This window comes from Fodinicola feengrottensis (genome assembly GCF_039530045.1).
Classification (GTDB): domain Bacteria; phylum Actinomycetota; class Actinomycetes; order Mycobacteriales; family HKI-0501; genus Fodinicola; species Fodinicola feengrottensis.
The window spans coordinates 88369-134117 of sequence record NZ_BAAANY010000004.1 but is presented as its reverse complement, the minus strand read 5'-3'; the positions used below and the strand labels follow the sequence as shown (position 1 = coordinate 134117).

At 66.2% G+C, this 45749-nt stretch carries 37 protein-coding genes; 25 read left to right on the top strand and 12 right to left on the bottom strand.

What is annotated here, in order from left to right; all coding sequences use genetic code 11:
- From ABD301_RS06185 to ABD301_RS06170, 4 genes are all read left to right on the top strand, one after another.
- Positions 1-818, top strand: an 818-nt coding sequence (locus ABD301_RS06185) for an HNH endonuclease signature motif containing protein (RefSeq protein ID WP_344307968.1), incomplete at its 5' end; no start/stop codon positions are given.
- 214 nt (positions 819-1032) lie between these two features.
- Positions 1033-1992 (top strand): Gfo/Idh/MocA family protein, encoded by a 960-nt coding sequence (locus ABD301_RS06180; RefSeq protein ID WP_344307966.1) that lies wholly within the window; start codon positions 1033-1035, stop codon positions 1990-1992.
- Entirely contained in the window at positions 1992-2978 is a 987-nt protein-coding gene (locus ABD301_RS06175) for a Gfo/Idh/MocA family protein (RefSeq protein WP_344307965.1), read from the top strand. Before ABD301_RS06180 ends, ABD301_RS06175 begins: the two co-directional genes overlap by 1 nt.
- A 275-nt stretch (positions 2979-3253) precedes the next feature.
- Positions 3254-4093, top strand: a complete 840-nt coding sequence (locus tag ABD301_RS06170) for an SAM-dependent methyltransferase (RefSeq protein ID WP_344307963.1) — start codon at positions 3254-3256, stop codon at positions 4091-4093.
- Here ABD301_RS06170 and ABD301_RS06165 read toward each other — a convergent pair.
- Positions 4062-7088: an AfsR/SARP family transcriptional regulator gene (locus ABD301_RS06165; protein WP_344307961.1), complete on the bottom strand. Its 3027-nt coding sequence runs from the start codon at positions 7086-7088 to the stop codon at positions 4062-4064. The genes ABD301_RS06170 and ABD301_RS06165 overlap by 32 nt on opposite strands.
- A 159-nt stretch (positions 7089-7247) precedes the next feature.
- Between ABD301_RS06165 and ABD301_RS06160 the strand changes: the two genes are divergently transcribed.
- Both ABD301_RS06160 and ABD301_RS06155 read left to right on the top strand, forming a co-directional pair.
- The gene (locus ABD301_RS06160; RefSeq protein WP_163569702.1) at positions 7248-7706 is read left to right on the top strand and encodes a CAP domain-containing protein; all 459 of its coding nucleotides are present in this window, start codon (positions 7248-7250) and stop codon (positions 7704-7706) included.
- 72 nt (positions 7707-7778) lie between these two features.
- Positions 7779-9089, top strand: a complete 1311-nt coding sequence (locus tag ABD301_RS06155) for a glycoside hydrolase family 16 protein (protein ID WP_344307959.1) — start codon at positions 7779-7781, stop codon at positions 9087-9089.
- Positions 9090-9211: 122 nt separating this feature from the next.
- On the opposite strand, the gene ABD301_RS06150 is transcribed toward ABD301_RS06155, so the two are convergent.
- Positions 9212-11110, bottom strand: a complete 1899-nt coding sequence (locus tag ABD301_RS06150) for an AfsR/SARP family transcriptional regulator (RefSeq protein ID WP_344307957.1) — start codon at positions 11108-11110, stop codon at positions 9212-9214.
- 210 nt (positions 11111-11320) lie between these two features.
- Here ABD301_RS06150 and ABD301_RS06145 point away from each other — a divergent pair, with 210 nt between their 5' ends.
- Complete coding sequence (locus ABD301_RS06145; RefSeq protein ID WP_344307955.1) at positions 11321-11848, top strand: RNA polymerase sigma factor; 528 nt, start codon at positions 11321-11323, stop codon at positions 11846-11848.
- Here ABD301_RS06145 and ABD301_RS06140 read toward each other — a convergent pair.
- Entirely contained in the window at positions 11845-12621 is a 777-nt protein-coding gene (locus tag ABD301_RS06140) for a trypsin-like serine peptidase (RefSeq protein ID WP_344307953.1), read from the bottom strand. The genes ABD301_RS06145 and ABD301_RS06140 overlap by 4 nt on opposite strands.
- Positions 12622-12724: 103 nt before the next feature.
- Here ABD301_RS06140 and pdxR point away from each other — a divergent pair, with 103 nt between their 5' ends.
- Positions 12725-14200, top strand: a complete 1476-nt coding sequence (pdxR, locus tag ABD301_RS06135) for a MocR-like pyridoxine biosynthesis transcription factor PdxR (RefSeq protein ID WP_344307951.1) — start codon at positions 12725-12727, stop codon at positions 14198-14200.
- Here the strand turns inward: pdxR and ABD301_RS06130 are convergent.
- A complete protein-coding gene (locus ABD301_RS06130) occupies positions 14184-16016 on the bottom strand; it encodes a sigma-54-dependent Fis family transcriptional regulator (protein ID WP_344307949.1) in 1833 nt (610 codons plus the stop codon). The genes pdxR and ABD301_RS06130 overlap by 17 nt on opposite strands.
- A gap of 154 nt (positions 16017-16170) precedes the next feature.
- On the opposite strand from ABD301_RS06130, the gene ABD301_RS06125 reads away from it, so the two are divergent.
- The 10 genes from ABD301_RS06125 to ABD301_RS06080 all read left to right on the top strand — a co-directional run bounded on the left by ABD301_RS06125 (position 16171) and on the right by ABD301_RS06080 (position 26900).
- Entirely contained in the window at positions 16171-16452 is a 282-nt protein-coding gene (locus ABD301_RS06125; protein WP_163569712.1) for a hypothetical protein, read from the top strand.
- 230 nt (positions 16453-16682) lie between these two features.
- Positions 16683-18335: a ferritin family protein gene (locus ABD301_RS06120; RefSeq protein ID WP_344307946.1), complete on the top strand. Its 1653-nt coding sequence runs from the start codon at positions 16683-16685 to the stop codon at positions 18333-18335.
- A gap of 51 nt (positions 18336-18386) precedes the next feature.
- On the top strand, positions 18387-19469 hold the full coding sequence (locus ABD301_RS06115) for an NADH:ubiquinone reductase (Na(+)-transporting) subunit F (RefSeq protein ID WP_344307944.1): 1083 nt from the start codon (positions 18387-18389) through the stop codon (positions 19467-19469).
- Positions 19470-19478: 9 nt separating this feature from the next.
- A complete protein-coding gene (locus tag ABD301_RS06110) occupies positions 19479-20660 on the top strand; it encodes a ferritin family protein (protein ID WP_344307942.1) in 1182 nt (393 codons plus the stop codon).
- 53 nt (positions 20661-20713) lie between these two features.
- On the top strand, positions 20714-21028 hold the full coding sequence (gene mimD / locus ABD301_RS06105; RefSeq protein ID WP_279581284.1) for a propane 2-monooxygenase effector subunit MimD: 315 nt from the start codon (positions 20714-20716) through the stop codon (positions 21026-21028).
- Positions 21029-21065: 37 nt separating this feature from the next.
- Entirely contained in the window at positions 21066-22112 is a 1047-nt protein-coding gene (locus ABD301_RS06100; RefSeq protein WP_163569715.1) for an amidohydrolase family protein, read from the top strand.
- Entirely contained in the window at positions 22112-22846 is a 735-nt protein-coding gene (locus ABD301_RS06095) for an iron-sulfur cluster assembly protein (RefSeq protein WP_344307940.1), read from the top strand. Before ABD301_RS06100 ends, ABD301_RS06095 begins: the two co-directional genes overlap by 1 nt.
- Positions 22843-23868, top strand: a complete 1026-nt coding sequence (locus tag ABD301_RS06090; RefSeq protein WP_344307938.1) for an NAD(P)-dependent alcohol dehydrogenase — start codon at positions 22843-22845, stop codon at positions 23866-23868. The genes ABD301_RS06095 and ABD301_RS06090 overlap by 4 nt, the downstream gene beginning before the upstream one ends.
- Positions 23869-23912: 44 nt before the next feature.
- Positions 23913-25604 (top strand): chaperonin GroEL, encoded by a 1692-nt coding sequence (groL, locus tag ABD301_RS06085; RefSeq protein WP_344307936.1) that lies wholly within the window; start codon positions 23913-23915, stop codon positions 25602-25604.
- 84 nt (positions 25605-25688) lie between these two features.
- Positions 25689-26900, top strand: coding sequence for an Nramp family divalent metal transporter (locus ABD301_RS06080; protein ID WP_344307934.1), 1212 nt, complete (start codon positions 25689-25691; stop codon positions 26898-26900).
- Positions 26901-26903: 3 nt separating this feature from the next.
- On the opposite strand, the gene ABD301_RS06075 is transcribed toward ABD301_RS06080, so the two are convergent.
- The 5 genes from ABD301_RS06075 to ABD301_RS06055 are packed head-to-tail and all read right to left on the bottom strand — an operon-like array spanning position 26904 to position 32750.
- Entirely contained in the window at positions 26904-27797 is an 894-nt protein-coding gene (locus ABD301_RS06075) for a carbohydrate ABC transporter permease (protein ID WP_344307933.1), read from the bottom strand.
- The gene (locus ABD301_RS06070; RefSeq protein WP_163569719.1) at positions 27797-28711 is read right to left on the bottom strand and encodes a carbohydrate ABC transporter permease; all 915 of its coding nucleotides are present in this window, start codon (positions 28709-28711) and stop codon (positions 27797-27799) included. Before ABD301_RS06070 ends, ABD301_RS06075 begins: the two co-directional genes overlap by 1 nt.
- Positions 28708-29988, bottom strand: coding sequence for an ABC transporter substrate-binding protein (locus tag ABD301_RS06065; protein WP_163569720.1), 1281 nt, complete (start codon positions 29986-29988; stop codon positions 28708-28710). Before ABD301_RS06065 ends, ABD301_RS06070 begins: the two co-directional genes overlap by 4 nt.
- A gap of 53 nt (positions 29989-30041) precedes the next feature.
- Positions 30042-31469, bottom strand: a complete 1428-nt coding sequence (locus ABD301_RS06060; protein ID WP_344307928.1) for an aldehyde dehydrogenase family protein — start codon at positions 31467-31469, stop codon at positions 30042-30044.
- A gap of 60 nt (positions 31470-31529) precedes the next feature.
- Positions 31530-32750 (bottom strand): ROK family transcriptional regulator, encoded by a 1221-nt coding sequence (locus ABD301_RS06055; protein WP_344307926.1) that lies wholly within the window; start codon positions 32748-32750, stop codon positions 31530-31532.
- A 192-nt stretch (positions 32751-32942) separates the two neighbouring features.
- Here ABD301_RS06055 and ABD301_RS06050 point away from each other — a divergent pair, with 192 nt between their 5' ends.
- The 6 genes from ABD301_RS06050 to ABD301_RS06025 all read left to right on the top strand — a co-directional run bounded on the left by ABD301_RS06050 (position 32943) and on the right by ABD301_RS06025 (position 41196).
- Positions 32943-35102, top strand: coding sequence for an L-tyrosine/L-tryptophan isonitrile synthase family protein (locus tag ABD301_RS06050; protein WP_344307924.1), 2160 nt, complete (start codon positions 32943-32945; stop codon positions 35100-35102).
- A complete protein-coding gene (locus tag ABD301_RS06045) occupies positions 35102-36346 on the top strand; it encodes an MFS transporter (RefSeq protein WP_344307922.1) in 1245 nt (414 codons plus the stop codon). The genes ABD301_RS06050 and ABD301_RS06045 overlap by 1 nt, the downstream gene beginning before the upstream one ends.
- Positions 36343-37881, top strand: a complete 1539-nt coding sequence (locus ABD301_RS06040) for an amino acid adenylation domain-containing protein (protein WP_344307920.1) — start codon at positions 36343-36345, stop codon at positions 37879-37881. Before ABD301_RS06045 ends, ABD301_RS06040 begins: the two co-directional genes overlap by 4 nt.
- Positions 37878-38924 (top strand): thioesterase domain-containing protein, encoded by a 1047-nt coding sequence (locus ABD301_RS06035; RefSeq protein ID WP_344307918.1) that lies wholly within the window; start codon positions 37878-37880, stop codon positions 38922-38924. Before ABD301_RS06040 ends, ABD301_RS06035 begins: the two co-directional genes overlap by 4 nt.
- A 14-nt stretch (positions 38925-38938) precedes the next feature.
- Positions 38939-40204, top strand: a complete 1266-nt coding sequence (locus ABD301_RS06030) for a hypothetical protein (protein ID WP_344307916.1) — start codon at positions 38939-38941, stop codon at positions 40202-40204.
- Between the two features lie 332 nt (positions 40205-40536).
- Positions 40537-41196 (top strand): TMEM175 family protein, encoded by a 660-nt coding sequence (locus tag ABD301_RS06025; RefSeq protein WP_344307914.1) that lies wholly within the window; start codon positions 40537-40539, stop codon positions 41194-41196.
- 115 nt (positions 41197-41311) lie between these two features.
- Here ABD301_RS06025 and ABD301_RS06020 read toward each other — a convergent pair whose 3' ends face one another.
- Positions 41312-41938 (bottom strand): helix-turn-helix transcriptional regulator, encoded by a 627-nt coding sequence (locus ABD301_RS06020; protein WP_279582522.1) that lies wholly within the window; start codon positions 41936-41938, stop codon positions 41312-41314.
- Positions 41939-42087: 149 nt separating this feature from the next.
- Here ABD301_RS06020 and ABD301_RS06015 point away from each other — a divergent pair, with 149 nt between their 5' ends.
- Entirely contained in the window at positions 42088-43845 is a 1758-nt protein-coding gene (locus ABD301_RS06015; RefSeq protein ID WP_163569732.1) for a hypothetical protein, read from the top strand.
- Between the two features lie 106 nt (positions 43846-43951).
- Here the strand turns inward: ABD301_RS06015 and ABD301_RS06010 are convergent, their stop codons facing one another.
- The gene (locus ABD301_RS06010) at positions 43952-44905 is read right to left on the bottom strand and encodes a glycosyl hydrolase family 18 protein (RefSeq protein WP_344307907.1); all 954 of its coding nucleotides are present in this window, start codon (positions 44903-44905) and stop codon (positions 43952-43954) included.
- Between the two features lie 144 nt (positions 44906-45049).
- Positions 45050-45514 carry an RDD family protein gene (locus tag ABD301_RS06005; protein WP_344307905.1) on the bottom strand — a complete coding sequence of 155 codons (465 nt, stop codon included), beginning with the start codon at positions 45512-45514 and terminating at the stop codon, positions 45050-45052.
- Between the last annotated feature and the right edge of the window lie 235 nt (positions 45515-45749).

Sequence of the window (45749 nt, the reverse complement as noted above, 5' to 3'; positions counted from 1 at the left end):
CCCTTCCGACCAACCAACAGGCCAGTCGATCTTGGTACACCTCCGGCTTACACACTTGGCATGACACGCCCCAATTCCCCGACGATGACACCGACAACAGCGGAGTCGCTCAGCCCGCAGCAGACGACACCGGTGTGCGCGCCGACGACTGCGGGTACGAGTCGTCCACTTCCTCAACAGCGGCAGCGCGTTCTGATGGCACCGGCCACGCCCGTTCACGCAAGCCGCGCGTTGACCTGCGAGTCGTCGTCGGAGCAGGCACACTGCTCGGCCTAGACGACAAACCCGCCTTCCTCGCCGGGTACGGCGCGATCCCGGCCAGCATGGCCCGCCGCCTGGCCAAAGACTCCACCTGGCGCCGACTACTCACCGACCCCAGCTCCACCAAGCTCATGGAAGCCGGTCGAGCACGTTATCGACCATCGATGGCATTGCAGGAATTCATCGAAGCCCGAGACGTGACGTGTCGTTGGCCTGGGTGTCGCTGTGCTGCCCAGCGTTGCGACAAGGACCACTCCATCCCGTTTCCGGACGGGTGCACCTGCAAGGAAAATCTCCTCTGCCTGTGCCGTTTCCACCACCGGCTCAAAACACACTCCGACTGGAAAGTCAGACTCGACCCAGACGGCACCTACACCGTCCTGAGCCCCACCGGACGCGTCTACGTCACCGAGCCACCACCACCCGGAGAAGACGTCTGCCCACCCACCAAAAACGGACGACGCGGACCGATCTACCTGAACGACAAGGACGAACCACGCATCAAGCCGCCCCCACCCGAAAAACCAACAACATGGCCAACCGAACCACCGTTTTAGCGCTCAGTTAGCTGTCCCGCTATTGGTCAAGGCGGAGATTGTTTGCGATGCCAGTGATGCACGCCTGCCACATCACGTTGACCAACTCTGTCCGGCGGCTGCGAGGAACAGCCTGAAGCGGTCATCGAAGCACTCACCACGTTCCTCGACTGAGTCGGCGAGCGGCGGTAGGTTTGGCCAAAACCAAGATCACCGCAACGGATGGGACCCGCACGTGCCCCTGTCGATAGGACTGATCGGCTCCGGTTTCATCGCCCGGTCACACGCCGCCGCCTGGCAGCAGCTCGGAACCACACTTTTCCTCTATTCCAACGACCCGCCGGCCGCCACAGCGCTCGCCGGCCAGTACGGCGGCACAGTCGTCGACGAGCTCGACATGCTGCTCGGCCAGGTGGACGCCGTGGACATCTGTACGCCCACCGACACGCACGCGGACATCGCCGTCCGGGCGGCCGCGGCGGGTCGGCACGTGATCTGTGAGAAGCCGCTGGAGCGTACGCACGCGCAAGGACAGCGCATCATCGACGCGTGCGCGGAGGCCGGCGTCCACCTGTTCGTCGCGCACGTGGTGCGGTATTTCGGCGAGTACGCGACGGCCCAGGCGGCCGTCGCGGGCGGTGAGATCGGGTCTCCAGCGGTATTGCGCCTGACCAGGTCCGGCGCCCGCCCGGAGTGGGCCACTTGGCTGCATAACGAGCAGCGGGCCGGCGGGATCCTGCTGGATTTCATGATCCACGACTACGATTTCGCGCGGTGGATCGGCGGCGAGGTGACCAGCGTGTACGCGACTGTCACCGGCTCCGACGGTCCGGTCAGCGGAACTGTGGTGCTACGCCACGAAAACGGCACGATCAGCCACATCCAGGGCACGTGGAGTCGGCCGGGCGAGCCGTTCCGGACCACCTTCGACCTGGCCGGCAGCGGCGGCGTGCTGACCGGGGACTCGCTGCGCCGGCCGCCGGTGACGATCAGCGTGCCCGAACCCGCGGCCATCGGGCACGCCCTCGCCGACGATCCGTACACGGCGGAACTGGCCGAGTTCGCGGCGGCGATCGCTGGCGGCCCGCCGCCGCGGGTCAACGCGGCGGACGGCCTGGCGGCCTTGGACATCGCGCTCGCCGCGCTGGAATCGGCCCGGTCCGGTCGAGCCGTCAGCCCGACGCAGGTGGCCTGATGAAGATCGCGCTGGCTTCGCTCGCCCACGTCCACGCCGGCTCGTACGCGGCGCAATTGGCCGCACATCCCGAAGTTGAGCTGCTCGTCGCCGACCCGGACGGCGTCGGCTCGACCGAAGCCGGCCGGGGTCGTGAGGCCGTGGACGCCACGTTTTTCGACTCGTACCAGGAAATGTTCGCGGCAGGCCCGGATGGTGTGGTGGTCTGCACCGAAAACCTCCACCATCGTACGATCGTGGAGGCGGCAGCCGCGACCGGAGCCTATGTACTCTGCGAAAAACCCCTCGCGACCACAGTCCCGGACGCGGAGTCGATGATCGCTGCCTGTGCGGCCGCTGGGGTCGGTCTGATGACCGCCTACCCGGTCCGGTTCAGCCCGGCCGTACGCGCCGCACAACAGGCCGTCGCGTCCGGGCAACTCGGAAAACTGGTCGGTCTCACCGGTGTCAACAATGGCAAACTCCCCAGTGGGCGGGCCTGGTTCGCCGATCCGGACCTCGCTGGCGGCGGCGCACTGATGGACCACACCGTCCATCTGGCAGATATCTTCAGCCTGTTGGTGAGCGCTCCCCCAGTTGAAGTTTACGCACTGAGCAACCACATTCTGCATCCGGAAGCGGCGGTGGAAACAGGTGGCGTCGTCGTTATCCGGTACGCCGACGGGACCGTCGCGAGCATCGACTGCAGCTGGAGCCGACCGGACGGCTTTCCGACCTGGGGCGGGCTGAGTTTCGGCCTGGTCGGCGAAAAAGGCACCGTCCAGGTAGATGCGTTCGGCCAGGCCGTCACCGGTTTCCGTGCCGGCGGCGAAAGTCGCTGGCTCGGGTACGGCCCGGACCTGGATCGGTTGCTGCTGACCGAATTCCTGTCCTCGGTACGCGAACGCCGCCGACCAGTCCCGGACGGCGAACAGGGCCTCGCGACCCTGCGGATCGTGACCGCCGCGTACGAGTCAACAAGAACCGGTCAACCAGTCAAGATCTAGGCCGTCTTCTTGCGTCGACACCGGCGCGGTGAACCACGCCTCCTGGTCGAGGTCCTGGCGTCGTACACCCCTTGCACAACGTTGTAAACGGATGGCAGGGGAGTTATCACCCTCTTTCGCCGGCGAACATCCTTCCGCGCCGCCGGACCGGAATCCGGTTCCGGCCAGTTCCGGCCGATCCCAGCTCTTTTGCCCAGGAGGGACAGTGGTTGGGGTCACGCCTGTACCGCTATCGTTAACCCAACGCAGAGTGACAGGCAGGAGCAGGACGCCCGATGGCACCGACCGATCGATCGCCCACCGCGGTAGGCGATTCCTCGCGAGTGGACACCAACCGGTCCAGCCCGGCCCGACTGTGGGATGCCGCGCTCGGCGGCAAGGACCATTTCGATGCCGATCGCAAACTCCTCAACGAGCTGCTGACCAGCGTGCCGGACCTGATGACCACCGCCGAGGAACTGCGCCAATGGCTGCTTCGGGTCGGCCGCTATTTGGTGGACCGGGCCGGTACGGACCAGTTTTTGGACTGTGGCTTCGGATTGCCGCGACAGGAGAGGTTGCACGAGACCCTGCAGCGGATCAACCCGGACACCAACGTGATCTACGTCGACAAAGATCCGACGGTGGTCGCGTACGGGAAAGCCATGCTGGTCGACAACGACCGCACCTTCTGCATCGCCGTCGACCCGGGCAAGCCGGACGAGCTGATGGCCAACGACATCATCCGCAAGAACCTGGACCTGGATCGCCCGATCGCGTTGATGCTGACCAACATCGTGCACTTGATCGAGGACGACAACCAGGCAAGCGACCTGATGGCGGCCTATGTGCAGGCCCTGCCGTCCGGGTCTTTCGTGGCGCTGAGCCATCTTTACGACCCGGCCGACGGCAGCAGGCATGCAGCGATCGCGCGGACGCTGGAGGAGAAGATCCGCCAAGGCCTCGGCTCCTGCAAGTTCCGGCCGCTCGAGCAGATCTCCAGCTATTTCGACGGTCTGGACCTCGTCCAGCCCGGGCTGGTCAAGCTTTTCGAATGGTGGCCATACGGGCCGCGGCTGATCGAGGCGGTCGACATGGACAAGCTCATGCTCTGCGGACTCGGCCGCAAGCGGTAGTTCCCGCTATCCGGCGGCGGAGTGGGGCGCTGTCGTTGTCGGCCAGCCCGAAACCGGCCACCATCGTGAGTGCGTCGGTCCGCCAGCGCCGAGTTTCCTGGGCGTCGCCGTCTGCCTGGGCACAGCTGGCCAGCCCGCCCAGCGCGAGCGCCTGTTCGTACGGCTCGGCTGTGACCGTCGCCAGCGCCAGCGCGGCCTCGTGCTGCCGGCGGGCCTGCTCGACCTCACCGACCAGGCACAACGTCTGACCGAAGGCATTGCGGATGGTCGTCTCGATGGCCCGCAGCAGATGCGCCTCCACCAGGTCGAGCGCCCTGCGATGGCCGGCCACCGCGGCCGCGGTCTCGCCCAGCATCCGATGTGCCACCGCGATGTACGTCAGCGCCATCGCACCCATCGTCGGATTTCCCAGCGAGGTGGCGATCTGCTCGGCGGCCCGCGAAGTGCGCAGCGCATCCTCCGCGCGGCCCTGCTCGGCCTGCAGCATTGCGTGCACCACCAAGGAAAACCCGAGCCGGTTGAGATCGTCACGGGCCCGTGCGTTGGCCGTCGCCTCGACCAGCGCGGCCTCTGCGGCGGCGAACTCCCCCACCACGGTGCCGATGATGCCGAGCGTCTGCAGCACCGTGCAGACGGCCCGCTCGTCATACGCGCGCCGGGCGATGTCGACGGCTCGCTGGGCCCGTTCGAAGGCCCGTCGCAGCTGTCCCTGGATCTGCAGACACTCAGCCAGCCGACGCAGCGCGCGAGCCTGTCCCGCGAGGTCGCCGAGCTGTTCGTACAGGTCCAGTGACCGGGTCCACAGCCGCTCGGCCTCGGCGTAGTCGGCCACGTCGAATCGCACGGTGGCCTGCCAGAACAGCATCACCGCGAGGCCCTGCCGATGGTGCCCAGCGATCGCGGCGGCCAGCCCGGCGGCGCCGGCCCGGGCCGCGTCGGACTGCCGGCCGTGCCGAGTCAGGTAGCAGACCAGCGGATTGGCCAGCTGCCATCCATAGGCGTGCCACTGCGGTCGTACGGCGGCCAGGTCGACCAACCAGCCAAGGGTGCCGGCCTCGCGCTCGAACCACGCCTGGGCACCGGCGAAGTCGTCGACCGCGGCCGGCAGCGGCATCCCGGCGGACGTGCCACCGGTCACCGCGGTGGCCGGTTGGATGCTCACGTACGCCCGTGCGCTGGCCGCCAGGTAGTAGTCGAAAAGCCTGGTCAACGCGTCTCGCCGGAGCCGGTCCGGGTCGAGCTGGCGGGTCGTCTGGGCGGCGTACGAACGGACCAGGTCATGTAGCACGAACCGGCCGGGCGCCGGCTCGTCGACCAGATTCGCCGCCAGCAGCCGCTCCAACACCAGGTCGGCGCGGTGCCCGTCGACGCCAGCCAGCGCGGCCAGCACGTACCGGTCCACCGACGCGGTGCCGAGCAACCCCAGCAGCCGAAAGGCCTGCTGGTCGCCCGGGTCCAGCTGGGCGTACGACATCTCGAAGACCACGTCGATCCGGCGGTCATCGATCTCCAGCTGGCCGAGCCGCTGGTCGTGGTCGCGGAGGTGGTCGACCAGGTCCGCCAGCCCGAGGGCCGGTCGGTGCCGCAGCTTCGCGCCAACGATCCGCAGCGCCAGCGGCAGCCGCCCGCAGGTCTGGACCACCCTGATCGCCTCCGCCCGGTCGGTGCCGGAGCACTCCCTTGCGGCCGCGTTTTCCAGCAGCCGTACGGCATCGCCGAGCGGCGGGACGCCCAGGTGCAGGTGCCGGTCCACCTCCAGGCCGCCCAACCTGCGCCGACTCGACACCAGCACCACGCTGCCGCCATCGCCGGGCAGCAGCGGCCGGACCTGCTCGGCGTTGACCGCGTTGTCCAGCACCAACAACAGCCGCCGGCCGGCCACCCGCGCTCGCCAGGTCGCCGCCAGCTCATCGGGGTCGTCAGTCACCGGAAGCTCGGTGGCACCAACCGCGCGCAACAGCCGATCCAGCGCCTCAGTCGGTCGCAGCGGCCGCCGTTCCAGGGTGTAGCCGCAGAGGTCCAGATACAGCTGGCCGTCGGCGCAGTCGTGCTGTGCGGCGGCGCGCAGCAGGAACGCCGTCTTGCCGACGCCGGCCATCCCGTCGACCGCGCAGACGCCGGAGGTCAGTTGGCTGATCAGGGCCAGTTCGCTCGTACGACCGACAAAACCGGGAGGCGGCGCGGGGATGTCCTTTCGTACCGGAAAAGTCTCGGCCGTACGCGACGTTTCGGTAGCGGGACGCGGCAGTTCGGCGCGCAGGATGGCCCGGTGAGTGGCCCGCAGGTGATCGCCGGGCTCGACCCCCAACTCGTCGACCAGAATCCGCCGAGCGCGAGCGTAGACGGCCAGCGCCTCGGCCTGCCGGCCCTGCCAGTAAAGCGCGGTCATCAACAGCTCGACCCCGCGTTCTCGGAGTGGGTGTTCGGCCACCAACGCGGTCAGCTCGCCCACTGCGTCCCCGCAGTTCCCACCGCGTAACCGCAGGTCAAGCAGGTCCTCACGGGCCGCCACCCGCTGTTCGCTCAGCCGCGAGCGCTGCTGTTCGGCGAACGGACCGGGCAGTCCGGCGAGCGCCTCACCACGCCACAGCGTCAACGCGCTGGTCAACAGCCGCTCGGCCCGCTCCGGATCGCCGTCCCGGCGGCACCGGGACGCCTGCGCGACCTGGTCGGTGAACTGCCCGGAGTCGACCGCGGCCGGCGACACCCGCAACACGTACCCGCCGGCCGTCCGCCCCAGCAGCTCCCCCGCACCGGCCGCCGCCAGCGCTTTGCGGAGCCGGTAGACGTACGCCGGCACGACCTTGTCGCCGATCGCCGGCGGCCGGTCTCCCCACCCGGCCCGCAGCAGTTCGGCGGCGGACACCGGCGAGCCGGCCCGCATCGCGAGCACCGCCAGCACGGCCTGCTGACGGGCCGGTCCGACATCCACCGCCGTCCCGTCACATCGCGCGCGGACCGGACCGAGCACTTCAAAACGCGTATCACCTGCCATATCGGGCATCGTGCTGACTTCGGCCGGGACGGGTCCCCAACGACATGGCCGAATGTGACGGAACGGCAAAGAACGCGTTCTTTGTTACGGCTGGCGCTGCTTTTCCGATAAGTCATCGAGATTCCCAGCCCAGCGGACCACCGACCCGCGGAGGTACGGATGAAGACCCTTTCGCTGCTGATCGCCCTCACCACGGCATTGGGCCCCTCGCCCGCTCACGTGCCGGCTAATGACTACGTCCAGCAGGTCGTGGATCTGACCAACCAGAACAGGCAACAGCACGGCTGCGGCAACCTGGCGCTGAACGCCCAGCTGACCACGGCCGCCCAGGGCCACAGCGATGACATGGCCACCAACAACTACTTCGACCACGACAGCCCGGACGGCCGCGATCCCGGCCAACGGATCTCCGACGCCGGCTACGACTGGGACGCATGGGCCGAAAACATCGCCGCTGGTTACGACACACCCACGGCAGTGGTCGACAGCTGGATGCAGAGCGCCGGTCACCGGGCGAACATCCTGAACTGCTCCCTGCACGACATCGGCGTCGGCTACACGGTCGCCAACAACGCGGACTACCCGAACTACTGGACGCAGGATTTCGGCAGTCAGTAGCCGCTTGTGACATTTGGTCGGGTACGGCGTTTATCAGCGCGTCAGATGTATGCCGTGCAGAAGGAGCAGAATGTGACTGTCACTGATCGTCGATATCGGCTGCCGGCGGCTCTTGGCGCGGCTGTCGCCATGGTCGCCACCGCCGCGGCCATCCCCATCGCCACCAGCGCGTACGCCGACTCGACGAACCTCGCGACCAACCCGGTGCTGGCGAGCAGCGCAGACGGCTGGGGTGCGCTGGGCGACGGCAGCGGCAAACGGGTGGCCATCACCGGGCACCCCACTGCTTCGTACGCGTACCAAGTGAAAATCAGCTCCGGCGACGCCGGCATCTACATGCCGCAACTGTCGGTCACCGGCGGCTCGACGTACACGATCTCGGTGGACGCCAACCTCGCCGGCAAGGCGAACATCCAGATGGACTGGTACGGCGAAGATGGCTACATCAGCTCCACCTACGGCCCGGCGATCACCGCAAAAGCGGGTTCCTGGACCAAAATCCGGGCCACCCTGAAAGCGCCGGCCGGCGCCACCAACTCGCACCCGTTGGAGACGGTCTCGAACGGCAGCGGCACCTGGCAGTCGACCGCCGCCGACTATGAGGCCGGCGGCGGATCGAATCCCTCCTCACCGCCACCGTCGTCGCCGCCGCCCTCCTCACCCCCGCCTTCGTCACCGCCGCCCTCCTCACCACCGCCTGGGGACGGCAGCACCGCGGCTGGCAATTTCCACTGGGGCACACCGCTGCCGGCCTCCGACGAGTTCAACTACACCGGCACGCCCGACTCCGCCAAGTGGGGCGTCTACGGTGGCGACGGCTGCGTGCCAGGTCATGACGGCAACGGCCGCAGGTGCGGGAACGCCAACTACGTCAACGGCAGCTACCTGCGACAGACCGGCAGTTCCAACGGCGACACCGCCGGAATGGCCTCCAACCTCGGCCAGAAGTACGGCCGCTGGGAGGTCAGGTCCCGCATCCAGGCCGCGCCCGGCGCGAACGGCAACGCCTACCACCCCGTCCTGATTACGTGGCCGGACTCGGACGCCTGGCCGTCGGGCGGCGAATACGACTACTTCGAGGTCAACGTCGGCGATGACGCCGGCACCGCGTTCATGCACCACCCGACCCAATCCGGTGTCGTACAGGACGAATACCACTCCGGTTCGCTGGACCTTTCGCAGTGGCACAACTACGGCTTCGAATGGTCGCCCAACGGCCTGACCGGCTACATCGACGGCCAGCAGTGGTTCCACGACACCGACCCGGACGTGCAGGCACCCGGCCCGATGCACCAGACGATCCAGCTGGACAACTTCTTCGGTGACGGTATGCAGCAGGCCTATTTCGACGTGGACTGGGCCCGGGTCTACTCGATCAGCTAGGCATTTCTCGGCTCGTACTCGCTCGCCGAGTGGCGCTGTTGTGTGGTGTCCCTCGACGAGCGGGGCGGGGCTCGGCAGGTCGAACGTCGCGTTGGGTCGTCAAGTTGGGACGGGAGAACGGGTCAGGCGGGTGCTGCGGAGGCACCGAACTTGCGTACGGCGTTGAGCGTCTCAGCAAACTGCTGTGGCTGCTTCTTGCTGTCGAACTGAGTGTCGTCGTCGAAGTTCCAGGCGAACAAACCCTGCGCCGTAACGGTTTTCAGGAACGACGGGGTCATCATGGTGTTCAGGTCGCTGTCAAAGTTGGGGATTGAGCCGTCCGGCGCGAACCTGCACACCATGACCGGACCGAACCGACCCAGATACCTGGTCATCGTGGTGACACTGTCGATGTTGCCGTCATGCTCGAAAGCGCTGAAGGTTTGAAAGTCCGACTGCTTCAGCACGTCGGAGAAATAGTTCACGAGCACGAGGTTTTTACCTTGGTTGGTGTCACCGCCCTCGAGCAGCCAGCCGTCAAGATCCAGACCGACCCGTGAGTTCGGTGCGTAGGCATGAAAAATCCGGATGGCCTGCAGGTAGCGCACCTTGAGCGCCTGGGCATAGGCCGTCGTGGCGGGACTGTCATAGACACCTTCGCCACAGAGGTGTTTGTCAACGCCGTTGAACATGGAGACAAAGAGCGGCGGACCGTCCTTCTTTCCGGCGAAACCCATCGCGAGCGTACGCATGTCCGGAAGGAAATCGTCGGACAGCGGATATCTGAACCCGCAGAAGCTGCCCTGCTTGTCGCTGAACGGCAAGGGCTCGTCCTGATTGGGATGTGGGCTGTCGACCATGAGATGAATCGCCTTGCCGGCGGCATAGGTCTTCGGAATCTCGTTCTTCGACCAGCCTGGGAGGACCTGGGCCAGCATCGACCGCTCGTAGTAATACTGCGTGACCATGCCAAGTGGCGCCTGCTGGTAAAGCGGGCTTTTTGATGTGTCGTCGACACCGTTGGACATGCCGAAGATCAGATGGCCCGGCGGTGGCATGGTGATCGGTCGCTTCTGGATCGGGTCGGTGGAATTCACCAACTGCATCAGTTTCTGGTCCGGCGTGGGCTGCGGCCAGAACGCGTACGCACCGCCAGCGACCAAAAGGACGAAGACAATGCAGGCCGCGATGACCAGATTCCGGCGACCCGGCCACTGCCGTTTGACCGGCGGCGAAACGACGGCGGGAGGTGACATGCGTACGTCGTCGCCGGCCTCGCGGTCGGCGTCCAGCAGCTGGTTGTAAAGCCTGCGCGGGCCCGGGCCTGGCTCCGTGCCGAGCTCGCTGGCAAGGCCGGTGCGCAGTTCGTGGTACGTCCTCAGTGCCTCAGCGGGCCGGCCGGCCTGGATCAGCGCCCGCATCAGCCGCTCCCAGCTCGCCTCCCGCAGCGAGTCGGCCGAGGCCAGCGGGCGCAGCAACGCGATCGCCTCATCGGCCCGCCCGTCGGCCAGCAACGCGTCGGCCCGGCAGTCCGCGGCCGAGTGCCGCAGCTCGGCGAGCCGGACCCGCTCGATCTCGGCGGCATGGCCGGACAGCGACTCGAAGGGCTCGCCACGCCAGAGCCGCAGGGCCGCCGCCGCCCGGTCGGCGGCGAGCCCCGCCTCGCCGTCCGCGAGCGTCGTTCGAGCCGCCGCGATCAGGTCTTCAAAAGTGGTGACGTCCAGTTCGTCCCGACTGACCACCAATCGGTAGCTGCCCTTACGGCTGTCGATCCGCTGCTGCTCCCCCACCGCGGGCAGCAACTGCCGAAGCAGATGCACATAAGTCTTCAGATTTCCGCGCGCCGAAGCCGGCGCCCCCTCCGGCCACAGCGCCTCGGTCAACTCGGCGGTGGAGACCCACCGGTTCGGTTGCAAGGCGAGCGCGGCCAGCAGCCGCTGCGGCTTCTCGGCGGTCATCTCGACCGCGCATTCGCCGCCCAGTTGTAGTGGTCCAAGGGCCAGCACCAGAAAATCCGCGCCCACTTCGATCTCCGCCGTCATGCTGCCCCGTCGTCCACCGATCGAAAAGTCCTGCATGCATCGTACGCAAGTTCACTACATATACCGGATTATCGCTGGATTCCAACGGTGGCTATTGCGGTACTTGCGCGGTTCATTCGCAGGTCTGGGCGATGGTGAACCCCGCACGTACCAACTCAAAGCACCGTGATCGGACATCGATTTCCCACCGACCGGTCAGGAGATGCCTCGGTGACCACACTCGACACGACCGATTGGCCGCCGTTTGAGATCACGTACCGGCGGCACGCCCCGCGCGTCTACCGGTTCTGCCTGTCCCGAGTGACCGATCCAGACGCGGCCGAGGAGCTGACGGCGGACACTTTCGCCCATGCGTACGCGGCCTACTCCCGCTTCAGCGGCGACGAGGAAGGCATCTGGCCGTGGTTGTTGCGGATAGCCCGGAACGCGGTGATCGACCACCATCGGCGGCGCGGCCGACGGCGTGCGATCGCTGATCGCTACCTGGCGCCGACCGGAACCGATCTGGTGGACCCCGTCTCGGTGGAGCGACGGGTGATCGCCCGCGACGACCTTCGTACGCTCGGGCGCTGCCTCGCCCGGCTGGCCGACCGCGACCGGCAGCTCATCGGGCTGCGGGTCGGCGGCGCCGGCGCCGCCGAGATCGGCCGCGTGCTGGGAATGTCACCGCACGCGGCCACCGTCGCCACTGGGCGAGCGCTCGCCCGGCTGCGACATGACTTCGACGGACTCAGCTAGAGCGCCTCGGCCCGCTGGTAGAGATCACGGGTCTCGTGGTCGAAGTAGACGCTGTAGTTGTGTACGGCACCGCCGCCCTCTTCGTACCCGCCAGTCAGGCCGATAACGTTTTTGCTCCCCTGTACGGTCCACGGGCTGCCGCTGGTGCCGCCCGGCAGGTTCGTGCAGTCGAACTGCACAAACCACTGCTGCACCTTGCCGCCGGTCGTGCTGCCCGAGCAGATCCGCGGCTTCGCGCCGTTGGCCGGGTAGCCGACCAGGTCGATCTTCTTGGGCAGTCCCGTGTCGAAAGAGAGGTTCAGTGCGCCCGTACGATCCTGCACGCTCTTCCCACCTGACGGCGTCAAGACGATGAAGGCGTAGTCGTACGCGGGGTCGCGGTTGGTGATCCACCCCTGGTTGACCAGCATCTTCACGCCCCGCCCGTAGGCGTACCAGCTGCCGTACGTGCTGCTCGGGCCGCCGTTGTAACCGGGAAAGAAGGCCAGGTACTTCCGCCAGCCGCTGCCGCTGTCGTAGACGCAGTGCGCGGCGGTCATGATCAGGTTGTGGTGGGGGCTGTTGACCACGCTCGCGGTGCAGTTGTGGGTCTGCGGGCTGTGGTCGGTGCCGTTCGTGGTGAGCAGTGCGCCGACCGTCGGCCAGCCGCCGAAGTCGTGAGCCGAGGGCACGCTCTGCGGCGCGCTGGCCGCTGGCGCGGCCACCCCGACCAAAGCTGCCCCGACCAGAGCCGCCGCGGTTACCGCGACGAGAGCCAAGCGAATCCGTGTCATCCGGTCAGCCGACCACGGCCACATACAAAACCCGCATAGTCCGCTGTCGCGGCTACCGAGAGCGACCTTGACGGCCGGGGCGCTCGGGCCGCACATTGGACCAATGACGAGCCGCGTAGAGATCAGCCACGACAGGTCCAAAACCGGCTCCGACTTCCTCCAGCTCACCCTCGGGGACGCGCCGCCGGGCGGCCTGTCCGACTGGCTGGCCGAGCAGTTGCGGCACGCCATCTCGGACGGCCGGATCCCGGTCGGCGGCCGCCTCCCGGCCACCCGGGTCCTGGCCGCCGAACTCAGTGTCTCCAGAGGAGTGGTCACCGAGGCGTACCAGCGGCTCACCGAGGACGGTCACATCGCTGGCCGAGGACGTGCCGGCACCGTTGTGGTGGCCGCTCCGATCGCCACCGAGATCTCCCAGCCAGCACCAAAAACCGGCCAGACCACGCTCTTCGACGGCCATCCACGCAACGACGTCTGGGATGTCGTACGAGCAGCCCCGGCCGCTATCGACCTGCTGCCGGGAAGACCCGATCTGGCGGCCTTCCCGCGCGCCGCCTGGCTGCGGGCCGAGCGGGCGGTGCTGGACGGGCTGTCGGCGGCGGATCTCGGCTACGGGGATCCGCGCGGGACGCCGGCGCTGCGGACCGAGGTGACGCACTGGCTGGCGCGTACGCGCGGAATTCGTACCGATCCGGACGAGGTGATCGTGGTCGCCGGAGTCGCGCAGTCGTTGTCGCTGCTCGGGCAGGTGCTCGGACGGCACGGAATTTCCGCGGTGGCAATGGAAGATCCGGGGTCACTCGGCACCCGGCAGCACCTGCGGTACGCCGGCCTGGCTACCCCGCCGGTACGGGTGGACGCCGGCGGGCTGCGCGTCGATGACCTGCGGGCGAACGGCGCTCAGGTCGTGTTGGTGACGCCCGCCCACCAGTTTCCGGCCGGAGTGGTGCTCGACGGGCAACGCCGGCGGGAGCTGATGGGGTGGGCCAGCGACGGCGGAATGATCATCGAGGACGACTACGACGCCGAGCACCGCTACGACCGTCCGCCGGTGCCAGCATTGCGGTCGATGCTCGCTGAGCAGGTCTGTTACACCGCCAGCGTCTCCAAACTGCTGGCTCCCGCGCTGCGCATGGGCTGGCTGCTCGTACCGTCGCGTTATCAGGACGAGTTCGTCGAGGCGAAGCGGTGCGCGGACCTCGGCAACCCGGTGCTGTCGCAACTGGTGTTGGCGCAGTTGATGAAGTCTGGCGAGGTCGAGCGGCAGCTGCGCTTTCTGCGTAAGCGTCACCGGCGCCGCCGGGACGCGATGATGGATGCCATTCGTACGCACCTGCCCACCGCGGTCGTGCACGGCGCCGCGGCCGGCCTGCACCTGATGATCACGTTCGAACACGACCTCCCCGACGACGCGCTCGCCGCCGCGACACTGGCGAAAGGCGTGAAGGTGCAGCCGCTGTGCTGGCACCGGCAACTTCCCGGCCCGCCCGGTTTGGTGCTGGGCTACGCGGCGAACGCGCCGAGTGTCATCGCCCAAGGCATCGCGATTCTCGGCAGGGCACTCAACGATCTGGCGTGACGATCCCGTAATCGTGGATTTTGCGGTAAAGCGTGGCCCTGGACATGCCCAGCAACTGGGCCGCGCGCACCTTGTTGCCGCCGGCGTCGTCGAGACTGTCGACAATCGCGTCTCGCTCGATCGACTCCAGCCTGTTCAGCTGCCGCCCAGTGACCGTGCGGTATTCGGTCGGCAGGTCGCTGGGCCGGATCAGCCCGGTCCGGCGATGCTGCGCGACCTGCTTGAGCACGTGATAAAGCTCGGTGACGTTGCCGCTCCAAGTGGCCCGCATCAACAGGTGCACCGCCGGCGAAGAACACCGCAGCTGACCGCCCTGCGACAGCTTGCTGAGGAACAACGGGATCAGCTCGCCCATGTCCTCGGGGTGCCGGCGCAGCGGCGGAACTTCGATCGTACGAGGGAAAAACGCGATCAGGTCGGTCAGGTCCGGCGCGGCTCCCGCGCCCTCGGTCAGGGTGACCGCGACCCACGGCGGCTGCCGGCCGGCCGCTCGTACTTCCCGTAGGACCTCAACCAACGCGGTCAAGGCGCCCTTGCGCAGCCGGTCGACGTGCCGGATGACCAGCGCGTCCACCGGATCTTCCAGCAAATCCCGACGAAGATCGGCCGGCCAGCCCGACTCCGGCACGGCCGCCGCGTCCAGCGTGTGCAGCCGCCCGGTCGGATTACGCCGCTGGTGTACGCACTTGGCGAGGGTGTTCTTACCGACCCCCGACTCCCCCGACAACACCACCCATTCACCGCGGCCGTAAGTCGCGTCGACGTCGTGACAGCACCGCAGCCACACCGGCGCCGAGCCCACCACTCCGGGCAGGAACATCGGCAGCGCCACGGTGGCCGGGTCGGTCCGCTCCTCGTCGCTTTCCACCAGCGTCACGGATACGACCGCGCCGGCGGACTCGCCGTACCGCGGCCCCGGCACCTGCCGGCACTGCAGCCGGACCTTGCCGCCGGCCGGCAGCGTGACCAGCGCGGACGCCGGCCGGCGGTCCACCATCACCTGCGAGGCCTGGCCGACCAGCAGCGCCTGATCGGCCGGCGCGAGCAGCCGGCGGGCGGCGTCGTTGGCCATCACGACGTCTTCGTTGAAGGCCATCACAATTCCGGTCGTACGGCGGCAGGTGCGCAGGTATGCCTCGAAAAGCGCGAGTTCGCGGGTGTTACTGCGGACCGCCTGGCGGATCTGCTCGGCGGTCGTCTTGGCCAACGCCACCATCAACGGCCCGGCGTCCTTGCTCCAGCAGGTCAGATCGACCGCGCCCATCACCTTGCCGGAGATCGGGTGATGGATCGGCGCGCCCGCGCAGGCCAGGTTTTCCAGGTTTTCGGCATAATGCTCATGCCCGAAGACGTGCGTCGGCCGACCGTCCTCCAGGGCCGTGCCAATGCCGTTGGTGCCGACAAACCGTTCCCCGTAACTGAAACCGGGCACCAGCTCGACCCTTTCCAGGTGCCGGTGCAAGTCGATGTCGCCGGTTCGCTGGGTCAGCACGATGCCGGTCTGGTCGGTCAGGATGATGCTGATCGGCTGGTCGCTGAGCTGCTCGGCGAGCCGTTCCAACACCGGCTCGGCGGCCCGGACGAGCGGGGTGTCCATGTCCTTGTCCCGTACGTACGGGATAGCGATCCGGTCCGCCGGCACCCGCAGGTTCAGGGATCGCGACCACGAAGCCAAAATGGGCCGGCGGACCTTGTCCGACTCGACGTGCTCGGAGGTCAGGAAGTCGATCCGGGCGCGGGCCAACTGCGGATCGTCGGGCGAGACCCGCGTAGCCGGTGCCATCACCAGCGGTCGCACGTTGCGTGCGTCATCCACGTAGACCTCCTACCGCTGCCCGCGAGCGGCCGACCGCGGGCACCGCAGGGTGTGTCCTGGGCCACAGCTTAGGGGCGCCGGCCCCCCGGTGGTGTCTCAAATTGAGACATCTGCCGGACTGGCCCGGTTGTGTCATGGGGCTGGGAGGTGCCACATGTCTTCGACCCAACCGTCCGAACAAATCACCGAACTGGCCCCGGAAGAGACGTACAACCCCTGGACCGTCGTGAACGTCGTGTTCCACCACCTTGTCGACAAGGGCCTGCATCCGGTGCTCGGCGGCACCGGCAATCCGGGCGAGCCGGCCACCGCCTTACTGCGGGCGATGGGCATCACGCCGACCGTCGAAGGAGATGCGCGCACCTCCCAGAACATCCGCAACCAACTGGCTGATCTTCGTACCAGGATGCTTCCGCAACAGCTGGACGAACCGTAATCACACGCATGCACACTGTCTCATATTGAGACCCGACAAGGGTCACACCCGCGATGTAATTCGCTGCGTAGGGGCATTGCCTTCGGCCCCACCGTGCGGGCCGGCCAACCGACGGTGTCGAGGGCAGTGCCGACGGGAGATCAAGCTGGGTCGCCGATGCGGTGGCGTACACCGACTTGACTGCCAAGCCGATGCAAGGCGCCGCCGGGATCGGCGGGTAAGGAGTGATCATGAGCCGCCAGAGTGTGGCGAGAGCCCACCAGAAAATCCAGGAGCTGTCCTGGGAGCCGGCCTACCACGAGCCGGTGTCGCACTACGGCACGGACTACACCTTCCAGAAGGCGAAGAAAAAGGACCCACTGAAGCAGGTGTTGCGGTCCTACTTCCCCATGCAGGAAGAAAAAGACCATCGCGTCTACGGCGCCGAGGACGGCGCGATCCGCGGCAACATGTTCCGGCAGGTGCAGGAACGCTGGCTGGAATGGCAGAAGCTGTTCCTTTCCATCATCCCGTTGCCGGAAATCTCGGCGGCACGGGCGATGCCGCTGCTGTTCCGTACGGTTCCCAACCCGGAACTGCACAACGGCCAGGCCATCCAGATGATCGACGAAGTCCGGCACTCGACGATCCAACAGAACCTCAAGCGCCTGTACATGAACAACTACATCGACCCGGCGGGCTTCAACAGCAGCCTCCGCAATTTCCAGTCCGACTACTGCGGCACCATTGGCCGTCAGTTCGCCGAAGGTTTCATCACCGGTGACGCGATCACCGCGGCGAGCATCTACCTGACGATCGTGGCCGAGACCGCGTTCACCAACACGCTTTTCGTCGCTATGCCGGCAGAAGCCGCCGCCAACGGCGACTACCTGCTGCCGACCGTCTTCCACTCGGTGCAGTCGGACGAGTCCCGGCACATCAGCAACGGGTACGCGACCCTGCTGATGGCTTTGTCGGACGAGACCAACCACCAACTGCTGGCCCGCGACCTTCGGTACGCGTGGTGGAACAACCACCGCGTGGTGGACGCCGCCATCGGTACGTTCATCGAGTACGGCACCAAGGACCGCCGCAAGGATCGGGAAAGCTACGCGGAAATGTGGCGTCGGTGGATTTACGACGACTACTACCGCAGCTATCTCGTACCACTGGAGAAGTACGGCCTGGAAATTCCGCACGACCTCATTGAGGAAGCCTGGAACCAGATCTGGAACAAGGGCTATGTGCACGAGGTCGCGCAGTTCTTCGCCACCGGGTGGCTCGCCAACTACTGGCGGATCGACGCGATGACGGACAAGGACTTCGAGTGGTTCGAGTACAAATACCCGGGCTGGTACGACCGTTATGGCAAGTGGTGGGAAAACTACAACCGGCTCGCCACCCCGAACGGTCACAACCCGATCGTGTTCGAGGACGTTGACTACGTCTACCCGCACCGCTGCTGGACCTGCATGGTCCCGTGCCTGGTGCGCGAGGACATGGTGGTCGACAAGGTCGACGGCCAGTGGCGGACCTACTGCCACCAGGAATGCCGGTGGACCGACGCGGTCGCGTTCCGGCCGACGTACCAGGGCCGACAGACCCCGAACATGGGCAAGCTGATCGGCGCCCGTGAATGGGAAACCCTTTACCACGGCTGGAACTGGGCCGATGTGGTGAAGGACATGGGCTTCGTACGGGACGACGGCAACACGATGGTCGCGCAACCGCATCTGAACCTTGACCCGAAGAAGATGTGGACGCTGGACCACCTGCGCCGCTGCCCGCCGCTGGCTTCCCCGAACGTCATTCTCAACGAGATGAACGACGACGAGCGCGCCGCTTTCGTCGCCGACTACAACAAGCAGGGCCCCGCCGGCCGACCGGCGCCGGCCGCCTCCTGAGCCAGCTTCGGTGGGTACGGCCCGCCCCCTTCCCGGGCCGTACCCACGCTGGTGCCGACCGACACCGAAGAAAGGCAGGCGATGGGCGAAAAACACCACGTGCGTTTCGAGCCGGTCGGGATCGAGATCGAGGTTGACGAGGACAAGACGATCCTGCGGGCCGCCGCCGAACAGGGAATCATGCTGATGCATGGCTGCAAAGAGGGCCAGTGCGCGGCATGCAAGTCCTTCCTGCTGGACGGCGACGACGTCGAACACGACCGTTATTCCACGTTCGCGCTGCCTGACTACGAAAAGGAAGAGGGCTTCACACTTCTGTGCCGGGCGCACGCGTACGAGGACCTGACCATCGAACTTCTCAACTACGACGAGGAAATGATCAAGTCCGGGCTGCCGATCCAGGAAGCCGCGGTCGAGGTGATCTCCAAGGAGTACGTGACTCACGACCTCGTTCACCTGGTGGTGAAGCTGCTCGACCCCACGTCGTCGTTGAAGTTCTTTCCAGGCCAGTACGTGGATTTCGCCGTCCCCGACCGGCAGGCCACCCGATCTTTCTCGATGGCGAACACCCCCGGGCGGAACGAGGGCCTGCTGGAGTTCGTGATCAAGATCTATCCAGACGGACTTTTTTCGACGTTTCTGCATGAAGAGGTCGCGATCGGTGACCGGCTCGACATCACCGGCCCGTTCGGGGTTTTCACGCTCCGGGACGCTCCACAGTCGGATCTGCTGTTCCTGGGCGGCGGAGCCGGAATGGCACCCATTCTTTCGTTGCTGCGGTCAATGGCTGAGCGCGGCATCGAACGGAAGGCGACTTTCTATTACGGCGCCCGCCGGCGCAAGGACCTCTGTTTCGAGAAGGAGCTTTCCGCGCTGGCGGACATCCTGCCGTCGTTCCGGTACGTACCAGCCTTGTCCGAACCGGACGAGAACGACGGCTGGGACGGCGAGACCGGCCTGATCACCGATGTGGTGCGACGGCTGGAAAACGATCTGGGCAGAGCCGACGCGTACGTGTGCGGCCCGCCCCCGATGGTTGAGGCGGCACTAGAACTGCTGCCGACTCTCGGGGTGGCCGACAAGCGGATCTTCTATGACAAGTTCACCACGACCGGCGACGCGGACGAACAGTAAGGAAAACAAATGACTACCACTCCAGAACAAACGACAGAACGCAGCGTCCCCAAGCCAGTGTTCACCGACGCGGAGGCGGGTGCCAAGGTTTTCCCGGACTCCGATGCGCGCCGCTACAACTACTTCACCCCGCAGAAGCGCAAGCAGAGCCACTACGAGGACGTGACTGTCGAGGTGCAGCCCGACCCTCGGCACTACCTGTCGCAGGGCTGGCTGTACGGCTTCGCCGACGGCAAGGGCGGATATCCACTGGAGTGGACGGCTTTGAAGGCGTGGGGCTCGGACCGCCCGGTGCCCGAACGCGGACCTGGCACCGGCGGCACCGGTTACCCGTGGCCGGCGCTGGGCTGGCACGAGTTCCGGGATCCCAACGAGGAATGGGAACTGACCCTCTATCGCTACAACTCCAATGTCGTACGGCAGTTGAACCAGAACATCGAGGCTGCCAAGCAGTCCAAGGCTTTCGAGCAGTGGAACCCGAACTGGGTCAGCTTCGTTTCCCAGCACGTCGGCGCGTGGATGCACATCGACCACGGCCTCGGCCTTTACCTGTACGCGAACGCCAACCGGCGGGCCCCGACGAACATGCACAACAACGCGATTTCGGTGAACAGCATGCACCGGATCCGGGCGGCCCAGGACCTGGCCCTTTACAACCTCACGCTCAGCGAGGAAATCGAAGGCTTCGACGGCACCGCGCACGTCGAGACCTGGAATTCGGATCCGGCATGGCAGGGCGTACGCGACACCGCAGAGCAGCTGACCGGCATCTGGGACTGGTGTGAGGCGATTTTCGCGTCGAACATCATTTTCGAGCCGTTGGTGGGCGAACTGTTCCGCAGCAACCTGGTCCAGCAGGCCGCTCCGTCCAACGGCGACTTCATCACGCCGACGCTGATCGGCGCGGAGGAATACGACTTCGCCGAACGGGACCTGCGCTACACCAAGGCGATGTTCCGGCTGCTGGTGGACGACAAGGAGTTCGCCAAGGAAAACAAGGCCATCATGGGCCAGTGGCTGGCGACCTGGGTGCCCCGCTGCATTTCCGCGGCCCGCACGCTGCAACCGCTGTGGTCGCAGCCCGACGCCAAGCCCCCGCGCTTCGAGGACGGCCTGGACCGTGCGAAGAGCCGTTTCAGCGGCATTTTGTCCGACCTCGATCTGCAGGCACCGAAGGAGCTGGGCCAGTGACCACGTTCAAGTTTTCCGAGAGTGCGTACAAGGTCGACAACACCGCGTCCAACATGTGCGGCTTCACACTGATGAACAACCAGGTCGGCGCGCTGATCGCCCAGGTGATGTCCACAAAGGACAACGTCACGGTGACGCCACTACCGTCGATGATCCGGGTCGACGCCAAGGGCCGGGTGGACCTGGTTTACGCCGAGGTCGACGAAGCCGCCGGCGAGGAGCACGGCTGGTTCGACGCCGCCGAGTTCGAGGAGAGCATGTCGACGCACTACGGCCGGATGATCCACGAGGACGACCGGACCATCATGTTCGCGAACCCGGAGGACGCCGCGGAGTTCATCGACTTCGACCTGGTTGCACGGTCATAGCAGACCGCATTCGATCCAGCCCTGGGAGGAAATCCAAGTGTATGAGAAAGATGGAGAGAAATACTTCGTCGTTGACGGCCACACCCATTTCTGGGACGCGAGTCCGGCGAACTGGGTCAAGGGCCAAGAGCAGTACGCCAAGGGCTGGATCGAGTGTTTCCATGCGTACCAAGGCTTAGGGCCGGCCGAGACGCACTGGTCGATCGAGGATTTCCAGAAGTACACCGAAGAACGCATGATGAAGGACCTGTTCGAGGATGGACACGTCGACGTCGCGATCTTCCAGCCGACCAACCTGCGGCAGTGGTATTCGGAAGGTTTCAACACCACCGAGACCAACGGCGCACTGGCCGAGAAACATCCCGGCAAGTTCCTGGTGAACTCCAACTTCGACCCGCGTGACGGCGACGACGGACTCAAGGGCCTGCAGGAGCGAGTCGAGCGCTGGGGCAGCAAGGGCGTCAAGCTCTACACCGCGGAGTGGAAAGGTGACTCCCGCGGTTGGAGCCTGAAAAGTCCGGAGGCGGCGAAATACCTGGAAAAATGCCAGGAACTGGGCATCAAGAACGTGCATGTCCACAAAGGGCCGACGATCTGGCCACTGGACAAGGACGCCTTCGACGTGTCCGACGTCGACCACGCCGCGACAAACTTCCCAGAGCTGAACTTCATCGTCGAGCATGTCGGCCTGCCGCGCATCGAGGACTTCTGTTTCATGGCAACGCAGGAGCCGAACGTCTACGCCGGCCTGTCGGTCGTGGTCGGTGGCCTGATGCACGCCCGGCCGAACTTCTTCGCCAAGGTGATGGGCGAGCTGATGTTCTGGCTCGGCGAGGACAAAATGCTCTTCGGTGCGGACTATGCCATCTGGGAGCCCAAATGGCAGGTCGAGGGCTTCGTGGACTGGCAGATGCCGGACAGTGCCGAGTTCAGCGACTACTCGAAGTTCAGCACCACGGCCAAAAAGAAAATCCTCGGGCTGAACGCGGCTCGACTGTACGACATCGAGGTGCCAGCTGACTGTCAGGTCGACTCCAGCCCTGAACCGGCCGTAGGCGAGCCGGAGAGCGTACCGGCATCGTGATGGCAGCCCCCACAATGGGCGCCGGCGCCGACCAGACCACCGTCACCGCGGCGGTCTGGTCGGCGCTTGCGACGGTCCAGGATCCCGAGCTCGACGAGCCACTCACCGACCTCGGTTTCGTGTCCAGGCACGAAGTCACGGCGGACGGCACCGCGGTCGTACGACTGCGGCTGCCGACTTATTTCTGCGCGCCCAACTTCGCTTTCCTGATGGTGGCGGACGCGTACGACGCGGTCAACGCGGTTCCGGGGGTAGCTCTCGCAGACATCCAACTGGAGGACCATTTCGCTGCCGACACCATCAATTCCGGGGTCGCCGCGCGCGCCGGTTTCGTCGCATCCTTCGAGGGTGAGGCCGCCGACGAACTGGACAGCCTGCGCGCGGATTTCCTGCGCAAGGCCGTGCTCGCCGGCACCGACCGGGTCTGCCGCGCGATGGTGTCCGCTGGAGCCGACCCAGCGAGCCTGGGCACCGCGACGCTGGGAGACGCACCGCAGGACGCGGAAACTTCGCGACTGCGGTCCCGCCGCCGTGAACTCGGTCTACCGTGCGAGAACTCCGACGCGCTGCTCGTCGATCCGGCGACCGGGACATCCGTACCCGCCGACCAACTGCGCCGGCACCTGGGCATCGCCCGGGTCACCCGGGTCAGCCAGGACGCCAACTCCGGGGTGTGCCGGGGCATGCTGCTTGCTCGCTATCCAAGTGCGACAGGAAAGGAGAACGCGGGATGAAGGCCGTACGGCTGCACACGTACCACCAGCAACCCGTCATCGAGGACGTTCCGGAGCCGACCGCAAAAGAGCCCTTCGACGTGGTGGTGAAGGTCGGCGGCGCCGGAGTGTGCCGTACTGACCTGCACATTATCGAGCAGCAGTGGGAAGAGAAGTCCGGAGTCACGCTGCCTTACACGATTGGCCACGAAAACGCCGGATGGGTGCACGAAGTTGGCTCTGCCGTGACGAATGTCGCCGTCGGCGACACCGTCATCCTGCATCCGACGCCGACTTGCGGGCTCTGCCACGCCTGCCGCGCCGGCCAGGACATGCACTGCATCAACAGCACTTTTCCTGGTATCAACGCCGATGGCGGTATGGCCGAATACCTGCTGACCTCAGCGCGCGCCTGTATCAAGCTGGATCCCAACACCCAACCCGAGGACGTGGCCGCACTCGCGGATGCCGGCATCACCGCGTACCACGCCGTACGCAAAGCCGTGCCGTTGCTCTATCCCGGCACGACCTGCGTCGTCAATGGCGCCGGTGGGCTCGGGCACATCGGCATCCAGTCCTTGACCGCCCTCACGGCCGCCAGAGTCATTGTGGTGGACCGAAACCCGGACGCCCTCACGTTGGCCGCCGAGCTCGGCGCGGACGAAACCGTGGTCGCGGACGGCAAACACGTGGCCGCCGTGCTCGACCTGACCGGCGGCAACGGCGCGGAGGTTGTCCTGGACTTCGTCGCCGAACAGGGCGCCCAACAGGATGCGTTTGCGATGACCCAGCGCAACGGGTCGCATTTTGTGATTGGCTACGGGAGCAATATCGACATCCCGACGATCGACATCATTTCCACCGAGCGCAACGTGATCGGCAATCTGGTCGGTACGTACAACGACCTGGTTGAGCTGATGGTTTTGGCGCAGGCCGGAAAAGTCACCCTGCACACCAAGAAATACCCGCTCGACGCGGCACTGGACGCGCTCGCCGACCTGGCCGCGGGCAAGGTCCGCGGCCGGGCGATTCTCACCCCGTAACCCATCCGCATCGCATCCGCGAGTACGTACGAGGAGGACCAACGATGGCCAAGGAACTGCGCTTCGGCTCAGAAGCCCGAGACCTGCTTCTCGCCGGTGTCGACAAACTCGCGGACGCGGTCAAATCCACCCTGGGACCCAAGGGCCGGAACGTGATCATCGAGAAGATCACCGGCTCCCCCGTCGTCACCAACGACGGCGTCACGATCGCCCGGGAAATCCACCTCAAGAACCAGTTCGAGAACATGGGCGCGCAACTGGTGAAAGAAGCGGCGATCAAAACCAACGACGTCGTCGGTGACGGCACCACGACGGCCACCGTCATCGCGCAGGCGATCATTCGCGAAGGCATGAAGGCCATCACCATCGGCGCCAACCCGGTGCTGGTCAAGCGCGGCGTGGACATCGCCGTCGGGCAACTGGTGGCACATCTGGAAAAAGTCGCGCACTCGATCACCGAGGAGCACGAGTACGCCCGGGTGGCCGCGATTTCGGCGAATGACGACGACGCCGTCGGCGCGATTATCGCGCAGGCACTGCACACCGTTGGCGAGGACGGCATCGTCACCATTGAGGAATCACCGCGGATCGGCATGAGTGTCGACTACGTCGAGGGGTTCGAGTTCGACAACGGCTACCTGTCGCCCTATTTGGTGACCGACCCGGGCCGGCTCGAGGCGATCGTGGACGACCCGTACATCCTGATGTGCAGTGAAAAAGTCACCAAGGTCCAGGAACTGATGCCGGTCCTGGACAAGATCATGCGAGCGCCGCGGCCGCTCGTACTGATCGCCGAGACAGTCGAGGGCACCGCGCTGTCCATGCTCGTGCACAACCACGTCAACGGGAACTTCCAGGCAGTCGCCATCCGCGCACCCGGCTTCGGTGACCGTCGGCTACACAAACTCGAGGACCTGGCCGCGATCGTCGGCGGCAAGGTGCTGTCCCGGCAGTCCGGTTTCTCGATGGAAACCATGACACTGGAGCACCTCGGCAGGGCCCGGCAGGTACGCGTCGACTCCAACTCGACGACCATCATCGGCGGCGCCGGGTCCGCCGAGGATGTCGAATTCCGCGTCAACCAACTCCGCGCCGAGCTCGAGCGCGCGCAGTTCGGCATCGACGAAGACGTGCTCACCGAAAGGATCGGCGCCCTGACAGGGAAAGTCGGCGTCATCCGGGTGGGCGCGGCGACTCCGGCCGAGCTCAAGGAACTGCAGCACCGGGTCGAGGACGCACTGTCCGCGACCCGCGCGGCGATGGCCGAGGGCATTGTCGCCGGCGGTGGCGCCACCCTGCTGCACGCCGAAAAGGTGTTGGCGGAGCACGGTTTGAAGGGTGACCACGCGATTGGCGCGGATATCGTTCGGCGGGCGCTGAGCGAGCCGGCCTTCCTGATTGCCAGCAACGCGGGCCTGCCGGCGGCCGATATTGTCGCCCACACCCGCGGACTCGGCGACGACGAAGGTTTTGACGCCCTACACGAAACCTACGGAAACCTGATCGAGATGGGTGTCATCGACCCGCTGCGGGTGTGCCGTTCAGCGCTGCAAAATGGTGCGTCGGTGGCCGGGTTGCTGCTCACCACCAACACGCTGATCGCCGAAGAACAGACTCCGTGGGGCGGCAGCGCGGCCCTGATGACCGAGTTCGGGCCGCTGGATGAGGGCCTGCACCAGCCGTCGCCGGACGCCAGTACGCCGCAGTCGCTCGGCCTGGGGCCGTCCGTCGGCTAACGCACAACTCCACAGTGGATTGGGAGGTGGTCGTCAGTGGGCGAGCAGAACCCTGCCGTTGCCGCGGTACGGCCACGTCCCCGCGTGTCCAGGCTGCGCCCGGCCACCACCATGGTCGGGCCGGCGTTCGTCGCCGCTGTCGCGTACGTCGACCCCGGCAACTTCGCGACCAATATCAGCGCCGGCGCCCAATACGGCTACACGCTGATCTGGGTGATCATGGTCGCCAACGTGATGGCCATGCTTATCCAGTACCTGTCGGCAAAACTCGGCCTCGCCACCGGACACGACCTGGCCGAGCTGTGCCGCGAACGGCTCCCCCGTCGGGTGTCTTTCGGACTTTGGGTCCAGGCCGAACTCGTCGCCATGGCCACCGACCTGGCCGAATTCGTCGGCGCCGCGATCGGCCTGAACCTGCTCTTTGGCGTACCTATGCCGGTGGCCGGTCTTATTACCGCAGTGGTGGCTTTCGCCATCCTGGCTCTGGAACAGCGCGGCTATCGCCGATTCGAACTGGCGATCGCCGCGCTGTTCGGGGTCGTCTTCCTTGGTTTCGCGTACGACCTCTTCTGGGTTGGCGCCGATCCGGTCGGTGTCGTCGCCGGCCTGATCCCCAGTTTTGCCGGCCCTGACGGCGTTCTGCTGGCCGTCGGCATCATCGGCGCCACCGTCATGCCACACGCGATCTACCTGCACTCGGCCCTGACGAAAGCTCGCGGCCGCGGCGAAGGTGAGGAAGTTCGCCGTAAACTCCTCAAATCCCTGCGCGCCGACGTCATCGTGGCCCTGGGCACCGCGAGCCTCATCAATGTCTCGATGCTCGTCCTCGCCGCCTCACTTCTGCACGCCACCGGCCTCGGCGGCGCCGACCCCATCCTGCTCGCCCACGCCGACCTCGACCGCTACGTCGGCGGCGGCGCCGCCCTCGTCTTCGCCGTCGCGCTGCTGGCTTCCGGCGTCTCGTCCTCCAGCGTCGGCACGTACGCCGGCCAGGTCGTCATGAGAGGCTTCCTCAACCGCAGCCTGCCACTTTTCCTCCGCCGAGGCGTCACCATGCTGCCCGCGCTTGTCGTCCTCGGCCTGCGACTGCCGGCGACCGACAGCCTGGTCCTTTCGCAGGTCGTCCTGTCGTTCGGGATCCCCTTCGCCCTGGTCCCGCTCGTCCTTTTGACCCGACGGCGTGACGTCATGGGCCCATTCGTCAATCGGCGCATCACGACGATCGCTGCCAGCTCCTGCGCAGCGGTCATTATCGCCCTGAACACCTACCTCATTGTCGGCGTGTTCGCGTTCTAGCCGTCACTTCAGTGCGCCGCTCACCAGGTCGATCCGCCAGTAACGTTGGAGGGAAAGGAAGAGAGCGATCACCGGAACCACCGCGAGCAGAGTTCCGGTGATCACCAAGGAATAGAGCGACGCCTCGTCCGCACCATGGCGCAACATGCTGTAGAGACCAACGGTCAGCGGAAACTTGTCATCACTGGTGAGCATGACAAATGGCAGCAGGAAGTTGTTCCACACCACCACGAACTGCAGCAGAAACGTGGTCACCAGCCCAGATCGCATCAATCGCAGGCCCACGGACCAAAACAGCCGGAATTCGCTGGCCCCGTCAATCCGCCCCGCTTCCAGAAGAGAGTCAGGAATCGAGCCCATCGCGTAAATCCGGCACAGATAGATCCCGTACGGGTTGAAAAGCTGCGGCAGGATCACCCCAAGGTAGTTGTCGACCAGACCGATCTTCGACAACAGCAGATACTGCGGAATGGCCAGTACGATCTGCGGCAGCAGCACACCGGCGAGAATGGCGTTGAAAATCATCTTTCGGCCGCGGAACTCATATTTCGCGATCGCGTAACCGGCGGCGGCCGAGACCGCGGTGGCCAGAATCCCGCCGACCGAGGCATAGAGCAGGCTGTTGAGCATCCAGTGCCAGAACACCCCGCCGTCGTACGACGAGAGATCACGCACGTTGGTGACGATACCTGGACCCAAAGACGGCGAGTACGTGGCACTGCTGAACAGCTGCGCCGGAGTTTTGCTGGCCGCGATGACAATCCAGAGCGCCGGTACGATGCAGTAGGCAGCGCCGATGACAAGCACCGCGGTCGGCACCAGGGCGGGTCCACGACGCCCGTTGCCAGCATTTTGCCCCGGCAGGGCGTTGGTACGCGCGGCGACCGTGACCGCCATCAGTCGTCGCCCTTTCCAGCCCGGCCGACCTGGCCTTGCACCATTCGGGCCGCTACCAAGGAAACCACCAGCGCGGCCACCGTAATCAGCGTCGAAGTGGCCGCGGCGGACGAGATGTCGGCGTTGACAAACGCGTCGGTGTAGATCTTCATCAAGGGCACCCAGTCGGACGAGATCGCATTCGACAGTGGCCGCAAGGTGTTGGGCTCATTGAAAAGTTGAAGCGCGGCCAACACCGTGAACAGGCAGCACATCGCGATGGCCGGCCGCAGCAGCGGCACCTTGACCCGCACGGCGATCTGCAGATCGGATGCGCCATCCAGCCGCGCGGCCTCGTAGATTTCCGGTGGCAGTGACCGCAGGGCGGTGTACATCACGATCATGTTGAAGCCGACCGAGCCCCAGATCGCCACGTTGGCGACGGTGAAATACACCTCGGTGACGCCGAAGTAGTTGATGACGCGGCCACCGATCGGGCTGGTGGCCGGCAGGTAGAGGAAGCCCCACAGCAGCGTCGCGATCACGCCGGGCACCGCGTACGGGAGAAAGATGGACAGTCGGGCGAACCGGGTCAGCCGGGCGCGAGGCGTGTCCAGCAGCAGAGCGAAAAGCAGGGCCAGGCCGACTGTGCAGCCGACCGTGACGATCCCGACGACGAGCATCCGGCCCAAGCTGGCCCAGAATCCGCCGTCGCTCAACGCGCCGACGTAGTTGTCCAGTCCAGCAAACATCACCGTGGTGGTCGAGCCGAGCAGACCGCCGGTCACCTTGCGGCTTTCGAAGCTGAGGATCAACGCGTAGATACCTGGTGCCACCACGAAAAGCAGGAAGAGCACGACCGCCGGCAGCACCAGCCCGTACGGCAGCAGGTGCCGGGAGTGCCGCCGGCGGGCGACTGGCGAGAGGGTGGTCACGCGACGGTGAATCCTTTCTTTTTCAGGTCCGAGACGGTCGCGCTCTGCACGGTGTCCAAAGCGGCACTGAACGGCGTACCAAACTGCAGTGCCTTGCCGAAGGCATCCGTGTAGCTGCTGAAGGTGACCGTCACATTGGGCCCCCACATCGTGAAGGCGTGCGCGCCGGGTGCGGCCTGCTTGACCAGGTCGTAGTAGTTGGCCTGGTTGGGGAAGAACGCCGGCGGGCTCTTGAGAACGTCCAGCGATCGGCCCGAAGTCGCGGCTGGGTAGATGTTGATCTGCTTGATCTGCGCGGTGACAGCGGTCGGGTCGGTGTTCAACCACGAGATGAATTGCGCGGCCTGCGCCGGGTGCTGCGAGTCGGTGGTCACGGTCATCGCCGAGCCACCCCAGATGCCGGTGCTGGTGTCGCCGGCGGTCCAGGAAGGCAACGGCGCGACGGTCCACTTTCCCTTGGTGCTCGGCGCGATTCCGCCCAGCTGGGCGGGCGCCCAGGCGCCGGAAACCCAGGTCGCGAGGCTGCCATCATTCATTTGTTTGTTCCACTGCGGGGAAAAGGACGGGTTCTTCGCGACCAGCCCGTCCTGCACCAGGCCCTGCCAGTAGGCCGCGACCTTGTTCGACAGCGCGTCGTTGATGTCGACGTGCCAGGTGGTGCCGCTCAGCCTCCACCAGTTCGCGCCAGCCTGCTGGACCAGGCCGGTGAACCAGCCGGGATCCTGCGCGTCGAAGTTGGTCATCTGCACCGAAGGTGCCTTTTGGTGCAAGGTCCGCGCTTCCTGCGCGTACTGGTCCCAGGTCGTCGGTACGGCCAAGCCGTACTTCTGGAAGACATCGGTACGGTAGAACAACATCAGCGGTGCACTGTCCTGCGGGATGCCGTAGACCTTCCCGTCGAACCGGGTCGCTTTCAGGGTGGCGTCATCGAAATCCTTGACCGTCGTCTTGGTGTCGTCGGTGATGTCCCGTACGACCCCGCCGGCCACCAGCGCGGGCAGCGACTGGTATTCGACTTTCCCAATGTCCGGGCCGTTCTTGGCCTGGTGCGCGGTGATCATCTTGCTGACCAACTGGTCACCGCCGGCTGGGTTGGACACCTTCACCTGGATGGTCGGATGCGCGGCGTTCCAGAGCGCGACGACCTTGTCGATGTTCGGATCCCACGCCCACATCGTGAGCGTGACCTTCGCATCCGACGAGGCGGCACCACAGCCGCTGAGCAGCAGGGCGAGCGCGACAACGGCCCCGACCGCTGCGCCGAGTCTGGTCTTCATATCGCGGTTCCTCACAGACGGGGCCGACTTTGTACGCGGCTTAACGTAAGTGCCTAGAGACCCGCGGTCAACGGGTCACGGGTCCAGCTCGGCAGGTCCAGCGGGGTCCGCTGCAACCCGATCCACTGGCGTTGGGTGAATCCGGACATCTGGTTGTCGGCGCCGTGCCGCGCGTACGCGTCGTTGACGTGCACCTCGCCGGCCCGCAGCCGCTCGGCGACGCCGAGGCCGCGGACCAGGTCGGCGGTGAACACCGAGTTCATCAGCATCGGATAGCCGTTGGTCAGCGCGATCGCCTCCTCCTCGGAGTCGACCACGGTGATCGGGATGACCGGCCCGAAGATCTCCTCGGTGAACGCCGGCATATCCGGCGTGACGTCCATAAGGACAGTCGGCCGGTAGAACAGCCGATCGTACGTACCGCCGGCGACCACCCTGGCACCCTTCGCGACCGACCGCTCGACGATGTCCTTATGGACGCGATCACGCTGCTTCGCGCTGATCAGCGGCCCAAGCTCGACCTGGCCGGACAGCGGGTCACCGACTCGCAGTGCCTCGACCCGCCGAGTCACCGCCTCGACGTAGCGATCGACCACCGCGCGATGCACGATGTGCCGGCTGGAGCTGATGCACGCCTGGCCCTGGAACTCCAGCGAAGCGACCATCGCGCAGGACGCGGTGAGGTCGATGTCGGCGTCCTCCAAGACCAGGAATGCGTTGTCTCCGCCCAATTCCACTCGTACGGGCCGAAGGTCGGCGGCGGCCGAAGCGGTGATCGCGAGGCCGACCGCACGCGAGCCGGTGAAGTCGAGCAGGTCCAGGCCGCGGTGCTCGGCGAGCGCCCAGCCGGCCTCCGGGCCGTCGCCGGTGACGACGTTGAGGACTCCACGCGGCAGGCCGACGTGGGCGGCGGCCTCGGCGAGCACCTGGCCGCCAATGATCGGTGTCAGTTCGGCCGGCTTGAGCACCACCGTGTTGCCGAAAGCCAGCGCCGGCGCCACCGCCCGCATCGCGAGGTTCATCGGGTAGTTCCACGGCGTGATCAGCCCAATCACACCCAGCGGCACCGCCCGGGACAGCGACAGCTTCCCGGCCTTGTACGGCGGCAGCACATCACCGGCGTTCTCCACCGCTTGTACGGCCGAAATCCGCAGCTGCCGGATGCTGGTCGTCACCTCGTCCTCGGCCTTCAGCCGTACGCCCCCGGTCTCCCGCATGCTGAGGACGATGAGCTCCTCCTGGCGCGCATCCAGATAGCCGGCGAGCGCGGTGAGGTAGGCTGAGCGCTGCGGCGCCGACAACGCGGCCCAGCCCGGTTGGGCCGTACGAGCGGCGGCCACCGCCCGATCCACGTCCTGGGCGTCCGCCTGCGCATAGCTGCCTATTGGCTGGTCAGTGGCCTTCTCCATGACCGCGTCGACGCGCCCGGTCCGGGACGGTTGGAACGTACCGTCGATGAAAAGGGCGGCGTCAGACAGCATGGGCACTCCGCGGGCTCGGCCTTTGCTTTTGACTTAAGCTAAGTCCAAAGCAGGCAAAGGTCAACGCCCGTTCGCGACCTCTTTTACCCCGCCAGCCATCAAAAGCCGCACAACCGGCATGGTCGCGGCGCCCATCGCCACCGCCTCCGGACCCAGCTCGCCCACCACGATCCGGGCGTTGCCCGCGAGGTAGGGCAACGCATGCCGTCGTACGGTCGCCTCGACGGCCGACAGGACCTTCGGGCCGAGCGCGAGACCCACCCATCCGGACAGCACCACGTGGTCCGGATTGAGCAGATTGACCAGGCCCGCGATGCCGATGCCCAGCACCTCGGCGGCCGTGTCCAGCGTCTGGGCGGCCGGGCCTGGCTCGACCGAGTCGGCGATCAGTTCGGCCAGCCGGGCCTCGGTGCCGGTCGCCCGGAACGCGGTGGCGCCCGGCAGCCGCAAGTAGTCGTCCAGGATCGCCTCGGCGCCGACGTACGCCTCCAGACAGCCGCGCGACCCGCAGCGGCACGGCCGGCCGCCGATGTTGACGACCATGTGACCCCACTCGCTGGTGGTGCTGGTGACGCCGCCGAGCGAGTCGGACTCGGTGACCAGCGCGGCTCCAACACCGACGCCAAGCAACGCGACAATGGCCCGCCGGGCGCCCTGGCCGGCGCCACGCCAGACCTCGGCCTGGCCGAGCGTACGAGCGCAGTTGTCGAACTGCAGCGGCGCGTCCAGGTGCGGGCGCACCAGGGCGGCGAGCGGTACGCCCGACCAGCCCAGCGTCGGCGCGTACACCAACTCTGGCTGTCCAGGCACCACCGCGCCGGGCACGCCGACCCCCACTCCGAGCAGGTCGGCCGGGTCGACGCCAACCTGCCCAGTCACCTCTTTCACGCCCCTGACCAGCAGGTCTGCGATCAGTTCCGGGGCCGGTTGGGCCGTCTCCAACGGGAAGACCGCGGTGCCCACCTCGGTGAGCATGAAGTCGAAAAGCCCGATCTGGACGTGCGTCTCACCAATGTCGACGCCGGCCACGAAGCCGACATCGCCGCGTACCCGTACCAACGTCCGGGGCCGGCCACCGTCGGAGTCCACCAGCCCGGCCTCCATCACCAGCCCGTCCGCGATCAGGTCCGCGACCACGTTGCTCACCGTCGCCGAACTGAGGCCGGACGCGCCGATCAGATCCTGCCGACTCGTCGGCCCCTGCAAGTAGAGCCGGGACAGCAGCGCGGAGCGGTTGTGGCGACGCAGGTCGCGAGTCGTCTGCCGAACAGGGCGGTTCACAGCTGGAATTCTCGCAGAAGGCGCAACTGACAGTCATACGCAAGGAAGGTGACAGGACCGCGAGTTAACGTTTTCTGCAGCGCGGTCCGATCCGGCGAGCAAGATCACAATGGCATGAAACTTCGGCATATGATTTGGTACTGTTGCTTTCTGGCGGGCGGGGCAAGTCTAGCGAGAGGGTTATCGCGACTGATGCCGCGCAAAGCCTGTTCAGCCGTCGCGGACGGCACGCTCCACGGCGTGATCTCGGCCGACCCGATGCTGTCCCTGCACTGTGCGCCCGCCCCGGTGAGCAGATCGGTTTCGCTGGCCGCACTGGCGTGTTCGCCACGCGCCGTCAATCGGCTGGTCGCCGACTGCTGCGCCGACGAAGACCCACTGGACGTTCTGTTGGAATTGGTCGTACGACCAACGGCACGGGTTTCGCGCATCCTGCTCGATCGCTACGACCGGCACCTTCCCGAGGACGTCTCGGTGGAGCTCTCCGGTCACGGCCACCCCACCGGCCGGGTCTTCTTCGACCATGGGGGGACCTCACAGAGCTGGCCAAACCTGCGATCAACGTTGCTGCGGTTGGGTCAGCGAATCCCGGCGCGAACAATGTTCGCGCCGGATCAGATCCGCTGCGCCATCATTCGTACGATCGACGAGGAACTGCGTTTTCTTGGTCCGACCGCGCACACGGCCTGGGGTGGACACGCGGTCAGCCCAGAACAGGACAAGATCCTCCGGGACGTGCTGGATCACGTCGCGACCGCCGCCCGGCAAGCCCGCCGGCAGCCTGGTACGGCTCGGCCGGCCGTTGTCATCGACGGCGAGTTGGTGGCGTTGGCCGGACTGCGACGGTTCTGCTGGGAGGTGTACGACGCTGGCGGCCGGACGGTTTTCGCCGTACCGAAGCGGAACGAGCGCCGTGACATTTTCCGGGCACTGACCGGTGCCGGCATTCTCGGGCCAACCGTGCTCACCCCACCGGCGTTGCGCCGGTCCGGTATCACGCCCGTGTTCACCTTCCGCCCCGCGGATGTGGCGACCTTCGAGACATCCCCCCGAAACGGGCTGACCGATCCGGCCGGACCGGCGCCGGCTCGCTCGCTGGCCGAGTTGTCCTTGGGTGAACTGCGCGATCATCGCGCGTCGGCGTCTCACGCCGTCACCCTCGATGACGAGGCTTCGCTGTTCCTTGTCTCGGTGCTGCTTGCGGCAACGGCGGCGGCCGCCCACCGGACCGCCGGCCTGGCCCGCGACCGAGCCGAAACCATCGGCGGCCAAGTGCACGAAATCCTGCTGAGCAAGCAGTTCCGCAAGGGATCGCGGGACAACTATCCGTGGTCGCTGGCTGAGCAGACGATCAAGCCGTTCGTCGACCGTGGCGAACCGATCCGGGTGATGACCTTCGGTTTTCCGGCGAAACTTGACTACAACGGGCTCAAGACCGCCGGCCCACTGCCGGATTTCGGGGAACTGGCGGCACTCGCCCGGTTCGGCGAGCTGCAGCGAGCGGTCCGACGGGTTTACCCGCCGGGCCTGCACATCATGGTGCTGTCCGACGGGAACCATTTCCGCCCCCGCCCCACCGAGCTGCTTCGCCCGTACCAGGCCAAACTCGCCGAGTTCCAGGAGCTGGTGGGCACCGATGTGCTAACCGTCCATGACCTCGACGCACTGGCGATGGACCGGCTCGGCGCCGACCCGGTCGCCGAACGACTGCGCGCGGTGGGCAGGCACGTACAAACGATCACCGCGACTCTCGACGGCATCGACGTCACGCGATCACCGTTGCGGGCACTGGAAAAGGCCGACCGAAGGCTTGCCGACGGGACCGGCTCGCCCTCACTGGCCGCGCTTTTCCGTTCCCTGGTTTACGCGGTCACCCTGCCTCCCGCACCGCGGCCGATGCGACCGCAGGACTGGGCACGCCAGCTGTACGTGGACGTGTTCGATGTGACGGATCCGGTACTGGGCAAGGAAAGAGGCCAGGTGCTGAGCAGGGCCTGGACGGACGCCATCCGGTATTTGGCGGCCATCCGAGCGGACCGCGAGGTGGCCTACGAGGAGGCGCTGGTGCCCAGGCCGTACGTCCGACTGTCCCCCCATCCGCGGCCCGGCACGGTCGGTTTCGGTTATCTGGGCGGATCCTGCATGCTGCCGTGGCACGGCGTGGGCCTGGTCGGCACCGACGGCATCGTCTCGTCCGGCCTCGCGATCTCGGCCGCCGACGCCGGATATGTGCCCGTACGATCGGCTCTGATGGGCACCGATCAGCCCTGGTTCCTCGCGCCGGTCACCGCGACCCACAAGGGAAAACTCAACCCCGCGTTGGTCGCCTCGCTCCGGTTGCGGCGGCGCTGATGGCAAACGTCGTCGTCCGGCACCTCCGTACGACCCTGGTCGCCGAGACCAGCGCCGGCCGGTTGCTCGTACTCACCTCGTTGCTCGGCAGCATCGGTCTCGGCCTCTACCAGGCCGGCAGCGCGGTCTATTTCGTACACGTCATAGGATTTTCCGGCGTCCAAGTGGGATCCGGGCTGTCCGCGGCGGGCCTGGCCGGGCTCGCGTTGGGCATCCCGATCGGCCGGCTGGCCGACCGGCTCGGGCCGCGCGAGGTCACTGTCGCGGTGTGTGTCCTCAAAGCTATCCCGCTCGCGGTTTTCCCATTGGCCGGTCACTACTGGGTTTTCCTACTGACCGCGGTGGTTTTCGGGGTCGCCGACGCCGGCTGGAATGTTGCGAACGAGGCCGTCATCGCCGGCACCATGAGTGGCTCGCACCGGGTCCGGCTGTCCGCTCAACTGCGCAGCATCTACAACATCGGGATGACAGCGGGCGCGTTGCTGGCCGGGCTGGCGGTCGCCGCCAACGTTCCGGCGGCCTATTTCGGGCTGTTCTGGGGATACGCGGTGACCACCCTCATCACCGCGGCTCTTTACCTGCGATTGCCGCATGTTCCGGGCACCGGCGCCGTCCACGCCTCCGTCCACCGGCTGGCCGCGCTGTCCGATCTCCCCTATCTGGCGGTGGCTCAGGTCAGCGGATTGGCGCTGCTGAGCGAAACCGTGCTGGAGATCGGGCTGCCGCTCTGGGTGGTCACCCAGACCACCGCACCACGGTGGCTGGTGCCTGGCCTGCTGGCCGTCAACACGGTCCTCGTGGTCATTTTCCAAGCCCGGGCGGCCCGCGGCGCCGAGACGATTCCCGGTGCGGTGCGTACGCTCCAGATCTCTTTTGTCGCCCTGATCGCCATGTGCGTGCTCGCGGCCGTCTCGGCCGCGGTGCCGGTGTGGGCCGCCGTGCTGGTCCTGGTGGCGTCCGTCGTCGCCCTCACCGGCGGCGAGATGGGCAGTTCCGCGGCCCGTTGGTGCATGCGATTTTCCTTTGCGCCAGAAGGCGGACAGGGTCAGTACGGCGCGGTTTTCCGGCTCGGCCAGATTGGCCCGCGGGTCATCGGCCCGGTAGTGGTGACCGCCCTGCTGGGGCAATGCCACGCGATGGGCTGGCTGGCCCTCGCGGTGGTTTTCGGGCTGGGCCTGGTTGCTGGCCCGGCTGCTGCCCGCTGGGCACAACGCACCCGAATAGAGAAAGCAGCAATCTCATGACTATCACCGAACGGACCCTCACCGAGGTGTTTCGCCGCACCGTCATGGCCGGTGCCGACTATCCGGCGATTATCGAGGAGTCCGGCACCGCGACCTACCGCGAGCTCGACCGCGAGTCCGACGGAATCGCCGCTGCCCTGCACCACAAAGGCGTCCGGCCTGGCGAGCTGGTGTGCCTGGAAGCCTCCCGTACGAGGGCCGGTTTGGCCGCCCTGTTGGGAATTCTGAAGGCCGGCGCGGCCTATCTTCCGCTGGAGCCATCAAATCCACCGACCCGTCTGCGGGACATGGTGCGGGACAGCGGCGCCCGGCTCTTCGTCGGATCGGCCGTACAAGCCCAAAACTGCGGATTCGACGAGACGGACGCGATCTTCTTCGGCGCCAACCCCACGCCCATCGCCGGGCATGGTGTCGCCGGCCAGGGGTCCGACCCGGCCTACGTGATTTACACGTCCGGCTCGACCGGACGCCCGAAGGGCTGCGTTCTCACCCACGACAACGTGCTGTCCCTGGTGAAAGCGACCCTGCCGCTCGTACGCACCGACCATCAGGACCGGTGGACACTCTTTCACTCGGTGTCTTTCGACTTCTCCGTCTGGGAAATGTGGGGCGCCTGGGCGACCGGCGCCGCCCTGGTGATCGTGCCTGACACCATCGCCCGCTCCGCCGAGGACTTCCTGGCCTTCGTGGACCGGCACGGCGTCACGGTGCTCAACCAGGTGCCGTCGGTTTTCCGTGCCCTGCAAGGCGCCCATGCCGCCGCCGGACACCCGCCGCTGCCCGTACACTATCTCATCTTCGGCGGTGAGTCGGTCGATCTGCCGGTGGTACGCGACTTCCTTGAGTCCCTGCCAGCAGCGCGGCGGCCGGTCGTCATCAACATGTACGGCATCACCGAGACCACGATTTTCGCCACCTGGAAGGAAATCACCGGAGAGGTGCTGGCCGGGCCGGTTCGCTCGCCGATTGGCCGGGCGTTGGCGCATCTGCGAGTCGACGTACGCGATGACGATGGCTTGCCGGTGCCAGCCGGCGAGACCGGCGAGCTGTGGCTCAGCGGCGAGGGAGTGGCTCGCGAATACCTGAACCGGCCAGACCTCACCGCCGAGCGTTTTCCGCTTGTGGACGGTCACCGCTGCTACCGGTCCGGCGACCTGGCCCGCGAACTTCCCAGCGGTGAGCTGGAATATCTCGGCCGCGCCGACCAGCAGGTGAAGCTGCGCGGCTTCCGGGTCGAGCTCGGTGAAATAGAGGTGGTGCTACGCGACTGTGCTGACGTCGACGATGCCGGGGTCGCTGTGGTGACCAACCAGCTGGGCGTCCAACTGCTGGTCGCCTGTGTCGTTGGCGGGGGTCTGGACTTCCCAGGCCAAATAAGGAAACACGCACAGTCCCGACTCCCCCGCTACATGGTGCCCGGGCGGTATGTGGCGGTTCCCCGGCTGCCGCTGACCAGCTCGGGAAAACTTGACCGGCAGGAACTGACCCGGCTCGCGGCCGGCGACCTGCATCTCTCCGGAAGGACCGATCGATGACCTTGGACCGCTCTCAGGTAGAAAAACTGCTGGTCGCCCAGTGGTCGGAACTGCTGGACCTGGACGTGCGGGCCGACGAGAACGTGTTCGACCTCGGCGCGTACTCACTTCTCGTGGTGGACGTGGTGAAAAGGCTGCGAGATGCCGGTGTCGAGGTCAAGGCGATGGATGTTTTCGACCATCCGGCGCCGGCCGAGCTGGCCCAGCACCTGTGCGCCGACGAGCCGCAGCCGACCTCGCCCACCGATGATCTGGTTGGCCGGGTCTGGCGGGAGAGCATCGATCCGACCGATCCGGCCGCGCCGGCCGCGTTGGTGCCGATCATCGCCGACGGCACTCGTGAGCCGCTTTACTGCGTCCCGATGGGCACCGGCCACGCCCAGTTTTTCGGGACTATCGCAGAGAACTTCCGGCAGGGCCGGCCGGTCTACGGATTCCAGGACCGCGGCCGTACGGCCAAGGTCCGGCCATTCCTGTCCATCCGTGACATGGCCGCGAACTACGTTCAGGAGCTGCGCGCCTTCCAGCCGCAGGGCCCGTACCACCTTGCCGGATTCTGTTCCGGCGCGGTCGTCGCCCAGGAAATGGCCAGGATCCTCACCGAAAGCGGCGAAGACGTGCCGACGCTGGTGATGGCCGGGCCGTCCGGCGACTATCCGGAAATGGACCCCGGGCTCGGGCTCACCGAGCTGGTGGAATTTCAACTGGGCACCGTACGCAACAAACTCGGTCGGGACCTGACCGATCTGGACAGCGTCGTACGGGACTTGGCCGAGCTCCGCTGGTTCGAGGACGGCTTGCCGGCCGCCGATTTCTACCGCCGGATGGTGCTGTTCGCCGGCGCGCTTTTCGCCCAGGAGCACCACACTCCGCAGCACTACGCCGGTCCCGCGGTCGTCTGCATGTACGCCCACGAGGACGTTCGGAGCTACTGGGCGCCTCTGTTGCCGGCGGCGACCATCATGCAGGTGGCGGCGATCACCACGCTGGACCTGCTCCGCGAACCGGCGCTGGCGGCGGAGTTCAGCCGCCTGCTGGCGTGAGGCGGGCCGCGAAAATGCCGCGAATCGTTGTTGTCTATGACGAAGGTGCTGTCTCGCCGGCGGAGATCGTCACCGGCTTGAAGGAGGTCGGCGAGGTCGTTTTCGCGCTGCCGCCATCGGATCACAACGACGGTATGGCACCGCTCATCGACGATCTGGCCACCTGCGTACACATCCCCGAAGAAGCCATCGACGAGGTGCGTGCCCTTAGGCCGGACGCCGTACTCACCTTCAGCGAGCGGCGCGTACGACTGACCGCCAACCTCACCGAAGAGCTCGATCTTCCCGGCCATTCTCCGGAAGTAGCCGCGCTGGTCACCGACAAGAGCCTGCAGCGGGCCCGGCTGGCGGCCGTCGATCCGGTGCCGTCCGCGCTGGTCGCCGGCCCGGACGACTGGGACCGGTGCGTACAGTTGGTGGGTACGCCGGCCGTCCTGAAACCCGTACGCGGACAGGGAAGCCGGGACGCGTACCCGATCGAGGACCCGCACGCGGGCGCCGATTTGGTACGCCGGCTCGCCGAACGCGGAACGCCGTTCCCGATGCAGCTCGAACATTTCCTGCGCGGCCGCGCGTCCGGACCGTTCGCGGACTACGTCTCGGTGGAGAGCACCGTCTGCGACGGCCGGATCGCACACCTCGCGATCACCGGGAAACTGCCGATGTTGCCGCCTTTCCGGGAGGTCGGTGAATTCTGGCCAGCCGTCCTGCCCGAAGCCGAGAAACCAGCGGTGCTGGACCTCACAACGGCCGCGATCCAAGCGCTGGGCGTCCGGTTCGGCATGGTGCACACCGAAATCAAGCTTACCAACGACGGGCCGCGGATCATCGAGGTGAACGGCCGGCTGGCCGGCTACCTGAACGGCATCTCGGTGCGCGCGGCCGGCCTGGATTTCGTTCGTACGGCAGCACTGGTGGCCCTCGGCGAGGACGTACGCCTGCCGCCGCCGCGGTACGACGGCGTCTTCTTCTCCTTCGCGACCCCGGCCCCGCGGCTGCGCGGCACACTGGTATCGGTGAAAGGAATCGGGGAGGTCAGCCGGCTGCCCGGGATCGTCAGCTATCGGCGGTATGTGTCGCCAGGTGGTGCCATCCATGACGGTGTGGGCACTCAGCGGCTGGACATTGTTTCCGGGCAGGCGCCCGATCATCAGGCGATGCTGGACCTGATCGACCAGGCCCGCAAAGCCCTGACCTTCACCTTCGCCACCGAGGAAGGCACGACCGTCCGCAGTGGACAGGATTTGCTGAACCACGCCGCGAAATCGACGTTTTGGTAGTGGTTATCGGCGTGTCGTCAGCGAAAACGCCGAGTTCGCGAAGGACGTCAAAGGTTCGCCAACGGGGAGCGGGGACCGTCCTGGCGGAGCTGGAGGTCTCGTCGCGACCGCCGCGGCTGCCCCGATGACAAGGCCAGACCAGAAGCCGGCCTCCGCTGTAGTTGATCGCATTACCAGTTGCACTGCATCGGTCGCCGATGCCCAACTTCGGCCGCCGGAAAACTAGGTCAGCTGCCACTCCAGCCGATATTCGCGACCTCACAGTCAAGTTCGCGGAGGCGGGAGTCGCTAAGATCCGGAACCGGTACTGACCGCGAGGGGTGGGAGACGGCGTGAGTGACGGTTCGGGGCGATTTTCCCGGTGGGCCGGAGGCGCTGAGCGCGGTGACGCGGCCCGGCTCGAGGCTTTCAGCGACGGCGTGCTGGCGATCGCCATCACGCTGCTGATCCTGGACGTGCACGTCGAACCGGAACACGGTCAGTCGTTGGCGGCCGCGTTGTTGGCGTCCTGGCCACAAATCGGTGCGTACGCGGCGAGTTTCCTGCAGATCGGGATCATGTGGGCCAACCACCACACGCTTTTCCGTACGATCGCGAGAGTCGACCAACTGCTGCTGTTGAGCAACCTGTTCCTGCTGATTTTCGTTTCGTTCCTGCCACTGCCGACCCGACTGGTCGCCGAGCATCACCTCAACGACGCGGACGGACGTACGGCGATGCTGCTGTACGGCGGGACGCTGACCGCGTGCGCGCTGGCCTTCAACCTGATCTGGCGGCACGCCGCCCGCCGGGACCTGCTGGTTCCGGGTATCAGCGCGGCGTTCCGGCGCGATGTCGGCCGCCGCTATCTGCTGGGCCTCGCCGTATATCTCGTTTCCACCCTGTTGAGCCAGATCCACCCGTGGATCACGCTGGCCCTGACCGCGGTTATCGCGGTGTTCTTCCTGCTCGGCCCGTCTCCCCGGCAGGCGGTGGAAATACCGGCGGACTGAAGCACAGGCTAGAGGACGTACGAAATGGCGGCTTTGTCGGCGGTTTTAGAAAACTCCAACATGCCTATGGGCGGCGCCCGTGAACCGGGTGCCGCCCATACCGTCTTCTTGCGGGCTAGATAAGGCCGTGTTTGAGGGCGTACGCGACGGCGTGGGAGCGGTTGCGCAGGTGCAGTCGGCTGGTCACGTCGTGCAGCACGTTTTTGACCGTACGCTGCGAATACGACAGCTTCTGCGCGATTTCCTCGGTGTCGAACCCGTCCGCCACCAACCGCAGCACCTGCACCTCCCGCTCCGCCAGACCGGAGAAGGTCAACCCCCGCGGGCCGAGCACCTGCCGCTGCAGCTGACCGACCTGGTTAAGCAACCTCCCCAGCAAATCCGGCGGCACCGCCCCATCGCCGGCCGCGGCCGACTTCAACACCGTCACCAAATGCTCAGCGGTAGCCTCCGCGCGGCGTACCAGACCGGCGACACCGATCTCCACGACCGCCACCAGCTCCGACTCCTCGATCTGAGTCGCGATGATCACCAACCGGTTGATCCCACGAGCCCGCAGGCCACGAAGAGCGCGAATCGCGGTCTCATCGATCCGGTCCGTCACCACCAACGCGACCTGCGCGGACTGCCACTCGTCGTTGCTGACGATCCGAACCTCAGGACGCGGAGCCAACTGCCCCTTGATCCCCGCGTAGGAAATCGGGTCACGAGCGTGAAGAAGAACTGGTAGACGTTCCATCATCTGAACCACCTGCCGGAAGACGTGTCAATCTGATGGGACAAGCATCCTCAGTACGGTTAACGTGCCCTTAAAGTGCAGCGCTGCCTGCCCAAACATCGCCCCGGACCGTCCGCCCGAGAGGGCCTTGGGATGTGGCAGGGTACGACCTCATGACCAACGCAGAAGGCGTCGCCGACCCGCGGCTGGAGGCCGAGGGCGAGCTCTGCATGGCCCGGATCGCGCTCGACGAGGGCGACCGCCAACACGCCGCCGACCACGTGGCCCGTGCGCTCGTCTGCGCCCCGACGCTGCCCGAGGCGCACGAGTTGCTCGCCACGCTCGGCGACCTGGACCTGTTTTCGACCGAGCAGCCGGCGTACCTCGGAACAGTGGTCGCCCGGGCGCATATGCTCGCCGCCCACGGCCAGGCCACCGAGGCGCTGAACCTGCTGGTTTCCGCGCAATGCCACGACCCGGATGGCCACTGGGCAGCCGTGCCGTGGGTTCTCGACCCGGCGCTGGCGGCTCACCTGGACCCGGACGACCTCAGCGGCTGGGTCGGCCGGCTGCTCGGCGTGATGGCCGACCCGGTCGGCGCCGACCGGCGGGCGCCCTTCCAGCCATACCTGCAGCTCATCACCGCCGCGCTCGGCGCCCATCCGAGCGCCGCAGCGCTGTTCGTCAGCGCGTCGATGTTCGTACGACGGATGGGCGATCCGGTACGTGCCGCTGACCTCGCGTTGCGCTCCGAGCAGCTGCGACCGTCGTTCCACGCGGCGCTGGCACTGGGCTACGCGTACCGGGCGCAGCAACGCATCGCGGACGCGGAACAGGCATGGCTGCGCGCGCTGTCGTACGACCCGGGCAACCTGGCGCTGTTCACCGACATCGGCGAGCTACTGGAAGGCGACGGCCGGGCCGAGGAGGGCCTCGCATGGGTGGAGCGCGCGCTTGAGCAGGATCCGGACGACGAGAGCGCGTTCCCGACCGCCTGCGGCATGCGCTTTCGGCGGGACGACGACCCAGCCCACCTGGTGGCGCTCGCCGACTACGTGGCCGCCCATCCGGACAACGGGCACGCGGACAACGTGCTTCAACAGGGCGCTCGTACGCGCTACTGGCTCGGCCCGATCCCAGCGGCCAGTGAGGCCGTGGTCGATGTTCTGGCTCAGGTGATCGAAAAGGAGGGCGCTGGCGACGACGGCGGATCGCTGACGTTGACGCTGTCGGCCCCTGAGCCGCCGAGCGCACTGCTTGCCTGCGAGCGCGCGCTTCCACACTTCACGATCACCATCACTGACCGCCCTGAGCCGGACGCGTGGTTGCCGGTGCCGCAGTTCCACCCGCAGGTGCCGCAGGCCGCGATGGACTATCTCGTGTGGCGTCCGGACGGGAAACCCGCGGTGCGGCCGCCGTCCGAGAACGCGCTGGAGGCGCTGGAATCGCTTGCCGGGTGGCGATGGCGGCATCTTCCGGCCGCGTTCGACGACGCCGTACGCCTCGCCAGCCTGCCGTTGACCGACCTCCTCGGCGTCCTCGTCCATCCGCCGACGGCACCGGATCCGACCCAGTGGCCGGAGTGGATTCGCGCCGTCCAGGCCTGGGCCTGCCTTGGCATCGCCCACCACGACGCCGACCAGCCTTGGCGTGAGTCGACCCGTCGCGCGGTCCTTATAGACCTCGCCTTCGGTCCTGAGGACTGGGTCACCGAGGCCGCTTTGTTCGCGCTGATCGCGACCGCGTGGGTCGACGCGGACGTACGCGAGGATGTCGCCAACCTGGTCGCCTGGCGGTTCATCGCGGCTCTGGACGCGTCGAAGACGCGCCCGGTGACCATTTCCGGGTCACTCGCTCAGCTCGTACTGATCACTCCGCTGGCCGAGCCGTCCATCGTCGATCTCGCCCGTACGCACCTCTCGGCCGACTAGGATGCCCACTACCCTCACTGTATGAGCGATTTGTCAATCAAAATCGTGCGTCGGCTGCGACGGGCCGCGGCTGCATCAGGAGATGGCGACGCGGCCGGACGCCGGATCAGCTGGTGATGGCGTTGAAAATCTTCGAATACGCGTAGCCGGTCTTTTTGTCGAAACTGTACATCTCCCAGAACGACAGCTCGGCAACACCATTGCTGGCAGCGAATGTTTCCAGTGTTTTCGCGTTGGCCTGGGTGAAATTCTCGTCGTCGTCATTCTTGCCGGCAATCGGAGTCAGACCAATCATCGCGTACGCGGCCGAAACCGAGATCCCGTAAAGGTTCGCCAACTGGCTCGCGGTTGCCTTGGCCGCCGAAATAGCGTTGTTGAGGGCGCTTTCCCCGTCGCCGAAGTCCATTGTCATCAAGTTGACTACGGAGACTTTCACCCCTTTGCTTTTGGCGTCCCGGAGCAGTCCCATTTCCTCGGACGGCAGGCCATTCGGGGCCACCGGGAGCGTGTATTCGACCTGTACGGCCGGATTTTGCGTCTGCAGCGCGGCCAACGCGGCATTGCGTCGAGAATTGGACGTGCTGTCGTCCAGGATCGGTCCTTCGATGTCGAAGTCCAGCCGTGGCACCGAATAGGTGTTGATGACGTTCGCGTACGCCGCGGTCAGGCTCGTGGTGTTCGTGCAAGTCTGCGCGACCTCGTGGCCCCCGCCGCCACCAAAGGACGGCATCACCTCGCCGCCGGCGGCCTGCAACGCGTTAATCTGCGACTTGAACCCTCCGACGCCCTCGCTGTCGTCGGCCTCCCAGTAGGAACTGCAGCCGGAGTTCGCGCTCAGAAAGGCGAGTTTGAAGAACTTCGTACCGGTGGCCTTCATATTCCCCGCCATGTCGTCGGCGTTGTAGCTGCCGATCTCCAGGTATGGCGCCGCATAGTGGGCTGGGAAGGCCGGGCTCGCTGCTGCGGCACCACCGGCTGCCGGGACGGCACCGACCATCGCGGCACTGACAACTATGGGTAGCGCTGCGCGCAAAAGCGCCTTGGCGGGGGACGTACGCATGCTGGCTCTCCCTGAGACGACGGTCCTCACGACCGAAGACGGCTACCCGTCGCTCCCGCCCGAACGACAGTTAGTGCTAAATAGCGAAAGTTATACCCGTACGCGCCATCTGAGGGCAATGGTGAGGCCGTTGTCGGTCAGTCGTCAGGCCCTCGTACGCGTCGGCGCATCGAGCGGCTGATGTCTCGCCGCGACGATCAGTCGGCTCTTGCCCGGGTCCAGACCTGAGCTCGCTCCGCCACCAAGCTCTGCGGCGAACACCGCGACCAGAAAACTGTTGCGGAACCAGTATCGGACCAGCTGCCAAAAGCCGGCCCGCTCGCCGTACTCCGTCACGACCCGCAAGCCAACAATCAGCTTTCCGATGCTGGCGCGGAATATCCACTGCACCAGAATCCGATTGAAGACCGAGAACCCGACCACCGCTACCGGGACTTGCCAGGTGACGTGCACGCCGCCCTCGATCCGATGCCCGCCACCAACCAGATAAGCGGCCACCCCGACCACGACCGTCAGCACAAGGTCAATCCCCACCCCACTCGCCCGATGCCAGAACCCCGCCGGCTGAAGCACCTCGTTTCCCCCATTCCCAGACCTTTCACCCAGCATATCCAACCCCCATGCGCCAAAAAGTTAGGGTCTCGCACGCCCCCGTTCGGCCCCACCCCGTGCGGGACTGTCACCTCTAAACCAAAGTGGTCAACTTTGTACGGGACCCAGCCCCACGTACCCCACCCCGCGCGAGACCGTCACCATTTCCATCAAGTTGGTCAACTTCGACGGGACCCAGCCCCGTCCGGCGCCATCGGCCGCCAGGCCGATGTTGTCGCCCCTCCGGCAGGAG

Excerpts from the sequence above, each read along its gene's own strand:
- ABD301_RS06175 (WP_344307965.1), top strand. The coding sequence starts at position 1,992 with ATGAAGATCGCGCTGGCTTCGCTCGCCCACGTCCACGCCGGCTCGTAC.
- ABD301_RS06170 (WP_344307963.1), top strand. The coding sequence starts at position 3,254 with ATGGCACCGACCGATCGATCGCCCACCGCGGTAGGCGATTCCTCGCGA.
- ABD301_RS06165 (WP_344307961.1), bottom strand. The coding sequence starts at position 7,088 with ATGGCAGGTGATACGCGTTTTGAAGTGCTCGGTCCGGTCCGCGCGCGA.
- ABD301_RS06160 (WP_163569702.1), top strand. The coding sequence starts at position 7,248 with ATGAAGACCCTTTCGCTGCTGATCGCCCTCACCACGGCATTGGGCCCC.
- ABD301_RS06150 (WP_344307957.1), bottom strand. The coding sequence starts at position 11,110 with ATGACGGCGGAGATCGAAGTGGGCGCGGATTTTCTGGTGCTGGCCCTT.
- ABD301_RS06140 (WP_344307953.1), bottom strand. The coding sequence starts at position 12,621 with ATGACACGGATTCGCTTGGCTCTCGTCGCGGTAACCGCGGCGGCTCTG.
- pdxR (WP_344307951.1), top strand. The coding sequence starts at position 12,725 with ATGACGAGCCGCGTAGAGATCAGCCACGACAGGTCCAAAACCGGCTCC.
- ABD301_RS06125 (WP_163569712.1), top strand. The coding sequence starts at position 16,171 with ATGTCTTCGACCCAACCGTCCGAACAAATCACCGAACTGGCCCCGGAA.
- ABD301_RS06120 (WP_344307946.1), top strand. The coding sequence starts at position 16,683 with ATGAGCCGCCAGAGTGTGGCGAGAGCCCACCAGAAAATCCAGGAGCTG.
- ABD301_RS06110 (WP_344307942.1), top strand. The coding sequence starts at position 19,479 with ATGACTACCACTCCAGAACAAACGACAGAACGCAGCGTCCCCAAGCCA.
- mimD (WP_279581284.1), top strand. The coding sequence starts at position 20,714 with ATGTGCGGCTTCACACTGATGAACAACCAGGTCGGCGCGCTGATCGCC.
- ABD301_RS06095 (WP_344307940.1), top strand. The coding sequence starts at position 22,112 with ATGGCAGCCCCCACAATGGGCGCCGGCGCCGACCAGACCACCGTCACC.
- ABD301_RS06090 (WP_344307938.1), top strand. The coding sequence starts at position 22,843 with ATGAAGGCCGTACGGCTGCACACGTACCACCAGCAACCCGTCATCGAG.
- groL (WP_344307936.1), top strand. The coding sequence starts at position 23,913 with ATGGCCAAGGAACTGCGCTTCGGCTCAGAAGCCCGAGACCTGCTTCTC.
- ABD301_RS06075 (WP_344307933.1), bottom strand. The coding sequence starts at position 27,797 with ATGGCGGTCACGGTCGCCGCGCGTACCAACGCCCTGCCGGGGCAAAAT.
- ABD301_RS06065 (WP_163569720.1), bottom strand. The coding sequence starts at position 29,988 with ATGAAGACCAGACTCGGCGCAGCGGTCGGGGCCGTTGTCGCGCTCGCC.
- ABD301_RS06060 (WP_344307928.1), bottom strand. The coding sequence starts at position 31,469 with ATGCTGTCTGACGCCGCCCTTTTCATCGACGGTACGTTCCAACCGTCC.
- ABD301_RS06050 (WP_344307924.1), top strand. The coding sequence starts at position 32,943 with ATGCCGCGCAAAGCCTGTTCAGCCGTCGCGGACGGCACGCTCCACGGC.
- ABD301_RS06045 (WP_344307922.1), top strand. The coding sequence starts at position 35,102 with ATGGCAAACGTCGTCGTCCGGCACCTCCGTACGACCCTGGTCGCCGAG.
- ABD301_RS06040 (WP_344307920.1), top strand. The coding sequence starts at position 36,343 with ATGACTATCACCGAACGGACCCTCACCGAGGTGTTTCGCCGCACCGTC.
- ABD301_RS06035 (WP_344307918.1), top strand. The coding sequence starts at position 37,878 with ATGACCTTGGACCGCTCTCAGGTAGAAAAACTGCTGGTCGCCCAGTGG.
- ABD301_RS06030 (WP_344307916.1), top strand. The coding sequence starts at position 38,939 with ATGCCGCGAATCGTTGTTGTCTATGACGAAGGTGCTGTCTCGCCGGCG.
- ABD301_RS06020 (WP_279582522.1), bottom strand. The coding sequence starts at position 41,938 with ATGATGGAACGTCTACCAGTTCTTCTTCACGCTCGTGACCCGATTTCC.
- ABD301_RS06015 (WP_163569732.1), top strand. The coding sequence starts at position 42,088 with ATGACCAACGCAGAAGGCGTCGCCGACCCGCGGCTGGAGGCCGAGGGC.
- ABD301_RS06010 (WP_344307907.1), bottom strand. The coding sequence starts at position 44,905 with ATGCGTACGTCCCCCGCCAAGGCGCTTTTGCGCGCAGCGCTACCCATA.
- ABD301_RS06005 (WP_344307905.1), bottom strand. The coding sequence starts at position 45,514 with ATGCTGGGTGAAAGGTCTGGGAATGGGGGAAACGAGGTGCTTCAGCCG.